50 protein-coding genes are annotated in these 53,466 nt (G+C 47.4%); 34 read left to right on the top strand and 16 right to left on the bottom strand.

The annotated features are described in order from the left end of the window. A partial coding sequence (locus tag KME12_20675; protein MBW4490203.1) for a hypothetical protein occupies positions 1 to 283 on the bottom strand: 283 nt, incomplete at its 3' end. A gap of 462 nt (positions 284 to 745) precedes the next feature. Between KME12_20675 and KME12_20670 the strand changes: the two genes are divergently transcribed. From KME12_20670 to KME12_20660, 3 genes are all read left to right on the top strand, one after another. After that, positions 746 to 946 (top strand): hypothetical protein, encoded by a 201-nt coding sequence (locus KME12_20670; protein ID MBW4490202.1) that lies wholly within the window; start codon positions 746 to 748, stop codon positions 944 to 946. Positions 947 to 1,221: 275 nt separating this feature from the next. After that, positions 1,222 to 1,881, top strand: coding sequence for a sigma-70 family RNA polymerase sigma factor (locus tag KME12_20665; protein MBW4490201.1), 660 nt, complete (start codon positions 1,222 to 1,224; stop codon positions 1,879 to 1,881). Between the two features lie 250 nt (positions 1,882 to 2,131). Beyond that, positions 2,132 to 2,653: a zf-HC2 domain-containing protein gene (locus tag KME12_20660; GenBank protein ID MBW4490200.1), complete on the top strand. Its 522-nt coding sequence runs from the start codon at positions 2,132 to 2,134 to the stop codon at positions 2,651 to 2,653. Positions 2,654 to 2,809: 156 nt separating this feature from the next. Here KME12_20660 and KME12_20655 read toward each other — a convergent pair whose 3' ends face one another. Then, the gene (locus tag KME12_20655) at positions 2,810 to 3,226 is read right to left on the bottom strand and encodes a gamma-glutamylcyclotransferase (GenBank protein MBW4490199.1); all 417 of its coding nucleotides are present in this window, start codon (positions 3,224 to 3,226) and stop codon (positions 2,810 to 2,812) included. Between the two features lie 81 nt (positions 3,227 to 3,307). Between KME12_20655 and leuS the strand changes: the two genes are divergently transcribed. The 3 genes from leuS to KME12_20640 all read left to right on the top strand — a co-directional run bounded on the left by leuS (position 3,308) and on the right by KME12_20640 (position 6,744). Beyond that, positions 3,308 to 5,872: a leucine--tRNA ligase gene (gene leuS, locus KME12_20650; GenBank protein MBW4490198.1), complete on the top strand. Its 2,565-nt coding sequence runs from the start codon at positions 3,308 to 3,310 to the stop codon at positions 5,870 to 5,872. Between the two features lie 140 nt (positions 5,873 to 6,012). Continuing rightward, complete coding sequence (locus KME12_20645; GenBank protein ID MBW4490197.1) at positions 6,013 to 6,276, top strand: hypothetical protein; 264 nt, start codon at positions 6,013 to 6,015, stop codon at positions 6,274 to 6,276. Further along, the gene (locus tag KME12_20640) at positions 6,277 to 6,744 is read left to right on the top strand and encodes a type II toxin-antitoxin system VapC family toxin (protein ID MBW4490196.1); all 468 of its coding nucleotides are present in this window, start codon (positions 6,277 to 6,279) and stop codon (positions 6,742 to 6,744) included. It begins immediately after the preceding gene. 28 nt (positions 6,745 to 6,772) lie between these two features. Here KME12_20640 and KME12_20635 read toward each other — a convergent pair whose 3' ends face one another. After that, on the bottom strand, positions 6,773 to 8,056 hold the full coding sequence (locus tag KME12_20635; GenBank protein MBW4490195.1) for a hypothetical protein: 1,284 nt from the start codon (positions 8,054 to 8,056) through the stop codon (positions 6,773 to 6,775). Positions 8,057 to 8,193: 137 nt separating this feature from the next. Here KME12_20635 and KME12_20630 point away from each other — a divergent pair, with 137 nt between their 5' ends. The 3 genes from KME12_20630 to KME12_20620 all read left to right on the top strand — a co-directional run bounded on the left by KME12_20630 (position 8,194) and on the right by KME12_20620 (position 11,484). Then, entirely contained in the window at positions 8,194 to 10,749 is a 2,556-nt protein-coding gene (locus tag KME12_20630) for a dynamin family protein (GenBank protein MBW4490194.1), read from the top strand. 92 nt (positions 10,750 to 10,841) lie between these two features. Further along, positions 10,842 to 11,174: a nucleotidyltransferase family protein gene (locus KME12_20625; GenBank protein MBW4490193.1), complete on the top strand. Its 333-nt coding sequence runs from the start codon at positions 10,842 to 10,844 to the stop codon at positions 11,172 to 11,174. After that, positions 11,146 to 11,484 (top strand): DUF86 domain-containing protein, encoded by a 339-nt coding sequence (locus KME12_20620; protein ID MBW4490192.1) that lies wholly within the window; start codon positions 11,146 to 11,148, stop codon positions 11,482 to 11,484. The genes KME12_20625 and KME12_20620 overlap by 29 nt, the downstream gene beginning before the upstream one ends. A gap of 65 nt (positions 11,485 to 11,549) precedes the next feature. Here the strand turns inward: KME12_20620 and KME12_20615 are convergent, their stop codons facing one another. Beyond that, a complete protein-coding gene (locus tag KME12_20615) occupies positions 11,550 to 13,853 on the bottom strand; it encodes an RNA-binding transcriptional accessory protein (protein ID MBW4490191.1) in 2,304 nt (767 codons plus the stop codon). Between the two features lie 385 nt (positions 13,854 to 14,238). Here KME12_20615 and KME12_20610 point away from each other — a divergent pair, with 385 nt between their 5' ends. Continuing rightward, on the top strand, positions 14,239 to 14,949 hold the full coding sequence (locus KME12_20610) for a hypothetical protein (protein ID MBW4490190.1): 711 nt from the start codon (positions 14,239 to 14,241) through the stop codon (positions 14,947 to 14,949). Positions 14,950 to 15,050: 101 nt separating this feature from the next. Here KME12_20610 and KME12_20605 read toward each other — a convergent pair whose 3' ends face one another. The 6 genes from KME12_20605 to KME12_20580 all read right to left on the bottom strand — a co-directional run bounded on the left by KME12_20605 (position 15,051) and on the right by KME12_20580 (position 19,911). Then, a complete protein-coding gene (locus KME12_20605; protein ID MBW4490189.1) occupies positions 15,051 to 15,248 on the bottom strand; it encodes a hypothetical protein in 198 nt (65 codons plus the stop codon). A 112-nt stretch (positions 15,249 to 15,360) separates the two neighbouring features. Then, positions 15,361 to 16,131, bottom strand: a complete 771-nt coding sequence (locus KME12_20600) for an endonuclease domain-containing protein (GenBank protein MBW4490188.1) — start codon at positions 16,129 to 16,131, stop codon at positions 15,361 to 15,363. Between the two features lie 100 nt (positions 16,132 to 16,231). Beyond that, positions 16,232 to 17,287 carry a PRC-barrel domain-containing protein gene (locus tag KME12_20595; protein ID MBW4490187.1) on the bottom strand — a complete coding sequence of 352 codons (1,056 nt, stop codon included), beginning with the start codon at positions 17,285 to 17,287 and terminating at the stop codon, positions 16,232 to 16,234. A 98-nt stretch (positions 17,288 to 17,385) separates the two neighbouring features. Next, positions 17,386 to 17,970 (bottom strand): L,D-transpeptidase, encoded by a 585-nt coding sequence (locus tag KME12_20590; GenBank protein ID MBW4490186.1) that lies wholly within the window; start codon positions 17,968 to 17,970, stop codon positions 17,386 to 17,388. A 45-nt stretch (positions 17,971 to 18,015) separates the two neighbouring features. Next, complete coding sequence (locus tag KME12_20585; protein ID MBW4490185.1) at positions 18,016 to 18,555, bottom strand: hypothetical protein; 540 nt, start codon at positions 18,553 to 18,555, stop codon at positions 18,016 to 18,018. 78 nt (positions 18,556 to 18,633) lie between these two features. Beyond that, positions 18,634 to 19,911 (bottom strand): pentapeptide repeat-containing protein, encoded by a 1,278-nt coding sequence (locus KME12_20580; GenBank protein MBW4490184.1) that lies wholly within the window; start codon positions 19,909 to 19,911, stop codon positions 18,634 to 18,636. 453 nt (positions 19,912 to 20,364) lie between these two features. Between KME12_20580 and KME12_20575 the strand changes: the two genes are divergently transcribed. Beyond that, complete coding sequence (locus KME12_20575; GenBank protein MBW4490183.1) at positions 20,365 to 20,925, top strand: pentapeptide repeat-containing protein; 561 nt, start codon at positions 20,365 to 20,367, stop codon at positions 20,923 to 20,925. Positions 20,926 to 21,016: 91 nt separating this feature from the next. Here the strand turns inward: KME12_20575 and KME12_20570 are convergent, their stop codons facing one another. Both KME12_20570 and KME12_20565 read right to left on the bottom strand, forming a co-directional pair. After that, positions 21,017 to 22,567, bottom strand: a complete 1,551-nt coding sequence (locus KME12_20570) for a serine/threonine protein kinase (GenBank protein MBW4490182.1) — start codon at positions 22,565 to 22,567, stop codon at positions 21,017 to 21,019. A gap of 109 nt (positions 22,568 to 22,676) precedes the next feature. Then, positions 22,677 to 23,102 carry a phosphomannose isomerase type II C-terminal cupin domain gene (locus KME12_20565; GenBank protein ID MBW4490181.1) on the bottom strand — a complete coding sequence of 142 codons (426 nt, stop codon included), beginning with the start codon at positions 23,100 to 23,102 and terminating at the stop codon, positions 22,677 to 22,679. 1,102 nt (positions 23,103 to 24,204) lie between these two features. On the opposite strand from KME12_20565, the gene KME12_20560 reads away from it, so the two are divergent. The 21 genes from KME12_20560 to KME12_20460 all read left to right on the top strand — a co-directional run bounded on the left by KME12_20560 (position 24,205) and on the right by KME12_20460 (position 48,078). After that, positions 24,205 to 24,438: a hypothetical protein gene (locus KME12_20560; GenBank protein ID MBW4490180.1), complete on the top strand. Its 234-nt coding sequence runs from the start codon at positions 24,205 to 24,207 to the stop codon at positions 24,436 to 24,438. Positions 24,439 to 24,550: 112 nt separating this feature from the next. Continuing rightward, the gene (locus tag KME12_20555; protein ID MBW4490179.1) at positions 24,551 to 25,633 is read left to right on the top strand and encodes a glycosyltransferase; all 1,083 of its coding nucleotides are present in this window, start codon (positions 24,551 to 24,553) and stop codon (positions 25,631 to 25,633) included. Between the two features lie 69 nt (positions 25,634 to 25,702). Continuing rightward, complete coding sequence (locus KME12_20550) at positions 25,703 to 27,901, top strand: polysaccharide biosynthesis tyrosine autokinase (protein ID MBW4490178.1); 2,199 nt, start codon at positions 25,703 to 25,705, stop codon at positions 27,899 to 27,901. Positions 27,902 to 28,000: 99 nt separating this feature from the next. Beyond that, positions 28,001 to 28,918 (top strand): sugar transferase, encoded by a 918-nt coding sequence (locus KME12_20545; GenBank protein MBW4490177.1) that lies wholly within the window; start codon positions 28,001 to 28,003, stop codon positions 28,916 to 28,918. Positions 28,919 to 29,044: 126 nt separating this feature from the next. Continuing rightward, positions 29,045 to 30,895, top strand: coding sequence for an ABC transporter ATP-binding protein/permease (locus tag KME12_20540; protein ID MBW4490176.1), 1,851 nt, complete (start codon positions 29,045 to 29,047; stop codon positions 30,893 to 30,895). 58 nt (positions 30,896 to 30,953) lie between these two features. Beyond that, positions 30,954 to 32,150 (top strand): glycosyltransferase family 4 protein, encoded by a 1,197-nt coding sequence (locus tag KME12_20535; GenBank protein ID MBW4490175.1) that lies wholly within the window; start codon positions 30,954 to 30,956, stop codon positions 32,148 to 32,150. A 60-nt stretch (positions 32,151 to 32,210) separates the two neighbouring features. Further along, a complete protein-coding gene (locus tag KME12_20530) occupies positions 32,211 to 33,386 on the top strand; it encodes a glycosyltransferase family 4 protein (protein ID MBW4490174.1) in 1,176 nt (391 codons plus the stop codon). A 75-nt stretch (positions 33,387 to 33,461) separates the two neighbouring features. Further along, complete coding sequence (locus tag KME12_20525) at positions 33,462 to 34,205, top strand: FkbM family methyltransferase (GenBank protein MBW4490173.1); 744 nt, start codon at positions 33,462 to 33,464, stop codon at positions 34,203 to 34,205. Positions 34,206 to 34,244: 39 nt separating this feature from the next. Further along, positions 34,245 to 35,225 carry a glycosyltransferase family 2 protein gene (locus KME12_20520; protein ID MBW4490172.1) on the top strand — a complete coding sequence of 327 codons (981 nt, stop codon included), beginning with the start codon at positions 34,245 to 34,247 and terminating at the stop codon, positions 35,223 to 35,225. A 67-nt stretch (positions 35,226 to 35,292) separates the two neighbouring features. Further along, a complete protein-coding gene (locus KME12_20515; GenBank protein ID MBW4490171.1) occupies positions 35,293 to 36,309 on the top strand; it encodes a glycosyltransferase in 1,017 nt (338 codons plus the stop codon). Positions 36,310 to 36,416: 107 nt separating this feature from the next. After that, positions 36,417 to 37,253: a glycosyltransferase family 2 protein gene (locus tag KME12_20510; protein MBW4490170.1), complete on the top strand. Its 837-nt coding sequence runs from the start codon at positions 36,417 to 36,419 to the stop codon at positions 37,251 to 37,253. A 42-nt stretch (positions 37,254 to 37,295) separates the two neighbouring features. Continuing rightward, on the top strand, positions 37,296 to 38,708 hold the full coding sequence (locus tag KME12_20505; protein MBW4490169.1) for an O-antigen ligase domain-containing protein: 1,413 nt from the start codon (positions 37,296 to 37,298) through the stop codon (positions 38,706 to 38,708). Positions 38,709 to 38,781: 73 nt separating this feature from the next. Beyond that, a complete protein-coding gene (locus KME12_20500) occupies positions 38,782 to 39,951 on the top strand; it encodes an acyltransferase (protein ID MBW4490168.1) in 1,170 nt (389 codons plus the stop codon). A 149-nt stretch (positions 39,952 to 40,100) separates the two neighbouring features. Then, positions 40,101 to 41,258, top strand: coding sequence for a glycosyltransferase (locus tag KME12_20495; GenBank protein MBW4490167.1), 1,158 nt, complete (start codon positions 40,101 to 40,103; stop codon positions 41,256 to 41,258). A gap of 42 nt (positions 41,259 to 41,300) precedes the next feature. Beyond that, positions 41,301 to 42,605, top strand: a complete 1,305-nt coding sequence (locus KME12_20490) for a hypothetical protein (GenBank protein ID MBW4490166.1) — start codon at positions 41,301 to 41,303, stop codon at positions 42,603 to 42,605. 33 nt (positions 42,606 to 42,638) lie between these two features. Continuing rightward, complete coding sequence (locus KME12_20485) at positions 42,639 to 43,802, top strand: glycosyltransferase (protein ID MBW4490165.1); 1,164 nt, start codon at positions 42,639 to 42,641, stop codon at positions 43,800 to 43,802. Between the two features lie 35 nt (positions 43,803 to 43,837). Then, positions 43,838 to 44,935, top strand: coding sequence for a glycosyltransferase family 4 protein (locus KME12_20480; protein MBW4490164.1), 1,098 nt, complete (start codon positions 43,838 to 43,840; stop codon positions 44,933 to 44,935). A gap of 157 nt (positions 44,936 to 45,092) precedes the next feature. Next, entirely contained in the window at positions 45,093 to 46,265 is a 1,173-nt protein-coding gene (locus KME12_20475) for a glycosyltransferase family 2 protein (GenBank protein MBW4490163.1), read from the top strand. A gap of 100 nt (positions 46,266 to 46,365) precedes the next feature. Continuing rightward, on the top strand, positions 46,366 to 47,208 hold the full coding sequence (locus KME12_20470) for a hypothetical protein (GenBank protein MBW4490162.1): 843 nt from the start codon (positions 46,366 to 46,368) through the stop codon (positions 47,206 to 47,208). A gap of 33 nt (positions 47,209 to 47,241) precedes the next feature. Continuing rightward, a complete protein-coding gene (locus KME12_20465; protein ID MBW4490161.1) occupies positions 47,242 to 47,568 on the top strand; it encodes an ATP-binding cassette domain-containing protein in 327 nt (108 codons plus the stop codon). A gap of 30 nt (positions 47,569 to 47,598) precedes the next feature. Continuing rightward, a complete protein-coding gene (locus tag KME12_20460; GenBank protein MBW4490160.1) occupies positions 47,599 to 48,078 on the top strand; it encodes an ATP-binding cassette domain-containing protein in 480 nt (159 codons plus the stop codon). A gap of 13 nt (positions 48,079 to 48,091) precedes the next feature. On the opposite strand, the gene leuA is transcribed toward KME12_20460, so the two are convergent. Both leuA and KME12_20450 read right to left on the bottom strand, forming a co-directional pair. Next, entirely contained in the window at positions 48,092 to 49,756 is a 1,665-nt protein-coding gene (gene leuA, locus KME12_20455) for a 2-isopropylmalate synthase (GenBank protein MBW4490159.1), read from the bottom strand. Positions 49,757 to 50,242: 486 nt separating this feature from the next. Beyond that, on the bottom strand, positions 50,243 to 51,751 hold the full coding sequence (locus KME12_20450; GenBank protein MBW4490158.1) for an SLBB domain-containing protein: 1,509 nt from the start codon (positions 51,749 to 51,751) through the stop codon (positions 50,243 to 50,245). A gap of 542 nt (positions 51,752 to 52,293) precedes the next feature. On the opposite strand from KME12_20450, the gene KME12_20445 reads away from it, so the two are divergent. Further along, positions 52,294 to 52,449, top strand: coding sequence for a hypothetical protein (locus KME12_20445; protein MBW4490157.1), 156 nt, complete (start codon positions 52,294 to 52,296; stop codon positions 52,447 to 52,449). Positions 52,450 to 52,605: 156 nt separating this feature from the next. On the opposite strand, the gene KME12_20440 is transcribed toward KME12_20445, so the two are convergent. After that, complete coding sequence (locus KME12_20440) at positions 52,606 to 52,797, bottom strand: hypothetical protein (GenBank protein ID MBW4490156.1); 192 nt, start codon at positions 52,795 to 52,797, stop codon at positions 52,606 to 52,608. Between the two features lie 80 nt (positions 52,798 to 52,877). Here KME12_20440 and KME12_20435 point away from each other — a divergent pair, with 80 nt between their 5' ends. Further along, the gene (locus KME12_20435; protein ID MBW4490155.1) at positions 52,878 to 53,081 is read left to right on the top strand and encodes a hypothetical protein; all 204 of its coding nucleotides are present in this window, start codon (positions 52,878 to 52,880) and stop codon (positions 53,079 to 53,081) included. An 18-nt stretch (positions 53,082 to 53,099) separates the two neighbouring features. On the opposite strand, the gene KME12_20430 is transcribed toward KME12_20435, so the two are convergent. Beyond that, complete coding sequence (locus tag KME12_20430; protein MBW4490154.1) at positions 53,100 to 53,372, bottom strand: hypothetical protein; 273 nt, start codon at positions 53,370 to 53,372, stop codon at positions 53,100 to 53,102. Between the last annotated feature and the right edge of the window lie 94 nt (positions 53,373 to 53,466).

Here is a 53,466-nt window from a genome sequence, read left to right as displayed (position 1 = left end):
CCCCTTGTTTGTGGTGCTTAAAAAACAGTTGATATGCTTTCTCAATGCGTTGGCAAACATCTTGCACGGCTTGAGAGCCGACCCATTGCCAGAACGCTTTACGCTTCCGTAGCTTGGCAATATGAGACTGAAGCTTGGCGCAACTCAAGTGCTGACTCCACATGCGGTAGTATCGACGATGGAGAGCAATGCAATGGTTATAAATCACCCCAGCAGCATTGATGCACCGCTTGAGATGGCGGTTGCGCTTGTGCTGATAGAGCTTAAACTTCAGAGTCTTCATGAGTTCTATGATAGCCTATTTGCATAGGCAATGTATAGACACAAGATGAAAAAGACGCTCAATATTAGGGTTGAAGAGTCAAGGCTTCAGAAACTACGACAGGTCGCAAAAGTGAGAAAGAAAACCATGACTCAGTTGATTGAGGACTGGATTGATCGCCTACCCACTCCCCAAAAGGAGGACACTGCCGAATAAATTCGGCTATTCGCTGATATCCCCCGGTTAAAACGCGGGGGCTTTACGCATCACTCTCGTAAACTTCATCACAACTTCTTGTTTGCTTCATGGTTATTTAGTAGTTGAGGCACTCCCTTTAGTAATTGATGGGCACCCTAAGGTAAGGCTGTAGAAACCATTAAATCTGTACAGCGGATTCAGGGATTTGGGTAGCATGGGCGATATTCAACCAGCACCCTCCACTTCAGTAGCCCTGACTCAACTACTTTGTGAGGAGAGCCCGTCATGCCAGAAAAACTCTTACTAGCTATTACCATTACCTTTTCGCTGAATTTGTTTTTAGGAGGCAATTGGCCCTCCTCTACTCAAGCATCTGATACCCAAGCAGCTGAGAAAGCTCAACTGCCTGTTGGCTCTAGCCCACTCACCAACGACTCAAAAGTTCAAGTTTTATTGCCTAACTTCATCAAACCCCCTGCGCTCTAGCTTTTTGCTGGATGGGTGTTGGTAGAACTTGCCCGATGTTGACCTGATGTTGAAACAATCGGCAATCCGCAAAGTACTATTGAAATGTCGTTAATGAAAACCATGTGCAAGATGCGGGATGATCAGCCTTAGCTAGCCTTGGGGGCAGAATGGGTCTTTACTCAGCGGCCTAATCCAAATACCTGGGGTTAAAACTAACTGAGGCGAGTCTTGGGAACTCTCTGAATCTACGGGCGTCAAACAAAACAGGAATGTTATAGACCCAGATTCCACCCATGAGTCACTCCCTTCCTGTATCCTGGTCCACGGTTGAGGCGAATCCTCCTCAAGTGCCAGTGCAACCCGAAAAACTCTCAAACTACGATTTAATTTTGCAGTGTCAGGAAGGGCTGCGGCCCGATCGCTCGGCATTTGCTGAATTAATGCGGCGCTATCAATCCCATGTAGAGCGGGTGCTGTATCACCTTGCTCCCGATTGGCAGGATCGCTCAGATCTGGCTCAAGAAGTCTGGATTCGGGTTTACCGCAACGTCAAACGCTTAAATGATCCAGTCAAGTTCCGGGGTTGGCTCAGCCGCATTGCCACCAACTTGTTCTATGACGAACTACGGAAGCGTAAGCGGGTCTCAGAGCCTCTATCTCTAGACGCGCCGCGAGCGATGGATGACGGCGAAATGGATTGGGAGATCGCTTCTGCTGATCCAGGCCCAGAAGAACACTTAACGACCCGCGAGTTTTACGACCAACTTCATGAGGCGATCGCTGATTTGCCAGAAGTTTTCCGCACTACCATTGTGTTGCGCGAAATTGAAGGCATGGCTTACGAAGAAATTGCCGAGATTACAGGCGTTTCCTTGGGTACTGTAAAGTCAAGAATTGCTCGTGCTAGACAGCGCTTGCAGTCCCAATTGCAGAATTATTTAGATGGTCAGTAATCTAGCCCCTTAGAAGTAAGTTGGGTTTTCTGACTGTAGGAACAGTGTCAGTCCCAAGTTGTTCTTCTATGATTGGTCTAGTTGGACTAAGTTGTTTGTGAATTTTGGTGTGTTTTCCCTGGCGTGACCTGGTAGTGATGTAAAAATGATGCCTGAATTTGAGTCCCGTAACCGCTCTGAATCCACATCCTCTGAGGATGGTTTCACTGGACAGATTGATACTCCCCATCAGCCTACGGGTGCCCTTTCTATGCTCCAACGCGATCGCTTTGAATTATTGAGTGCTTACCTAGATGGTGAAGTCACCGCCGCAGAACGTAAGCAAGTCGAAGAGTGGCTAGCAACAGACCCAGTTGTAAAGCGCTTGTATACTCGCTTGCTAGAACTTCGCCAAGGCTTGCAATCAATGCCAATACCTGCCGCAAGCCAATCCGTAGAGCAAACAGTGGATGCTGTGTTTAAGCGGGTTAATCGTCGGCCTAAGCAAATTCTGCTTTGGGGTGGTGCAGCGGTTGCAGCTTTGTTTGTCGGTGCGGTTTCAGGCTTCTTGCCTGGTAGTGATGCGTTCAGGCCTCAGTTTGCCCAGTCACCGATTGAAGGGTCGGGTGCGACTCAAAACGCGCAACTGCCAAGCTCAGCATCATCCGTTAATTCTGATGCTTTGATGATCGCGTTAGACCAGCCCGTGGTGCAAATTCCTAAGGCTCCGGTTTCTATGCCCGCCGCTGCAAGTGGTGACATTTATAACGATTCCAACGCCAATATTCGCTAAATGTTCGCTGAAAGACTAAAAGAGTGTGAGCCACTAGACGACCTCTAGCGATCGCAGGTCTCAGTTCTCCAGGCAACAACATCAGGTCAAAAAATCAGGTGCAGAAGAGGTGAAGCATGGGTGGAAGATGCTTTGCCTCTTTTATTTTGTCAAGGTTTACTCAACTTGCAAACTTTTAGCACTCCAAATTCCACTGGGTAGTAAGACGCCTCGAAGTTGTTGAATGCGCTGAGGATGCATGAGGTAAGCCCAAGCATCATCCAAAGGTTGCCCCTCTGCATCAAAAACGGTAATGACTTCTCGCTGATATTCGTTTTTCTCTGGCGATCGCCTTGGCACAAAATCTTCTAAAGCATCCAAGCGGGACAAGATAGCTGTGTCATCAAAGCTAAGCAAAAACCCATGTACTGTCTGAGTTCCGGTGGTCATGGCTGGGTAGCCCAAGGATAGAGCAAAGAGCTGACCACGGGCGATCGCGGGCGTTGCCGCTACGACTTTACCTGCACAGTAGCGCTGATAATTCACCTCTCCGGGCTTCAGGGTGCCGTAGACAAAGACTTTCAAGAAATCCATTGGGTGACGTAATAGACCAGTGCCGAGCAATTAGAATAGGTAGGCAAACCCGATGACTGAAATTTAGCAGGAGTTCCGTTCGTGGAGTCCCGGTATACCCCCAAAGCAATTGAGGAAAAGTGGCAGCAAACTTGGACTGAGCTAAGCTTAGACCAGACCTCTACAGATCCTAACAAGCCCAAATTTTACGCGCTGTCCATGTTTCCCTATCCTTCGGGTAATCTGCACATGGGGCACGTGCGGGTGTATACCATTGCCGATGTGATTGCGCGGCTGAAAAAGATGCAGGGCTACCGCGTGTTGCATCCGATGGGCTGGGATGCCTTTGGTTTGCCCGCCGAAAACGCGGCGATCGATCGCGGCATTCAACCTGCCGAGTGGACCTACAAAAACGTCGCTCAGATGCAGAAGCAGTTGCAGAAGCTAGGCACCTGTTTCGATTGGAGCCGAGAAGTCACCACCTGCTCACCAGACTACTACCGTTGGACTCAATGGATTTTCTTGCAATTTTATCAGGCTGGCTTGGCCTACCAAAAAGAGTCGGCGGTGAACTGGGACCCCATTGACCAGACGGTGCTGGCGAATGAGCAGGTAGACAATGAAGGACGTTCTTGGCGATCGGGCGCGAAGGTAGAGCGGAAGTTGCTGAAGCAGTGGTTCCTCAAGATCACCGATTATGCCGAGCAACTGCTAACGGACCTCGATAAGCTCAAAGGGTGGCCAGAGCGAGTCAAGCTGATGCAGGCTAACTGGATCGGTAAATCAGTCGGAGCTTATTTGGAATTCCCCATCGTTGGTTCTGACGAAAAAATTGGTGTGTTTACGACTCGCCCGGATACGGTTTATGGCGTGACTTATGTCGTGTTGGCACCAGAGCATCCGCTTACGGCTCGCGTTACCACCAGCGATCGCCAGGAAGCAGTGGAAGCATTTGCCAAAGAAGTGGCGGGTCAAAGCGAATTGGAGCGAACCGCAGAGGACAAACCCAAGCGAGGTATTCCGACTGGCGGTAAAGCAGTTAATCCCTTTACCGGAGAGGAAGTCCCAATTCTGATTGCCGACTATGTATTGTACGAGTACGGCACTGGGGCAGTGATGGGTGTACCTGCCCATGATGTGCGCGACTTCAAGTTTGCCACGGAAAAGAGCTTGCCGATCAAAGTTGTGGTCGTGCCCGAAGGCGGCGATGCCAATGCACCTTTGGAAGCTGCCTACACTGAGCCAGGAACGATGGTCAATTCTGGCCAGTTTGATGGTCTACCTTCTCCTCAAGGTAAAGAAGCGATCGTTAAGTTTGCTGAGGAGAAAGGGTTTGGTAAGGCGCGGGTGCAGTATCGCTTGCGAGATTGGTTGATTTCCCGTCAACGCTATTGGGGTGCACCGATTCCGATTATTCATTGCCCCAACTGTGGCGCAGTGCCAGTTCCTGAGCAAGATCTCCCGGTGCGGTTGCCAGAGAGTGTTGCGTTCTCCGGTCGGGGGCCATCTCCTTTGGCTCAATTGGAAGATTGGGTGAATGTGCCTTGTCCCAGTTGTGGCACTGCCGCTAAGCGTGAGACTGACACGATGGATACCTTTATTGATTCCTCGTGGTACTTCCTCCGCTACCCGGATGCCAACAACGATCAGCAAGCCTTTGACCCCGCCAAAACCAATGACTGGATGGCGGTGGATCAATATGTGGGTGGCATCGAGCACGCAATTTTGCACTTGCTCTACTCCCGCTTCTTTACTAAGGTGTTGCGCGATCGCGGTCTGCTCAATTTCGATGAACCCTTTGATCGCTTGTTGACTCAGGGAATGGTGCAAGGCTTGACCTACAAGAACCCGACCACGGGCAAGTATGTCACCCCTACCTCGGTGAACGCCGCCGATCCCAAAGATCCCGAAACCGGAGAAGCGTTGGAAGTCTTCTACGAAAAGATGTCTAAGTCGAAGTACAACGGAGTTGATCCAGAATCTGTATTAGCGAAGTATGGCGCAGACACAGCCCGGATGTTTATCCTGTTTAAGGCTCCCCCGGAGAAAGACTTAGAGTGGGATGATGCCGATGTGGAAGGTCAGTTCCGCTTCTTGGGTCGGGTGTGGCGATTGGTGAGTGAGTTTGCAGAGAAAGGTGGCGATCGCACCAAGAAGGTAAATCTCGCCGAACTGAGCAAGCCAGAGAAGGATCTCCGTCGCGCCATTCATACAGCAATCCAAGCGGTGACGGAGGACTTTGAAGGGGAATATCAGTTCAACACAGCGGTGTCTGAGTTGATGAAGCTGAGCAATGCCCTCACAGATGCTCCCTGCAAGGACTCACCCATCTATGCGGAGGGGATTCAGACGTTGCTCTTGCTGTTGGCTCCTTTGGCTCCGCACATTGCTGATGAGCTATGGCAACGGATTGGGCATACCGAGTCCATTCACTTGCAAAGTTGGCCTGAAGCTGACCCTGCGGCCCTAGTAGCAGATGAGATCACGATCGTGATTCAAATCCTGGGTAAAACCCGTGGCAGCATCCAGGTGCCTGCGGGAGCTGACAAGGCAGCCCAGGAGCAATATGCCCGCGAGTCGGAATTGGCTCAGCGCTACATTGAAGGCAAGGAGATCAAGAAGGTGATCGTAGTACCTGGTAAGTTAGTTAACTTCGTGGTGGCATAGCAATAGGAGGGGTTTGGCGATGCTGAACCCTCAAAAATTTGGGAGAGGTTGCGATCGCTCCGAAAGACTGCTTGTGGAGTGGTTGGCTTGGGTCTTTGTAGAATAGAGGTCAAAGTCATACCAATCTGTAGGTTACAAATATGCCTCAGGCAGTCCTTCAGCAAATTCTTGAGCAACTGCAAACGTTGGAACCATCAGAGTTGCAGCAACTTAGTGCGGCTGTTCAAAGTTATCTTGCAGATAAGGAGACAGCAGCGAAACGAACAGTTTTTCATCAATCATTAGTTACTGCTGGATTGGTACGGCAGATTAAGCCTTCTACCTTTGGGCAAAGAACGTCCCAGCACCTCGTTCAAATTCAAGGTGAACCTGTTTCTCAAACGATTGTTGAGGAACGCCGATAAATGGCAGTTTACTTTGTAGACAGTAGTGCTCTAGTCAAGAGATATGTCAATGAAGTAGGCTCGGCATGGGTTTTAGGATTGTTTGATTCGGCATTAGACAGTGAAATCTTTGTTGCAGCCATTACACCCGTTGAAATCATTGCAGCAATTACGCGACGGGCACGCAGTGGAAGTATTAGTGTCGCTGATGCAGCGATGATATGTAATCAATTCAGAAACGATATACAGGTAGACTATCAAGTTATTGAAATTACAGAAGAAATTATCCAGTCTGGGATGATGCTGGCTGAAATGCGAGGGTTACGCGGCTACGATGCAGTTCAGCTAGCAGCAGGTTGTGCCATCAATGCGTTGTCTGGGGCTAGCGGCTTGCCACCCATCGTTTTTGTATCGGCAGACAATGAGCTAAATTTGGCTGCTGCTAGTGAAGGGCTATTGGTTGAAAATCCTAACAACTACCCCTTGTAACATACAACTTGGTGCATCGGCCTAATTCTTAGTCTTCTTCAGAGTCATCTCTAACCTTGAAATACCAATAAAGATTGGCAATGGTGAGGTTAGAGGCTTCCTGAAGGTTAGAGGAAGTTAAAACTCTATGTCCAGCAGCAACAGCTTGCTCACCTATATAGACAGCGTACTCCCGTCGTAAGCTGGGTTTGATGAGCAACTCTAACTGATCTCTCAGCGAGGAGAGATGAGACTTATCCTTCAAGTCCTCATAGAGTGTTTGTTCAGGCGCTATTTCAACCACGCTAGTAGCTGTATTGAAATCAGCGGTACTCTCTAGCTCAAGAGAGTTAGAACCTTGCAATAGCTTTCTCTCAGATTCAGGAAGCGATCGCTCCCAGTCAATATGATTTTGCCAAGACTCCAAAGCAACTAGATCGTGATCGTGAATTCGAGTAATTTCAGGAAAAATAAAGTCTAGTTCTTCTTCAGACTCGCAAGCTTCTATAACTGCTAGCGCATCTTGACGGACTCGATCGCGGAGGTGAGATAGGCGATCGCTAGTGGCAGCAGGTTCATTTTGTAATTGATAAGTCAGTGCGATCGTTTGCTCAATTGCCCAGGCACACTCTAGTCTACGCAGTTGGCCAGGAGCCGAAGTTTCTGACAAAATATGGGGATTGCTGTAGTCTCCCAGAGCTTCTCCCAGCATTTGTCGTGCGTTGGCCAAGTCAGCGTTCCGGATTGCTATATCACTGCATGACATTGCAGTCTTGATGAGCTTGTTAGCTTCCAAAAACTTTCCATAGGCTCGAATCAAAATCTGGCGATGTTGTTCAAATTTAATATCTTGGGCGATCTGGTCGATCTTTAAGAGGATTTCGGCTCCCTGCTCTTTCAGAGCTTTTTTCAGATCGATAAATCCATCTTTAACCTCAAGCTTAAGCTGCTTAACATCCTCCCGAAGCTTGAGGGTTTGCCACAAGTTGACGGCTGAGAGAGCGACACCTGCCGCGACTCCCACACCAATGACCGCAGTTGTAGCTTGTAGAACTCCAACGCTGGCCTGGAGCGTTTTTAAGCCTGCTTGCACAGCTGTAAAGCCTTGATGCGTCTGATACATCTGCGCCCCAGCGGTAGCGAGTTGTAGGGGAACAGCTAAAGGATTTAGGGGAATACCGCCATTACTAAGTAAGCTAACGGCATGACCAACAAACTGTCCAGTAGTTGCGTCCCTAGCAATACTTAATGGCACTCCTGAAGAGGTGAGAACTTGTACGTATTTTCCAGCCGCTAAACCAGCCTGAATAGCGGGAGAGAATTGGAAAAGCATGCTTTTTACTCACTTACAGGATTTTTCCAGCCTAAATTCTGAGATTAAGAAAGGTATCCGTATTTATCCGGATCTAGAGCCCTCTGAGAGAAAATTGGGCATATTGGAAGACGAGCAACATTACTAGCCCTACAACTATGGAACTCACCCGCATCAATTCCGAGACTATTGAGCTACTATCACGCATTACTGGACAAAATCTACGTCGGGAAGATCTCTCACCATCCATCGTTTTCTTGTCTGCACTGATCACAGTTCTGCAAGGGGTAATGTTGCAAGATGGTCAAATTACAGAAGAAGAAAAGCAACAATGGCAAAAAACAATAAATCGCTTTATTCCGGCTAATAGCAATATTCGTTCGCTAGTTCAGCTTATAAGTAAAGGAATTCGGAACAACCGGATATATACAAGCGCTAAAGATTTACTGACATTAACCACTCCTCTTTCAGAGGCAGAACGCTTATTGTTAATTGGTCTTGGTTATGAAATGTCGGCAACAGATGGCAGTATTGCCACCTCTGAGAAGAAGTATTTAGAAGCGATTGCAGATAAACTACAAATCCAACCTAAATACTTATCAATTCTAGAGGCTGGATTTACACACAAAAGTGATATTGATATTACTGTGTTGAGAGAAGTGCAATCTTTAATTGATCCAGTAAAATTTTATGATTTAGATGCTTTTTTGGTTAAAGCCGCTAGCGACATTCTCTCAGTTTTTTCTGGGTACTCAAATCAGGGAAATTCTCAAAAGAGGAAAACTATTGATTATGACAGTCTAACTCAATTTCAGGTTTTAAGAGGTGAGTTGAAAAGTCTTTGCCTTAAGATTTCTGCTATAGCCAGAGACTGTAAAGAGCGTAACTTCATTCCAATTAATTTACTAGATGAGTTCGAGCAAGAATTTCAGAAATTAAATAGTGAAAGCTTTAGAGTGTCAGTTATTGGAGAATTTAGTAAAGGAAAATCAACATTACTAAATGCTTTATTAGGTGAAGAGATTCAGCCTGTTAGAGAAATTCCATGTAGTGGTCAAGTGACAGTTTTGAAGTATGGAGAAGAAAGGCGAGTTACTTGCCATCACAAAGATGGTAGAGTAGAAGAAATTTCTTTTGAGGAATATAAGGAAAAAGCTTCTATTTCAGAGGAGGCAGCATTAGGTAATTCTGATGATGAGTTTGTCAACAACTCTATTGAGGAGATTATTTTTGAAGATCCTGGGCTCAGCTTGTGCCGTAATGGTATAGAAATCCTAGATTCTCCTGGGTTAAATGAACATCCTAACCGTACAGAAATTACACAAAAACTAATTAAAGATATAGATGCTGCAATTTTCTTGACGAGTGCTTTTCAGCCATTGAATCAAGGAGAGCGCGAATTACTATCAGATCTAAGATATTACTTAAACGACAATAAAATAGATCAACCTACTGACAAGATTTTTGTGCTAGTCAACTTTTGGGATAGCATAACTTCTGATGTTGGACGAAAACAAATTCAACGAAGGGTTGTAAACTTACTTCAAAACCAACCACCTATTATAGATGGTGAAGCTCGTATACACTTTGTTTCTGCTAAAGAGACTCTAAATTCTATACTAAATGATACTAAGAATGAATACTTAGATGCATTTAATGCTTTTACAAAGTCACTTGAAAAATTTCTGATTAATGAGCGTGGTATTCCAAGAACTATTCAATATAAGAGAAGAATTGATTCTTTGATTAAAACAAGTCTAGATTTTTCCGAACAAGCTCAAAAATCTTTAGATGGGGAGTTGAAAGTTTCTGATGCGGAGAAGCAGAAGATTGTAGAAAAGATTGGAGAAGCAAGTGGTAGGGATATACGAATTAAGTTATTCGCAGATAGTCTAATAGATGAAATTATTGAAGAGACAAATGTTTCATGGGATGAATGGATTGAAGGCTTAGATGAGCGTTTATCTGAAAAAGTGGCAAGTTGGTCCTCCAAACACTCGGCTATATTTAGCAGAGATCAGTTAATTAAAGACTATGTAAATCAATTTAATCGTGATTTGTCTCAAGAGCTAGAGGGGTGGATAGAGAATCAATTGAAGCAAAATGTTTTAAGCAAGAAAATAAAACACTTGGATGACTTCATAAATCAAGAATTAAAGGCTATAGAGCGAGAATTCAATAGCATTAGTAGATTGAGTGATAGCACTAAAAAATGGGTATTTTTAGGGAATCCAGATGATATTTTTAAGGATTCAGGAGTCCTAGGAAATATTGGGCTTGCTGGTCTAGGCGCAGCAGTGCTGGTGCCCGCATTTATTTTTGCTGGTCCTATACTTCTTATCATAGGAAGCTTGGTTGGTGGTGGTTTTCTTGGCATAGGTGCTGGAGGTGTACTTGGACTAGATCAAGAAATTAGAAATAAGGTTTTTGAGACGGGCTGTGAAAAGTTTGTTGAGTCCTTAGAAAGTGTTTTTGAAAAACTTTTTGAGACCATTGAGGCAGCTGTATCTGAAAGATCTAAGCAAGCAGATGAGATTATTGGGAGAGCGATATCTTTCTATGAGAATCTTTTAGAACAGCAAGAGAGAACCCATTCTGAAACTCTGGAGAAGCGCGAGGCAGATAAAAGGTGGATTGCCTTGAAATCTGAAGAACTAAAGCAAATACAGAATCAGATTGAATTAGTGCTCACTAAACATGGGGTTGAGTATTAAAAATGTAGAAAGGCGATCGCCCCCTCTTCTCCTCAACCAGGAGCGATCGCCTAGATGAACCTATAACTCGAAGCTTTGGAGGTAATACTGCAATGACCATTAAGGCTATCGATCTGCCAATGGAAAAAATTGCTGAATTTTGCGATCGCTGGCAAGTGATTGAGCTGGCTCTATTTGGTTCTGTTCTGCGTGACGACTTTCGCCCTGACAGTGACATTGATGTGATGGTTCAATTTCACCCGGAGGCTCACCCCACATTCAGTAGCCTAGACCAAATGGAGGCGGAGTTAGAGACCATTTTCCATCGAGACGTTGACTTGATTACCCGTCAGGGCATCGAAACCAGTCGTAACTACTTACGCCGTCAAGAAATCCTTTCCTCTGCCCAAGTGATTTATGCAACGGGATCTCCAATTTCTGCTTGATATGCTGCAATCCGCAGAACTCGTCATCAACTACACTGCTCCATGCTCCAAAGACGAGTTCCTGACCAATGTGCAGCTACAAGATGCAGTGATTCGGCGACTCTTGGTGATTGCTGAAGCTGCCAGACGGGTTTCAGCAACAACTCGCCAGACTCTGCCAACTATTGCGTGGCAAGAAATCAATGGTATGCGAAATCGATTAGTTCATGAATACGACGATGTAGACCTCAACATCGTATGGAATGTTGTGCAAAGTGAGATACCGCCTCTGATCGAAGAGTTGAAATCCAAGGTTCCTCCTGAAAGTTGATGCAAGAGAAGTAACACCAGCGATCGCCCCTATTTTCCTCAGCAAAGAGCGATCGCTGATTCTCTCTACTTTTTCTTGCCAAATTTAGCTTTGAGGTCGTTGAGTGTGGGGGGTGGGTTTTTGGCGCGATCGCCTTGCTTTTCACTCTGTTTTTCGCCTTGCGGTTGGATGACCTGATTCGCTTTACTGGTCTTACTGGTGGGTTTGGGAGCGTCTTGACCAGAGCGCATCGTGAGGCTGATTCGCTTCAGGGCTTCGTTGACCTCTAGTACTCGTACCTTGACTACCTGACCCACTTTTACAATCTGTTTAGGGTCGCTGACAAAGCGATCGGCGAGTTGGGAGATGTGGACTAAGCCGTCTTGATGCACCCCAATATCGACAAAGGCTCCAAAGTTAGCCACATTAGTGACCACGCCTTCCAATTCCATGCCCACTTGTAGATCGGAGATCTCTTTCACCCCTTCTTTAAAGGTGGCGTATTTGAACTCAGCGCGGGGGTCACGGCCTGGTTTCTCCAATTCACTAACCATGTCGCGTAGCGTCGGTTCTCCTACCGTCTCCGTTACATATTTTTTTAGATCAGTGGATTTGAGTCGTTCGGCAACTTGGGTGATTTGGGTGAGAGGTACTTGTAAATCCTTGGCGATCGCTTCTACAACTTTGTAACTCTCTGGGTGAACGGCGGTGTTGTCCAGTGGGTTCTCGCCGTCCCGAATCCGTAAAAAGCCTGCAGCCTGTTCAAAGGCTTTGGGACCGAGCTTCGGGACTTTTAGGAGCAAACGGCGGTTCTTGAAGGCACCGTTTTGGTTGCGGTAGGCGACGATGTTGTTGGCGATCGTGGGAGTGATGCCAGAAACAAAGGTGAGCAACTCCTTAGAAGCAGTGTTCAGGTCTACGCCCACATAGTTGACGCAACTCTCTACGGTCTCGTCCAGCTTCTTCTTCAGCAGCTTTTGGTCTACATCATGCTGGTACTGCCCCACTCCAATCGATTTGGGGTCAATCTTTACCAGTTCTGCCAAGGGGTCTTGCAAGCGCCGCCCAATGCTGATTGCGCCTCGTACTGTGATGTCTAAGTTGGGGAATTCCGCGATCGCCACGTCACTAGCCGAATAGATCGAAGCACCCGACTCGTTCACCATCACCTTAATTGGTTTACGGTCTAAGGTTGCCAATACTTCTGTGACGAACTCATCCGTTTCTCGTCCAGCGGTGCCATTGCCGATCGCGATCAATTCAACCTGATAGCGCTCAATTAATTGCTTAAGGGTAGCTGCGGCTTGGGCGCGTTGAGCGGCTGCTTGGTGGGGAAAGATGGCTTGATAGGCGAGAAACTGTGCTGTTTGGTCAAGCACTGCGACTTTGCACCCGGTGCGGAAACCAGGGTCAATCGCCAGGGTGGGTTTCATGCCAGCAGGACTGGAGAGTAACAGTTCCCGGAGATTGGCTTCAAAGGTCTTGATCGACTCCATATCCGCGTAGGCTTTGCGATCGCCTTTCACCTCACCAATTAAAGAGGTTTTCATCAAGCGGTTAAACGCATCCTTAATCATGGCATGGTACAAGTCGCGCACCGCTGGAGTTTTGGTCCGAATCGTCTGCGTCTCTAAATAGGCGAGCACCGCTGTTTCATCGAAGGTGAGGTCGAAGTCTAAAATACCTTCTGCTTCCCCGCGATACAGCGCCAAGAGGTTGTGAGGGGCAATGCCTTTAACTTTAGCTTGGAAGTTGCGGTACATCTCAAATTTAGTTGTACCTTCCGCATGGTCTGACTTGATTTTGGAGACAAAGATGCCTGTCTCCATCAGGTAGTCTCGCAAATAGGCCCGTAGCTCTGCTTGCTCGGCAATACCTTCTGCCAAGATATCCAAGGCACCCTGGAGGGCATCCTCGGCAGTTTTCACTCCCTGCTCCTCAGAAATGTACTTGCTGGCTTCTGTGCCCAGGTCTGCGGGGGTGGCACCGGGGCGGTTCAAGGCTTGGATAAACTCGGCCAGCGGTTGCAATCCTTTTTCTCTAGCAATGGTGGCTCTAGTGCGGCGCTTAGGTTTGTAAGGTAAATAAAGATCTTCTAATTCGGTTTTCTGAAGACAAGGGACAATCTTGGCTTGCAATTCCTCGGTCAGCTTTCCCTGAGCCGCGATCGCCTCTAGGATGGCCGCTTTGCGCTCTTCCAACTCGGTGAGATAGGTGTAGCGATCGAAGAGATCTCGCAGTTGTATCTCATTCATCTCTCCAGTGCGCTCTTTGCGGTAGCGGGCAATGAAGGGAACGGTGGCTCCTTCGGCAAAGAGTTCCAGTGCACTTTTAACCTGGTTAGGTCTGAGGTTTAGCTCCTCGGCCAGAGTTTGAGGAATGTTCAGCATTGCAAGAGTCGAGTGGGAACGTCAGGGTCAACTGTTGTAGCAGTCTTGATCATCTTATCTCCACCTGAATGACTCAGCCAAAATTACTGACTCAATTAATCTGTGCCTGAGGCGATCGCCTTCACTGTTAACTAGCGTAAATTGGCTAGTAACACAGATGGGCAACCGTAACTCAGAGCTAGATTTCAGCTTATCTACTGAGATCTGTAAAATTACTGAGATTAGTGTCAGCGATCGCCAACTTATGTCTAAAAAAGCAGATATAAGCGGTTATGTGTGACAAAGATGTGAATTTTTATGCAAAACATTTGTCTGAAACGATAGAACAGTTCATTCTCTCTTTTAGAATTGACACTAACATGCGTAACCTAAAGGAATGTCTCCGGTGACAGATTCTCCATCGTCTGATCAAACATCCACTTCCGTACTGACTAAACTTCTAGACGTAGATGCTGATTTGGCATCTCAGGAAGCTACACTTTTGGTGCAGCTAGAGGCTGTCCGGGAAAAACGCCACAGCCTGAGAAGCGTGATTGGTATGTTTAGCTCTACAGATGCGGGCTCAACCCCTGCTACACCTGCTACACCTGCTGCACCTGCTACACGTGCTAAACCTGGGAGAAAGCCTAAAGAGAGTAAAGCTCAGGATGCTGAAAAGACTGCCCCTGTAGCCGATGAAGTCACTCCTCCTGAGCCTTCTACGCCTGCGTCTCCTCCAGAAGCAGAAACCGAAGCTCCCGCTCCTGTCAAATCTGGTAGAGGTCGGCGGGCTAACCCAGACAAGCCCAAGCGGAATGCTAAGCCAGCCAGAAAACTAGAAGGTTGGCAGCGATATGTGCGGGCGGAGTTTGGTAAAACTCCTCTGCCTGAAGCTGTTTCAGTAGTCCTCCAACGCCAGCCTGAAGACATTATTGAAGTGCCCGCAATTGTAGATGCCATCTTCGAGCAGGAGATGCCTCAAACTGTACGGAACAAAGCACGCGATCGCATTTTGCATGTGCTCTCGGCTGGCGTTAAGGAGAACAAGTGGCATCGCGGCAGAACTGGGCAATACAGTCTGTCTCGCAATGCTGCTGCCTCTAATAAAGCGTCATAAGCAAAAACAAACCCCAACCTCTTTCGTTTAGCAGCTTAGCTAGCCAGAAGGTTGGGGTTTATTTGTGGCTCTCTCAAGCACTTCCAAAAGGCGATCGCTATCTAGACTTGTGTGGCATCATCTTGGCCGATTTGCCGTTCTACGTTATCGATCGCCGCGTTGAGTCCTGCTAATCTGGTTTCTAAATCATCCCGCATCGATCGCAGAAAACCCAGTTTGCGTTCTAAGCGAGCCTTGCGAGAAACAGGCTCATTACCGTAGCAGGCGTTGCCCCAATTGCTACTCCAGAAAGGAAACATAGTTCAACCTCTCGTATATGCCTCTGATTCCCATCTTGGCTAAATTTTGGTGGGGTATGCTGGACGGATCTCCTCACCTCTTAGGTGGGGTAAAGAATCGCTGTTTGGCTCGCTACAGCACAAAGTCATCGTAATGGCAGGTAGGGCAACTGACATAGTGTCCCTGCCAGCGAATGGGGCCGTCGCCGCACTCTGGGCAGTAAAACGTGAAATTAGCAGTCATTAAGCGGGGGCTGGAGCGAGAGGTTTGTTTTTGGCGTTGCTGGGATGTCGTAGCAGGTTGAGCGGGGGTCTGAGCGGCTAAATATTTCTCTCGGTAAGCTTGCTCAGCCATGACTTGTGCTTCTGATTCAGTCCAACGTTTTTGGGGTTTCAGGGTGGGGACTTGCCGAAAGGGATGCAACATGGCGCTATCTCCCAGTAAGGTGGCGATCGCGCTAGCCACAGCTTTGCAACAACTGGCAGGCGATCGCACCACTTGTTCTTCGCTGAAACGGATAATCAGCCAGCCTTGGTCTAGGAAATATTGATTCCGCTGCTGGTCTTTAGCAGAATCGAGATAGTGGATCGGTTTGCGGCTGTCGTAAGCGTAAGGCTCGTCAATCTCGATATCAATATGCAAATTGAGTGACTGATCAATGTAAGCGAAATCGGGGACATAAGGCTGTTGCAGCTTGGGGTTGCTCACCAGCAGTCCCGTGTGGATTTTGCCGGGAAAATAGCGCCACAGATCATGCTCAAATTGAGTTTCAGAGTGGCCTTTGGGAGCTTTCATATGCACCCCCATTGGCGGCGAAGTTTGTTGCAAGACTTGCTGAACTTGCAACAGGGATGCAGCAGCGGCGATCGCGGGGGGAATTAAAACAGTGGGAAATCGCTCCATACCGCGATCATGACAAATTACTCTCTATTGGTGCAGCGATCGCCCCCCAAAGTCTCACTTCATACGCTGATTGAATCATTCCTGAATCTAGACTTCCAGCTCAGATCCAAGGCTCGTCATCGTCATCTTCCATGCCTGTATTGGTCGTATTGGTTTTGGGGTTGGAGTCAACTTTTCTGAAGGTATCTGGATTAGTGGCAGTGGGGGTGAACAGATCGTCTTCCTCCAGAAAGTCCCAGGGGTCGTCTTCTTGGTCTGCGAAGGAATGGGTTGCTGCTGTCGCTTGGGGCTGAGACTTGGCGCTGGGAGGTGGGGGAGAGACGGGAGCGCTGGCAGTGGGTTCTGGGGTACTTGGGGCTTGGCTAGTCTGCTGATGGCTCTGAAAACCCGTATTTGCTTGGTCAACTACCGTTTGGGTACGCTCTTTCACCTGCTCGGCTACTGTCTGACTGGTAGTTTTGGCCTGCTCGGTAAAGGTTTGGGTTTCTTCTTTGAGTTGTTCGGTGAAAGTCTGCGCCGTCTCTTTGGCTTGTTCCGCGATCGCCTGTGCTCGTTCTTTGGCTTGCTCCGTCAGGATTTGGGCTTGCTTCACCAGCGAAATGTAATCGTCTTTGAGGATATTGCGGGCTTTGGTCAGGGTTTGTTTAATTCCAGGGCGATCGAGTTCAAAGGATGGCACTGCTGCTTCTGGCACCAATACTCGCTTACGACCGAAGCTGAGCACACGGCTAGGAGGCAGTTGGTAGACATCTCCGGTGATGCCATTCCAGCCACTAGAGACAAATAGGTACTGCGTAATCTCCCCTGTTTTGAGACGGAAGCGGTAATCGGTGATGCGACCAATCTTGTTGCCACCGTCGCTCCAGACTTCGCAATTGAGTAGCGAGTCTAACTGCTTCACTTTTTCGCCGTCGGTTTCTTCTGGTTGGGAGTGTACCAAAATGCTGTTGGTGCCGAGGGTCTGAATCTGTGGCAGCTTAAAGACAATCTTCTTCGCTCCCAAAAAGCCTGACTTGCAGATAAATCCCAGGACGCGATGGGCGGCGGGATACATCCACAGCATATCGACTCGCCCCAACTCTTCCATGTTGTTGCGATCGAGGACTAATTGATTGAGCAAGTCGCTTTGTTTGACAACGTCTGCTTCAGCCGTCATGAAAACCCTAAGGTGAAGTGATGTCACCTTTCAAGTCTATCCCAGGCATTGTGAGATCCAGAATTTCCCGTCGCGATCGCCCCTCAACTCCACTTCCCCTAAAGCTCCACCGTCACGGGAGTCCCTAGTACCGCGATCTCATACAATTCGCGAATGTCCTCATTTAACATCCGCACACAGCCATGTGAAGCCGCCTGACCTACAGAGTCGCGATCAGGGGTGCCATGAAACCCAATCGAGTTACGGCCATCTGTCCAAAAGGCAATCCAGCGATCGCCTAAAGGATTGTCAGCCCCCGGAGGCATCACTTTGCGGGTGAAGGGGTTAGTCCAGCCTGGATTTTGCACCATACCCATGACTCGGAACTGACCCGTGGGCGTCTCCCAGCCTGAGCGACCGACTGCAACCGGATAGTTAGCTTTGAGCTGCTTGCCTTGATAGACATAGAGACGACGTTGCTTCAGCTTCAGCACCAGTCGAGTTTCCTGAGCCGTCACATCTGGCAGAATCGGACGAATCGGAGGTAGCTCCGGACTATAGGGAGCCAGAGCTTTAGCTTTCAGCCCTACGATAGGAGCTGGAGTTTTGCTGTTAAGGCTCGTTTTGGCCACCACCGGAGTACCCACAGCACTCCAGCAAATGGCGACTCCCAAACAAACCCACAAAGAACGATTTAGAGACACGGCTATACTTCGTCCTAACGATCACGGAGATTCTGGTGAATGGAATTACCACAGAGCGGCAGGATTGGGATCGCTGATCGGAGTTGAGGTGCTTTCAGAACTCTCATCAGAATTCTCAATTGGTTGAGTTGGCTCCGCTTGTGGGGCAGCCGGAGGAATCTCTGTTGGCGCTGCGTTCTCTTCCACGGGAGCAGACTCAAACTCGGAGGGGGCTTGAGGAGAAGTCGCAGGCTCTGAAGTGGGATCGGTGGGAGATGTTTCCACAGCAGGAGCGGCGGGAGAAGTGGGCTCCTCGATCGCAGGTTCGACCTCAGATTCGGGTGGTGTCGTGGTGGCTGGAGCGGTGGCTGGGGTGGTGGCTGGGGTGGTAGGAGTGGGCTGAGCGGTAGGAGTTGCTTCTGGGACTGGGGTAGGTTCTGGCGTGGAACTAGGGCTGGGTGAGGTCAGCACTTCTGAGGCGGGAGTAGGGGGTGGTGCATCTTGAGCTTGAGCGGATAGAGGAGCCACAACCGCTAAACTCGCTACAGATAGCGAAACGACGGAACGACGAAACCATTGCAACATAGGGGGTAATTGCTGAGTCATGATGTCTCCTCTTGACAATAAAGGCTGACAGTAAGGCCTTTTTCTAATAGATATGGAAGTGAAGTGGAAGTACTCTTCTCAAGAGCGAGGCATTTCTAGGGGCGTGCGATCGCAAGAGAAGTTCGTGCCTACCAAAACACCATTCTGCCAAGTCCCAGCTTGAGATGAACCATCCGCAAAGATGAATGTACCGCGTCCATTGCATTTATTTTCGCGAAACTCTCCGACATAGCGATCGCCATTCTCCAAGGTCCAAATGCCTTTGCCCTGAAACCAGTCATCCTGAAACTGCCCGACATAACTTCTGCCATTGGCAAAAGTAAACGTGCCGCAGCCATTGCGTTTGCCGTTGCGATATTCACCGTCATAGCGATTGCCACCGCTGTAAGACATTGTGCCGCGACCATCCGCAGGTTCGCCATTGGCTAAAGGGCCGAAATATTGTGTACCTGTTTGGTATTTGTAGTCAGGGGTGCGATCAGGCAAAGCAGCGGGAAGTGGCTCTTGGCAAGGTAGGGCTGGCAAGCTGGCGACGGTGACTGGCGATCGCTGAGTTGTAGAAGTTGGAGCGGTAGGTGCTCCAGCCTGGGTAAAGCGGAGGATAGCTGTGCTCGCTACTGCGGTTATCCCCACTCCCATCAATACACCCCCCGCAATCAATCGCCAACTGCGCTCCCGTAGCGGGGTGAAAGCAGGAATCGATTGGTTCGCCTCCGCTGAGTTAGCGTGGAGACGCTCTACAGGAGTCAGAGTGGCTACAGCAGCTGAACTACCTAAGGCGATCGCCGCCGTGGAAGACGGAACTCCCTGCCCCGAACGAACGCCGGGGGAAGCGACTTGCACTAGTTGCTTGAACTCACCCAGTTTAAATTTTCCTTTAGCGGGTTGGCGCTGCTGTTGGTTCCCTTGCAAGTAAACATGCTTGCAGGTGATGTTTTCTATTTGAGTCGCACTATTAATCTGCCAAGCTTCGATACAAGCCCCCGTCAATTCCGTAGCATTGAAATTGGCCGATGTAGCGATCGCCTGAGCCAAATTCGCCTGGGTTAAATTCGCTTGACTGAGATCTGCACCTTCTAAGTTCGCTTGAGTCAGATTAGCTTTGCTAAAATTCGCCCCGCTGGCATAAGCGCCTTCTAGATCTGCACCCTCTAGGTTGGCTCCTTCTAGGTTGGCTCCAATCAAGCAAGCCCGACTCAAACTAACACCTCTAAGGTTTACCCCTGCCAGGTTGGCCTCAAACAGATAAGCTCTGCTGAGATCTGGTTGAATAGTAGGGTTTTTCTCTCTCCAACCATTCCAAGATTCTGCTCCTTGTTCTAGCAGACTGAGGAATTCGTTCTCTGTTTCTGTCATGGAGAACTCCTACTAGGACAAACTACATCGATATATTGGAGCACGACTAGCATCGTCAAAAACAATGTACCTTGTCATCTCTCCTGAGAATGTTGTCTGAATCAGTGCGGTAGTTCCCTGCATAGCTTGTCTAATTCGAGCGATCGCCCGTCCGCGAAATCGCTTGAACCAGGTTAGTGCATTAACAGCGCTTTGGGGAGGATGCCATATTCCACCCTGACAACTGGCACAGTGAAGCTTGCAAGTGTCTAAGGAGACAAAGTCTTGCTGTTACGGCCTGGGATGCAGTTATGGAGAGGTTATGGAGATGCGATCCTCTCGTTGGCAAGGTGTGCCTCTAGACAGGCGTTGGGCTATTTAGGTTCACATACGGTTTGAATATCGTCGGGCTAGTACAGACAGACGCTAGCCAGTAACTTCATCCTTTGCCTTAGGAAAAGGGAGCCATAATAAATGAATACGGAAGAATTGATCCAGCGATATGCCGCCGGAGAGCGAGACTTTAGCATCATTGACCTGAGGGGAGCTGTACTAGAAGCAATTAATTTGAGTGGAGCTATTCTGCATGGAGCCATGCTGGATGGAGCCAACTTGCGGCGCGCGAACCTCAGCCAAGCGACCTTGAGTGGAGCCGTTCTCAAGGGGGCAGACTTAACCCAAGCTGACCTCAGCGGAGCAGATTTAAGTGATGCTGTGCTCGATGCAGCAATTTTAGAGGGAGCTATTCTCGACGACGCTATTTTGAATCAAGCCGATCTGAAAGCGGCTAACCTAGCAGGAGCAGATCTCAGTCAGGCAGACCTCAGTGAGGCGGATTTGGAAGCAGCAAATTTAACCGCAGCCGACTTAGAGGTAGCGGATCTACATGCAGCCAATCTCAGCCACGCTGAATTAAAGCAAGCCAATTTAGAGGGAGCAAACTTAGAGGATGTCAATTTGGCAGGAGCCAAGCTAGAAGATGTCAAGTTAGAAGGTACGGTTCTCGAAAGTGGGGACAGTACACTGATCAGTTAAACAAGTGATTAGTTAAACAAGCGATCTTTTAAATAGGGATGAGCTGAGTTGGGACAGGGCTGGTGATCGCGATCGCCCCCACATCTCCCAATTAATTCAACTTCTGTTGAGATTGTTCTGCTTGGTCTAAAACTTCATCAGCAACTCGGCACCAATCCTGTCGTAAGGGCGCGTCTTCTGGCTTGCTAGTTAAGGTGCGTCCTTTGAGTTCTGGATGCTGAGCATAAAATTTCTCATTTACTTGCGGGTAGAAAGCTCCCGTCGGAAAGTTAAGAGCTTCATACCGTTTCAGCACTTGCTCTTGGCAACCGGAGTCTGCGGTTTGGGGGGTGGGGACCACAGCACCTTTTAGCCAAGCCAGCAAAGCAGGGCCAAACCAATAACTCACTCCCACGATGACTAAAATGGTTATTCCCAATATCAGCAACTTTTTGACGATGTACCACAGGGGTTTGAGTAATAAATAATAGACAGGCTTAATCACCAGCCAGGAAACCAGGTTACCGATAAAGCTGAAGAATGACGGACCGCGAGGTTTAGCGGGACTCGGTGTCGGAGCCACAGGGACAGGGGCCGCAGGGGTTGGTGGTTGGGGGGCTGGCGGCGCGATCGGTGGACGGGCGATCGGAGCTACGACCCAAGTTTTCACCCCAGAATGAGCAGAACTCTGAGCAGAGGCTTGAGGAGACACCTGAGCAGAACCCTGAGCTTTTGCCTTGGCTGGTCTAACTCGCTGGGCTGGGGGGGCTGCTCGTGCCACCGCCAAAGTTTGTACTTGAGAAGTCTGGGCTTGCGGTTGAACGAGAGGTTTTAAGGCTTGTTTGACTTCCTGGGTAGAGGCATAGCGATCGCTCTCTCGCTCCGCCAACATCTTTTCTAATACAGCAGCAAATCGAGGATTCAGCTTGAGAGTTTGCTGCCAGCACCAAGTCCGCTGATGAGAATCATACAACTCAGTGGGATTCTTGCCTGTGAGCAATACCAAAACAGTTACAGCTAAAGCGTACAAATCACTGGCTGGGGAAGCTTTGCCGTATCTCTGCTCAAGTGGGGTGTAGCCTTGTTTCTCTAACTGAGTGGAGATGGCTTGTTGAGTCAACTGGCGCACTGCGGTTGCCGCTACCTGTTTCACACCCCCAAAATCAATCAGAACTGGTTGACCTGTAAACCGTTGCTGAATTAAGTTGTCTGGGGAAATATCACGATGAATCACACCTTGAGCGTGAATATACTCCAGCACAGGCAACAAATCGAGCAAAAGAGCGAGGGCATCCGTTTCGCTAAATTTCTGTCCTTGCTCTAGCAGTTCCCAGTATGTAGGGCCTTCAATATATTGCTGAACCAGGAAAAGATAATCTTCTCCATTTAGATGGGTCTGAATGAGTTCTCGAAATTCTGGGATTTGGGGATGGTGAAGTTGGTAGAGCACCCCAGCTTCTCGCTGAAATAGCTCAGCCGCCTTTTGCAAAACTGCCGTCCCTTTGACTTGGGGAGCAAATTCCTTCAACACGCAATATTCATGAAAGCGGTTGAGGTTTTCGGCCAAATATACCCGCCCAAAGCCTCCTTGGCCCAACATGCGAACAATTTTGTACCGCTTGTCTAAAATAAGATCCGGATGAATGGGTGAGGAGTGAGGCATTGATTGAGCGTGCTTCCCAGCCAGAGAGTCTGTGTCAGATCAGAAATCTTATTGTCATCTTACACAAGTCATTGCTCGGATCTGGGAAATTTAACCTGACCTCAAAATGCTAAGGAGTAACTGCCAAACTGGGCTGACGATTGTAGTCATCTTGGAACCGCACAATGTCGTCTTCTCCTAAGTAATCACCGTTTTGCACTTCAATCAAAACCAGCAGAATCACGCCGGGATTTTCTAGCCGATGTTGGGTGCATTGAGGGACATAAGTAGATTGGTTGTTGTAAAGGGTTAATTCTTGTCCATCGCAAAACACTCGCGCTGTGCCAGAAAGCACAATCCAATGTTCGCTGCGGTGGTGATGCATTTGCAAACTGAGGCGATGACCTGGTTTAACTTCAATGCGCTTAATCTTGTAGCCTCTACCTTCTTCAAGAACGGTGAATGATCCCCAGGGGCGTAATTCGGTGGTGGCAACAGTAGTCGGTGCAGGGTTGGAGGTTGCCATCGCTGAAGAATGCGAGCTTACTTGAATCATTTTTTGAGGCTTAGCCAAATTTCTTCCTCCCAGGAATTACTTCAAAACGGCAATCTAGAAAACTTGAGCCAGCGATCGCAGGGCATTGCAAACCTTATCTTGATCTTGAGGCCACCATAGCAAATGTCAGATGCAGGGTGTCACCCCTAATACCGCATAAAGATCGTTTGCTCACCTTTAAGCAGGGAGGCTTGCACCAAAATACACAACCCAAAACCAAATCCTTAAAAAATCAGGGTGAAAGGCCGAAAACCATAACCCTCAGCTCGACAATTGTTTCACTTCAGTAATTGCTCTCCTCATTTACTCTCCTCTAGCCCTCCTTCGGGATACAACCTCATCCATCCCTGTGGTTCAGACGCCAATAAGGCTGACCGCTGCAATCCTGACTAGTTAAGCACTTTCAGAAATGTGCCTAGGCACTGAGCTAGTTAGACGTTGCCACCGCCAGAAAAGTTGCGATCGCCCTCAACTTTGCTAATTTTTCACTCAAGGAACTTGCCCTCCTCCTTTGGATAGATTTATTCCTTCAAAGAAAAATCACTCCATAGAGTGATGATGACCCATTAAAAAAATCCGTATCGTTCGTAGAAGCTGCGCTCATCAGCAGCAAATCAGGGTACGTGCCAGCTGTATGGCTTTATACTTAGTCCCCTAGCCATCTACCGTTGACCGTACAAATGTTGTTCCCTTTTATGCATGGCAGAGTATCCAGTGAGCCCATCCAAACCACTAGAGCTCAACTGAATCCAATGCTAGAAAGTTGCTCAACCCTCTCTTACATCAGCAGGTCGATCAGTTTTTAATTATTGAGGTGATTGAGCAAGGAGGTATATCTCTAAATGGAACCCAAAACCTGATTTACTCAGCTTTTAACTCCACCAACGCAATAACCCTTAGTTAACTTTCAAGCTCTATTAATAGGTTTGGTACGAAATTTTTGTCTTACTCAGGAAAAGCTTGACCTAGGAACATTTTGCAATCTTTGTAATTTTTGCTACCCCCAAGAAAGGGATTTCAACTGAACCTATTGATCATCCATCAACTCATGTCTCAGATGAGTTCTCAATCCCAGATTTACCAGTGCCAAGGAGGATTGTTTATGCAATTACAAATTGAGTGTAACAACGCTTCCTTAACCGACCAGTCTTGCCTATTGTGCGATCAAGAGTTTGAGTTACAAGAAGCTAGAATTATTGTTTGTAATGAAGGCGGTAATACCTGTGGCGATCTCTGCCCTCAGTGTGTTGCCAAAGGTCCAGATTGGATTTGGCAGCATTTGCTACAAGTAACAAAAATCTCGCTAAAGAGTGAGAAAATCCCCATCTCGCTATAGCCTTGGACTGTTTTTACTAGCCTTAGATCAGCGGAACATTAAGAAGTGAAAACTGGTCTAGTTTGAAGGCTGGCTTCCAGGTAAAACTGTAATTCCCAATTCTTGGTTAGCCATGAAAGTTGCTTTAGTTCATGACTACTTGACGCAAAAAGGTGGCGCAGAACGAGTCTTTGAATTGCTTTGTAAGCGATATCCTAAGGCCGATATCTTTACCTCACTCTACGATCCTAAACGAACAATTGACTTAGGAGATCGTTCCGTCAACACAACTTTACTTCAGCGGATTCCAGGGGCAAGCAAGTACTTTCGGCTATTAGCTCCGTTCTACTTTTCAGCTTTTCGAGCGTTGGACTTGCGAGACTATGACCTGATTATTAGCAGCAGCACTAGTTTTGCGAAAGCGGTAAGAAAAGGTCCAGGTGCACGCCATATTTGTTTTTGTCACAATGTGACTCGTTTTCTGTGGGATACCCAGACCTATTTACGGGAGTACGGTACATATTCCAGATTCTACCCACTGCTAGAAAGCGTTTTCCGCATGATGCGCAATTTAGATTTGCAATATGCTCAGGAGCCTGATCTTTATATTGCCAATTCTAGTGTGGTGGCGAAGCGCATTCAGCAGACTTATGGCAAGCCCGCGATGGTGATTAACTATCCGATTGACAGCAGTAAGTTTTTGTTCGCAGACCAAAAAGAAGACTTTTACTTAGCATCGGCTCGGCTAATTAGCTATAAGCGTCTGGATGTGATCATTGAGGCATTTAACTGGCTGGGATGGCCTCTGTTGATTACAGGCGATGGACCAGAGCGATCGCGCCTAGAGGCCCAAGCTTTGGGTAACATCCGGTTTCTTGGTCATGTCAGTGACACTAAACGGACTCAACTGATGGCTCAGGCTCGCTCAGTGGTGGTAGCAGCCCTGGAAGATTATGGGTTAGTGCCTGTAGAAGCCAATGCTAGCGGCACTCCCGTGATTTCTTATGGAGCTGGGGGAGTGCTAGATACGCAGGTGCCAGGAAAAACGGGTGTCTTTTTCAATCGCCAAACCCCAGAAGCGCTACAAACAGCTTTATGCGAAGCCTCGGATATGACTTGGGATTACAGTAACATCCGCCAACACGCGATGAGCAAATTTTCGGAAGAGGCGTTCTTTGAGCAAGTTGATCAGGTGATTGACCAAGCTATTTACTAAGCTGAGCACTGGTTTGACTTGTGCCTGGTTTGAACTGATTTGAATTCTTCAACTGTTTTCGAGGTGAGAATGGTAGACCTAACTGAAGGAAAGCACATTGAGGCCGCTGAGGCAGATCCAGGATATGGACAACTGTTCGCAGTCCTCATGCGCCGACGCTTCTGGCTTTTGGGTGTATTTAGCGGCGTTTTATCAATCGCTGCAGTCCTCACTTTTCTAGCTGAGCCAGTTTACCAAAGCTCTATGCAACTGTTGGTGGAATCCAACTACCAAAGTAAAAGAGGAGAAAACGGCAATGCGGAGATGTCGTTTGCGGACGCTAGAGTTGAGGTGGATACTGCCACCCAATTGACGCTAATGCGGAGTTCTCATCTGTTGCAGCGAGCGGTGAAGATTTTGAAGCCGCAATATCCAGACATTACGGTGGGGGAACTTCAGAAGTCGTTGGTCTTGACTCAACTTGTTGAAGATAAAGTCAAAACCAAGGTGTTTGAGGTGGTCTACGCTGATTCTGACCCAGAGAAAACGCAAAAAGTCTTACAGGCAATTCAAAAGGTTTATCAAGGTTATAACCGAGAGCAGCAACAGCAACGCTTAGCCAAGGGTCTGTCATTTATTACTGAGCAAGTGCCCAAGGTGCAAGAGCAAGTTAAGCAAGCAGAAGATGCTCTGGAGAAGTTCCGCGATCGCCAAAACCTGATTGACCCAGAAGCACAATCGAAAGCTTTGTTTGATGCGCTCAATAGTGTCAGACAAGATAAACGTACTAATCAAGCACAGTTGAAAGATATGCAGGCCCGTTATGCGGCTTTGCAACAACAGGTCAAGCGATCGCCTCAAGAAGCCTTGGTCGCCTCTCGCCTCAGTCAATCTTCGCGCTACCAAGCTTTGCTTAATGAGCTACAGAAGAGTGAATTAGCCTTAGAGCAACAGCGTCTCCGGTTTAAAGATGCCGATCCGCACATTAAATCTTTGATAGAACAGCGCCAACGACAACTCAATTTACTACGAGCTGAAGTCAGCCGAGTCTTGGGAACGGTTCCAGCCCAGCTAAACCAGTCAGGGAGGGATTTACTCAGAGCAGGCCAACTAGGGGCTACAGACTTAACTCTGATCACTCAATTGGTAGAGGCTCAGGTCAATACTAGAGCTTTGCAGGCTCGTGGCCAGACCCTAACCCAAACCGAGCAGCAATTAACCACAGAGCTCAAACGCTTTCCTCGATTGCTGGCTGAATATGGACGGCTACAGCCCAATGTGCAAGTGGGTCGGGAGACACTGCAACAACTCTTGACCGCAAAGCAGGAACTAGCGCTGGAGATTGCACGGGGTGGGTTTGACTGGCAGGTGGTAGAAGCGGCACAATTGGGTAGCCAAATTGGCCCCAGTCTGAAGCAGAACTTGCTCTTGGGAGCGGTGGCAGGCTTGATTCTAGGAAGTGTCGCCGCCTTTGTCCGAGAGGGTATTGACGATGCGGTTCACAGTTCTGATGAACTGAAGAAACAAGTAGCAGTCCCTTTACTCGGCTTGATCCCAGCGGTGCCGCGCTCTGGCTTTAGCGAGCCCATGCTCAACTTATCTTTCCGTAAAGCTCCTGCTTTGGCCCCAGCCACTCTGCAAGTCGTAGATTGGCCTCCTTTCCGAGAATCCCTAGACCTGATTTACAAAAACATTCAGCTCCTCAATTCCACCTTCCCCTTCAAATCTCTGGTGGTTACCTCTGCCTTAGCAGGCGAAGGCAAATCAACTTTGGCGCTAGGCTTGGCGATGAGTGCGGCGCGTTTACACCAGCGGGTGCTCCTGATTGATGCAGATTTGCGTCGTCCAAGTTTGCATAAACAGCTCAACCTACCCAATGAACAGGGACTTTCTACTCTGTTAGCCAGCGATCGCCCTATTACCGAGGAGCACAGTTATATTCAACCCGCGATCGCCTACAGCAATATCTCGATCTTGACCGCTGGCCCCACTCCTACCGATCCTGCCAAGCTTCTGAGTTCTCAGCGGATGGCAGAACTGATTTCTACCTTTGAGGAATCTTACGATCTAGTGTTACTCGATGCACCGCCCGTTTTGGGGATCGTAGATGCTATCCTCACGGCCTCCTTCTGCAATGGAGTGTTAATGGTGGGTCGTATGGGCCAAGTCACTCGCAGCGAGCTTACTCAAGCCACCAATATGCTGCACAAACTCAACGTAATTGGTGTGATTGCCAATGGCGCTGAAATCTCAGCCAGCAGTTATCTACCCTACTCTAGGTCTGCCTAGCCATCTCGGTTTTCCCTGGATTGAAGTCTTCAACTTCAGATGTCGAAACTGATTACCGACTGACCCCCCATTCAGTATCACCTATCCCTCTGAATCGCTATGAACCTACTTTCAATCCCCAAAGATTCTGCTCTTAAACCTCTTCCTAAAAGCGAGCACCCATTTAAATACGAACTGAAATGGCGACAGAAACAGCTCTTGGTTCGCCTCGCTCACACCAACGACAGACTGCATCTACCTTCTCTCGATAGCCAACGTTGGCTGGTGGCTTGCCTAAAGCGATCGCCCGTTCGCCTGATCAGCCTCGCTCCGGATGTAGGAGAAGAAAAGCTCCGGTATTGGGCTGATGCCTCCGCGCAAGCAGGTAAATCCTTATTTCTCACCATTCCTAACACCCCAGAACTCCCGAAGAAGCAATCTGGTGGCAGTTGGTGGATCAAGCGCCTGCTAGATCGAGTCGCTGCTGCGATCGCCATCTTGCTCCTGAGCCCTGTATTTCTGGCGATCGCCTTAGTGATACACCTACAATCACCTGGTCCCATCCTCTTCTGTCAGTGGCGTGTGGGCGAACGAGGCCGTCTGTTCCGGATTTATAAGTTCCGCACCATGATTGTGAACGCAGAAGAACTGCACCACCAAGTTATGGGTAATCAGCAAGGCTTGCACAAACATGAGAATGATCCCCGCATTACTCCCAATGGTCGCTGGTTACGCAAGTACAGCTTGGACGAACTCCCTCAACTGTTTAATGTGTTGCGCGGAGAGATGAGCTTTGTGGGTCCGCGTCCTTGGGCACTGTATGACGCAGTCCGAATCAGCCCCGATGTGCGACAACGACTGAACGCGCTCCCAGGAATTACAGGAGCATGGCAAGTAATGGCCCGCTCTAACCTTCGAGACATCGACATGGTCAACCGCTCCGATCTGAAATACCTCCGTCACTGGTCGCTTTGGAAAGACTTGAAGATTCTCCTACTGACCGTTCCTAAAGTGCTGTCCGGTTTTGGCGCTTACTAAGAAGAGTGAAGTCTAGGCAATTCCCCATTCCTCCGCTTGGGTTACCCCTCCCCCAGCAGAAGGAATGGGGAGAAGCTAACAATGATCTTTTCTTGGGCGTGACAACTTTTACCTAACCAGAAAATAATGCAGTTAAAGCTTCCAGCATTTCTTCGTCACCTGTTAAAAGCAACGAGCTTTTGGAAAGAGAACGAGTTAATTCTCCGGGAGTTTCAATACTTTCCACAAATCGCAATTTTAGCTGTCGTCTTCTCGCTCTTATCGGCAGCCTTTGAGGGATTCGGGCTAGGCTTCTTGTTGGCATTCTTGCAGAATTTAGTCAACCCCAATGCTGAGCCGTTCAGAACAGGAATTAACTGGTTTGATATCTGGGTTTTAGGAGTTAACACATCGGAAACAAGCCGCCTGTTTCGGGTCTCTGGCCTAATCTTATTGTCAACTTGGCTGCGGGCAGGATTTAACTATCTGACCTATGTCTATACAGAAATGGCTCAAATGCATCTGGTCAATCGCTTACACAAGCGCATTTTTGAACAGTGGCAAGCTTTGAGTTTGAGCTATTTCAGCAAGTCTCATTCTGGTGAACTGCTGAATAGCATTACCGGAGAGATTGGTCGGCTCAGACAAGTGTTTAACCTGACTGCCTTCATTATGACTAAAGGCTTGACGCTTTTAGTCTATGTGGTAATCATCTTCCGCATTTCTTGGCAACTCTCCGTCACCTCAGTACTGTTATTTGTTTTGCTAGGTGTAGGACTCTCGACATTAAATAAGCGAGTTCGAGAAGCGAGTTTTCCAGTTTCCGAAGCCAACGGTAAATTTACATCTGTAGCGATGGAATTTATTAATGGAATTCGCACGGTTCAAGCTTTTGCAACTCAAGATTTTGAGCGTAAACGCTTCTATCGAGCCAGTGATGAAATTGTGGACGCGGGAACCAAAGCGGTCATCGGCTGGGCGATCGTACGGCCTTTAGCAGAAGGTTTGGCCACCACCATTTTGGTTGGCATGATCATCGTGGCTCTGACTGTATTTGTCGCCAATGGCACAATGCAAACAGCTTCTTTGCTCACCTTTCTATTTATCTTGTTTCGTCTAGTACCCGCAGTTCATGAAATTAATGGTAACCGTGCCATGATCAGTAGCTTCCGAGGTTCCCTAGACAATATTAAGGAGCTTCTACGGACTGATAACAAACCATATTTATCTAATGGAGTTCGAGAGTTCACTGGACTCAAGAAGGCGATCGAACTAGTTTCTGTTGACTTTGGTTATGAGTCTGCTCAGTTAGTGCTTCAGAATGTGACGCTGGCGATTAAGCGAGGAGAAATGACCGCCTTAGTCGGGGCCTCAGGTGCTGGAAAAACTACACTGGTTGACTTGTTACCTCGTTTTTATGATCCTACCCAAGGCAAAGTCTTGGTCGATGGTGTAGATCTGCGAGAGTTTGAGCTTAACTCAGTGCGCCGTCATATCGCGGTAGTGAGTCAAGATACGTTTATCTTCAACACTTCTATCCGTAACAACATTGCCTACGGTTTAGAGAATGTGGATGAAGCAGCAATTTGGGAAGCGGCTAAATTTGCCAATGCTCTAGAGTTTATTCAAGAGATGCCAGCAGGCTTTGATACCCAACTAGGCGATCGCGGAGTGCGTCTCTCTGGTGGTCAACGACAAAGGCTAGCGATCGCACGGGCACTCCTCCGCAACCCAGAAATTTTGATTTTGGATGAAGCTACGAGTGCGCTTGACTCGCTTTCAGAGCGCTTGATTCAGGAGTCTTTAGAGAAACTATCTACAGGTCGCACGGTAATTGCGATCGCGCATAGACTCTCGACCATTGTTCGGGCTAACAAAGTCGTAGTCTTGGAACAAGGAAGGATTGTAGAACAGGGCACTTACCAAGAATTGCTAGAACAACGCGGCAAGCTCTGGAAATATCACCAAATGCAATATGAGATGGGCCAAGTAGGGTAGTTCTCAAAACTTACCAACTTTCAAAAGGTTAATCCCGTAGCAAGAGGAACATTAATTTATGCATGTGATTGCTCTAGAAAATGAACTTTCTTCCCGTCGAGGTGGGCAAGAATTAAACTTGCTTGAGATTTGTCACGGTTTATTTCAGCGAGGTCATCGTATTAGCCTGGTTTACATCAAAGAGGGGGATCTATTAGAGAAATATCAATCTTTTTGCAGTTCTCTAACTAAGGTCAATAGCTATGGTTTTGATCGACGAAAACTCAAAGAAACTCTTACTTTCATTTCTGGCTTAAACAGTATTCGAGAGATTCCCATAGAGCAAGATACTGTTGTCTTCAGCAATGACTACTATTCTAGTTTTTTCGGCTGTCTACTCTCTAGCTTTAGATCACTCCCTTTTGTTTGCTATCTGCAACTCCCCCCGCTGGAATTTAATTATCAAAGGCGCATTGCTTTGAAGCGAGTTAATCAGTTTGTCGCAGTTTCAGACCAAACTAAGAATGATTGGCTTCAGGAGGGGATTGCCAAGGAAAAAATTGACGTCGTCTATAACGGCACTGACTTGATGAAGTTTAGACCTGTTGCTAATAGCTTAGCTTTGAGAGAGGAGCAAGATATTGCTGAAGATGTCAAAGTTATTGGCTATGTCGGCAGAATAGATAAACCTAAAGGTTTAGAAGTTTTGATTAAAGCATCTGCTCTACTGGCGGATCGAGGAGTCAATATCAAGCTATTAATTGCAGGCAAACCATTAATTCACTTTAATCCTGAAATTGGAGACCTTTGTTCTGAGTCGGGAGAGCAATATCTACAGTCTCTGAAGCAACTAGCGAAAGATTTGGGTATAGAACAGCGGGTTAGCTTTTTAGGACACTTAACCAATACTGCAACTTTGTATCAAACCAGTGATGTCACTGTTGTTCCGAGCTTGTGGTCAGAACCTTTCGGCAGAGTTGTGATTGAGTCAATGGCCTGTGGAACTCCTGTGGTGGCGAGTCAAATCGGAGGGATTCCAGAAATTTTGACGGGAGAATTCCAAGCTCAACTTTTCGAACCTGGGAATGCTCAAGAGTTAGCCAAAGTATTACAGCAAAACTTGGATTGGAAAGAGAAAGATCCCCAGTTGGGTCAGAGATGCCGCGAACATATGGCGAGTAGATTTAGCTTAGATAGCATGGTGAATGGGATTGAAGCAGTGTTGCTCAAGACTATGAATCAACAAATTTTACCTAAGCAAAAAATCGCTGTCTAACATTGCTTTTAGTTTGATTTCGCTCATCACTTACGAATCATGATCCAAGGAGCATAACTGATGGTGTTACGACTGGGCTATCTAACTACCTATGATGCTTTAGATGAGTCGAGTTGGCCGAAAGAGCTATTTGGCCTTTTTGGCGCAGGTCATCATCTAGCAAAGAATTTAGAAAGTGAATCAGTCTTGCTGGATTACCTAGGTCCTTTAGATCAAAAGGAAAATAGGCTCATTACTACTTTTAAGAAAAAGTTTTATTACAAAGTTCTTAAAAGAGTTTATGAAAGTTGGGCAGAGCCATTAGTCCTGCAAGAGTATGCGTCCAAAGTTTCTAGAAAGCTCTCTGAATTCAACTCGGATATAGTGCTATGTCCAGAAAATGCTTTGCCATTCTCCTACCTAGACTGCAAACAACCCATTGTTCTTTGGACAGATGCAACATTTCAATGGGTGATTAATGCCTATCCTACATTTAAGAATCTTTGTAATGAGACCAGAAGAAATATCTGTGCGCTAGAAAAAGCATCATTAGAACGATGTGAAAGAGTAGTGTTTTTATCGGAGTGGGCCGCTCAAACTGCGATCCAAACCTATGGAATTGCAGAGTCTAAGATTAGGATTATTCCTTGGGGGGCAAACATCAAGTGTGATAGAACCCATGAAGATATCAAAAATATCGTTGATGCTAGGGCAGCTCAACCTTGTAAGTTATTGTTTATCGGTCTTGAGTGGTTTCGTAAAGGCGGAGATGTTGCCCTTGAAGTTGCCAAGGAATTAAATAGGAGGGGATTAAAGACCGAGCTGCTTCTGGTCGGATGCCAACCCATTACAACTGAACCTCTACCTGATTTTGTAAAAACAATTGGTTTTGTTGACAAATATACAGAAAAAGGATTGCAACAACTCAACCAGCTATTCTGTGAATCTCATTTCTTGATTTTGCCATCTAGAGCAGAAACATTTGGTCACGTTCTTTGTGAAGCAAATTCTTTTGGAGTTCCTTGTTTGGCATCAAAAGTGGGAGGGATGACCACTGTAATTAGGGATGGCTTTAATGGAAAAACCTTTGCCCTAGATGCGGAGATTTCAGAATATTGCACCTATGTAATCTCTCTCATGACGAAATACGAGGAGTATAAACAGCTTGCTTACTCCTCATTCAATGAGTATCAATCTCGCTTGAACTGGAAAGCTGCTGCCCAGTCGATGAAGCAGTTGTTAACGGAAGTGGCATAGTTGCTATCATCGTGTTTTGCCTCGCTTTAAGAATGATACTAGCTTCGATAGTAAGTTGCATTGGGTGCCTAACCGATGATCACAACCTTAAAGAATGTTTTGAGACCTTATAAACGTAAAGCAGCTGCCCTTTATCACAAGGTGGTTCCCAAGCAGCCGGATGGCTATAGGCCGTCTTATTCACAAGAGGGAGAAGATATGATCCTGGCTCGTATCTTTGAAAACCGAAAAAGTGGCTTTTTTGTAGATATTGGTGCATTTCATCCACAATGCTTGTCCAATACATACTATTTTTATCTTCAGGGTTGGCAAGGCATAAACCTTGATGCTATGCCAGGTAGTATGGCAGCCTTTAACCAACTGAGACCAAAAGATATTAATTTAGAAATTCCAATTTCGGATAGTAAACAAGTTTTGACTTATTACAGTTTTAATTTGTCCAATTTTAATGGATTTTCTAAAGAGCTCTCTGCTGAAAGAGATGGAATTACAGTTGGAGATGGTACAGAAGTAAAAGTTGTTTCTGAAACAGAACTGGAAACATCTACCTTGGCTGAAGTTTTAGATCAATATTTGCCTAATACCCAAAGTATAGATTTTATAAATGTTGATGTAGAAGGCTTAGATTATCAAGTTTTGAAGTCTAACGATTGGCAGAAATACAGACCAAAAGTTGTATTAGTTGAGGACTTAGATATAACGTCAATTAATCGAAACACCTCATCTGCGATCGCCAACTTCATGTATAGCCAAGGCTATGATCTCTACGCAAAAACTGTTTACACTCTAATCTTTAAGCAGCAGGATTTTAAGGTTTAGCTTGATGAGTTTTCATTGAAGGTAATGAGTGCAAACTTTATGCCCAAGGTTTCTGTAATTATCCCAGCCTACAATGCAATGGATTATCTTCCACAAGCAGTGGAAAGTGTCTTACGACAAACCTTTGCCAGTTTCGAAATTCTAATTGTGGATGATGGTAGTTCGGATGAGATCAAACAGTGGGCTGCTCAAATTCAAACTATAGAACCTCGACTGCAACTCATTACACAAACAAATCAAGGCGTTTCCGCAGCCCGTAATCAAGGAATTTCTTTAGCTAAAGGAGAGTACATTGCTTTTCTAGATGCAGATGATTTCTGGGAGCGTACAAAATTAGAAAAGCAGGTAGCGCACTTAGAAAATAATGCCTCTGTTGGTTTAGTAGATACCTGGATTGCTTTAACAAATGAGCAAGGTGAGCCTTCGGGTAAAGTCACGATCTCTGAGGCCGAAGGTAATGTTTGGAGGCAGATTATTCAGTCTAATCTACTCAGTTGTGGCAGCACACCTCTAGTTCGTCGTTGCTGCTTTGACATGGCTGGAGAGTTTGATAGAAGTCTGCGCTTTGGTGAAGATTGGGATATGTGGGTACGAATTGCTGCTCATTACACTTTCGCTGTGGTCAAGGAACCTTTAGTTTTTTATCGACAACACTCTAAAAACACATCCAAAAGGTTTGACGAGATTCTTCCTGACCTGGCCAAAGTGGTTGAAAAAAATTTTAGACATGCTTCACCAACGGATCTTTACTTAAAGCGCAAGGCTTATGGTCGTATTAATCTCTATATTGCTTGGAAGGCCGTGGAAAGCAAAGATGCTCAAGCAGCCATGCATTTTGCTCGACAAGCTTTATTCTATTATCCTCAATTAGGTTTTGACAAAAGTTATATCCGCCTAATACTGATTGTTTTAGGAAAACGTTTGTTAGGAGATCAGGGATACAAAAAGCTGCGCGAGTCAGTACTGAGTTTTCGCCAGAAGTTTCCAATAAGTTCTGGCTTGAGATCAGAGCTTGATTAAGTATTTTTAGCTTGCGATGTACTTCTTAAAGCTTTTAGGGTGAATGTAATTGGTGGAAACTAAAACGATGCTTGCAAATGTTGAGAAACAAAACCCACTTGTGAGTGTGATTATTCCGACCTACAATCGCCCCCATTACTTAAAGCAGGCGATCGCCAGTGTCGTTCAACAGACTTACACCCATTTGGAAATCATTGTCTCAGATGACTGTAGCCCTGAACATCCTCAGCCTGTAATTGATGCCTTTCAAGATGCACGGATTCGCTTACGCCGCAATCCGACCAACTTAGGCATTGGCTTGAATGCGACATATGCTTTCAAAGATGCTAAAGGCAAATATGTGGCGAGTCTCAATGATGATGATCTTTGGCGTCCAGATTTTCTAGAGAAATTGGTGCCGCCGCTGGAAGCCAATCCAGATGTGGCCTTGGCGTTTTGTGACTACTCCATTATTAACTCCGAGAGCGAAATTGATAATTTAGCCACTGAGAGACAGTCTCGCCGTGAAAAACGCCATCAGCTCCAGCCAGGTATTCATCAACCTTTTTGGGAACTCGGTTTAATCGATCGCTCGGTGTTCGCAGCTTCTGCGGCTCTGATTAGACGCGAGGTCGTGGACTGGGAACGCTTACAGGAAGCAGGTGTGTTTTGGGACTACTACATTAGCTATCTCGCCTGCCGTTTGGGTCGAGGAGCCTACTATTACCCAGAGCGCTTAGCTTGCTATCGCATTCATGCTCAATCAGAGAATATGACTAGTGGCAATCGCAATGCTCAAGCCAAAATTCGCAAAGGTAAGGCAGGAATTGCTTGCTATGAACGCTTCATGGCCGATGCTCCCACACCTAAATTACGAGCCTACTTTGAGCGGGAATGGGCCTACGCTAGTACAACTTTGGGTATCGGGCTACTCCGGGCAAATCAGGCGATCGCGGCTCGGCCTTATTTTTTGCGATCGCTCCAACAAAATAAGTTGAATGTCCGTACGATAGTAGCTTTGACTCTAAGCTTTATGCCTCAGACATTAGCGAGTCCATTTCTACAGGTGCGAAATGTCTTTGCTGACTATTCCAACCATTTGTAATTGGTTAATACATCTTGTGTCTAAAGACGGTTGTCTCAGAGCCTAAAAAACTCAAAAGTTATTGAATTTTTCATCCTTAAACCAGTACATTTTAGAGGAAACGAGAAATGACTCAAGCTGCTTTGTGCCGTTCAATTTCAACGGTCATCATTGCTCAAAACGAAGAAGAATGTATTGCGAATGCTATTCAGTCTTGTTTGCCTTTTGCGGATGAAATCGTAGTTGTTGACGGTGGCAGCCAAGATGCTACAGTGCAAATTTCAAAAAATTTGGGCTGTAAGGTTTACGCAAATCCTTGGCCAGGATACTCAAAGCAACGTAATTTTGGTGCCGACCAAGCCAAGCATGATTGGATCTTTTTTCTCGATGCAGATGAAGTTGTAGACACAGAGCTAGCGAGTGCAATCTTAGCGTGGAAAACGGGTTCAGAGCTGACCACAAAGGCTCTATCAGTCAACCGCGTCGGAGATCTCTTCGGGCAGTGGTTAGATGGTCGAGCGGAAGCACATGTGCGTTTGTACGACAAAACTCAGTTTCGGATTAAAGATGTGCTAGTACATGAAGGGCCTGATGTGAAGGATGCACCTATTACTTTGCTACCAGGAACTTTATGGCATCAGGGATTTCGAGACATGAGCGATTTAGTCGTTCGATTTAACCGTTATACGGATTTAGACGCCAAGCAAGCTCACTCATTAGGTAAGAAATTTAATTTAATTAGATTGCTACTAAAGCCACCCGCCAAGTTTTTGCAGCAATATCTTTGGTATGGCATGTATCGTCAAGGCATGGCAGGTTTCACGTTGGCTAGTTTATGGAGTTACTACATTTTTCTCAAGGAAATCAAGCTCTATGAAATTGATTGGCAGGCCAAAGGGAATACACAACCTGAACAGAAAGAATTTGGCTTGTCTGCGGCATCCAATCGTCAGGTGCAAGCTTAGGTTGCCAATCCTTTTTCAGTCGTTAATCACTTATTCAAGCCCATGCAAATTCGCTCCTCCAGAGCAGCTACAAAAAGCTTTAACTTTGGTTTAAAACCAGCGCCTGCTTGGATGGCAATTCTAGGTTTTACCTTGTTTTCAGCCCTCTGTCTGGTGGTGAAAGCGGGGCTCCTGAGAATAGCGTTTCCGGGAGGCGCTTTTCTGGTGGGCTTGTTTTTATATGGGCGTTATCCCTTGCTCTACTTGGGATTTACCTGGTGGATTGCATTTCTATCGCCTTGGGTGCGGCGGATGGTGGATTACCAAAGTGGTTGGGTTGATCCAAGCCCTATCCTATTGGCTCCTTTTTTGGTCATGTTTGTGACTATCATGACTTTGGTGCGATCGCTGCCTAGAGCCACACGGCAGGGAGGTTTACCCTTTATCTTGGCTTTTGTTGGCGTGATCTATGGCTTTTTGGTAGGGCTGATCAAATATCCGCCAATGGCTGTAGTGGTACCCATGCTGAACTGGTTCACCCCCATCTTGTTTGGGTTTCACCTATTTGTTAATTGGCGAAGTTATCCTAGCTACCGTCAAAGCTTAGAGCGCATATTTCTTTGGGGCGTTTTAGTTTCAGGGACTTACGGCGTATATCAATACTTAGTCGCGCCCCCATGGGATCGATTTTGGTTAGTTAATTCCAATGCCAGTGCTTTCGGCACCCCAGAGCCTTTGGGGATTCGGGTCTTTAGCATCATGAATTCTCCTGGCCCCTTCGCCACGGTGATGCTGGCAGGCTTGATGTTGCTCTTGAGCGGCAAAGGAAATCTCCGATTTTTTGCCTCTGGGGTTGGCTATTTATCGTTTCTGTTATCTCTGGTACGAGCAGCTTGGCTGGGTTGGGGCGTGGCGATGCTGACCTTTCTGCCATCCCTGAAGCCAAAGCTGCAAATGCGATTGGTTGTGACGATTGTGGTGATGGCGCTTTGCATTATCCCTTTGATCAATCTCGATCCTTTTGCCGATACGATTGGAGCCCGCTTGCAGTCTCTCACAAATACAAAAGGAGATGTCAGCTATGCCCAGCGCAGTGAAGGCTATGCCGAAACCTTGAGTTTGGCGTTTTCCCAGTTTCTCGGTCAGGGTTTGGGGTTTGTGTTGGAGGGCACCAGTTTGGGTAGTAATGACAGCGGCATTTTGAGTATGTTTTTCTCCCTGGGTTGGTTCGGTACGATTCCTTACTTGGGCGGCATTATTTTGCTGCTATTTAGCTTATTTCAGTCTGTTGACATTCGAGCAGATGCCTTTGCCAGTGCGGCTCGTGCCATCAGCTTGGGCGTATTTGCCCAAATCGGTTTGGGAAGTGTGACGCTGGCTCTTTCAGGAGTTGTGTTTTGGGGTTTTGCGGGTATGGCCCTGGCCGCCAGCCAATACCACCGCTACCAAAGGTTAACAGCCCTACAGTCGGGGTAAAAGGTCTAGAGCATGGCGATCGCAGTCACGCTCTTTGTAGTAGTGGATTTTACTTTAGTTTCAGGAGAAATGAATGAAAGATGCTTCAGACTATCCTGCGGCTGCACTCAGTCGAGAATTGCGAGCAACTTCAACCAATCCCTCAGTTCCAGTTTCACCAAGTAAGAAAAAACTAGAAATCATTCAAGCCTGTCGAGGTATTGCAGCGCTATTAGTGGTTCTGTTTCATGTGACTGAACTCAGTCAACAGAAGTTAAATCAAAATTTCTTTTCAGGGCTATTTGCCTTTGGAGGATCGGGAGTTGATTTCTTTTTTGTCCTCAGTGGATTTATTATTTTCTTTGCTCATCGAGCTGATATTGGGCAAAAACAGAAACTCAATACTTTTATTGTCAAACGAGCTATTCGAGTGTATCCCTTATATTGGATGATCACCCTCGCTCTCCTACCGATTTACTTTCTAATTCCCTCATTTGGCAAAGGATATGAGCGCAATTTAGGGGTGATTGTAAAATCACTCTTGTTATATCCCCAAGAGAACTTTCCAGTTTTAATTGTGGGCTGGACCCTCAGTTACGAAATTTTCTTCTACTTTATATTTGGTTTGGCTATTTGGCTGGCACCCAAAGTTTCTCGATTTGTGCTTTGCAGTTGGTTAGGAGGAACTTTGGCATTTTTCTGTCTCAGCATCAGCGATCGCGCCTCATCTACACAACTACCTCTGCTCTTAAACTTCATTTTTAATCCGCACAATTTAGAGTTTGCCTTCGGCTGTTTAGCTGCTTATTGGGTAGTAGGAGAAAAAATAAAACCAGGAATCACAGGCATCGTTTGCTTCATCACAGGAACGTTGTTATTTATCGCCTCAGGATTATGGGATAACTCCAAAATCATAGAACTTCCTGATGTGGTGGCTTATGGATTACCTTCAATGTTAGTTGTATTAGGGGCAGCCTCCATTGATCTCAACCAAGGCTGGAAAATGCCAACTTGGCTGAATGGATTAGGGGATGCTTCTTACTCCATTTATTTAGTGCATTACCCTTGTTTAGCTGCCACATTTAAGGTGGCGATCGCGCTAAATCTAGTGGGTTTGCTAGGAAGTTTTCTCAGCATTAGTGTGTTAGCAGTGATCGCTGTCATCGCTGGCTGGCTGACCTACTTGTATCTTGAAAAACCGTTAATTACCTGGCTACGACGTAAATTAGTGCCGAAGCAATCCGCTTGGGCGAATGCTCAATAAACTCAGTTGCAGCCGCAGTCAAGATGCCCGGAATACAAGTAGGTAAAAGCAAAATCAGATGGTATAGCTACATACACGAATCGGTTTTCATAGGTGACCCGCTTGTCTAGTTCTGAATCAATTCTGGCGTTTCTGAGTATTCCAATCTTATGAAGATTCTCTTCTTAGACCAAAGCGGAAAACCGGGTGGGGCTGAATTGTGCCTGCTGGATATTGCAAAACCCTATCGCGATCGCTGCTTGGTCGCTTTATTCGCTGATGGCCCATTCCGAGATCTTCTAGAACAACATGAGATTCCGGTACAGGTGCTCAACGCTGAGGGGATTCAAGTGCGTAAAGACAGCGGTTGGCGACAAGGCTTCGGTAGTTTGGCGCAACTCTTGCCCCTGATTCGCAAAGTGGTGCAGTTGAGCCGCAACTACGATTTGATCTATGCCAATACTCAAAAAGCACTAGTTGTAGGAGCTTTGGCAGCTTGGATCAGCCGTCGGCCTTTGGTTTATCACCTGCATGATATTCTCTCCCCTGACCATTTCAGCTCCATGAATCGGCGGCTCGCGGTCACTTTGGCAAATCGTTTTGCTTCGTTGGTGATCGCAAACTCAGAGGCAAGCAAAACCGCTTTTATCGTGGCGGGTGGCCGTGCTGAGCTAACTCAGGTGATTTATAACGGCTTTGAACCGCAAACCTATCAGTCTGCTAGCGCCGATGCTGTGCAACTGAAGCAGCAACTGGGCTTGACAGAACAGTTTGTCGTGGGTCACTTTAGTCGGCTTTCACCTTGGAAAGGGCAGCATATCTTGCTGGAAGCTTTAGCTCATTGTCCAGAGGATGTCACAGCTTTATTGGTCGGTGATGCTTTATTTGGAGAGCACGAATATGTCGAACAACTGCATCAGCAAGTCAACGCACTCGGTTTACAGGAACGGGTGCGTTTTTTAGGGTTTCGCTCGGATGTCGTGACTCTGATGAAATTGTGTGATCTGATTGCTCATACTTCCACAGCTCCAGAACCATTTGGTCGCGTGATTGTAGAAGCCATGCTTTGTGGCAAACCTGTGGTTGCTGCCAAATCGGGCGGGGCGATCGAATTAATTACGCCAGAGGTTGATGGTTGGCTGGCCTCTCCTGGGAATCCTCAACAACTGGCAGCTGTGATTAATCTCTGTCGGAACCAACCAGAACGCTCTAGGGCGATCGCTCATCAAGCTCAAATCCAAGCTAGTCAACGTTTTGACCTGTCAACTATCAACCAACAAATCGCTCAACTTTTGGGGCAAACATTAGCACGAGTTCCCCAGGTTTAATCACACCTGAGCCTGTTCTTGATTATTCGCTAGTTGCCAGATATGAAGTTTTCCTTTGTCTACTGCATGAAATGCTACCGTTATCCCTTACTCGCCTTACTAAGCGCTTTACTGATTGCCTGTACCTCTTCTCTCAATCCCTTACAGGCCCAATTGCAACCAGAGCAGGCTCGCAGCGCTGACTCATTCGTGAATTCAATTGGGATTGCCACGCATCTGCGCTATGTTGACACCGCCTATGGCAATTACGACACACTGATCAAGCCCAAACTGCAAGAGTTGGGAGTACGCCATATTCGGGATGGTGGCAAGAATTCTATCTTTTATGACCGACTCAACGATTTAGCCGCATTGGGAATTAAATCAACACTCGTGATGGATGTCAGAGATGGGATTACTCCTGACAATGTTGTCACAGAGGCGATTCAGCCTGTCTTGTCCTCCATTGAAGCGGTAGAAGGCCCGAATGAGTGGGATGTGAATCCTCAAGTGACTTATCAAGATCAAGCCTTTCCCGAAGGGCTGCGGGCCTACCAAGACGAACTGTATGCCGCAGTTAAAGCAGATCCCACGACAGCCGCATTGCCCGTTTTGATGCCTGCTCTAGCCATTCCCTACAACGCTATGCGCGTAGGTACTCTTGCTTCGGCTGATCTAGGCAATATGCACAGCTATGCGGGTGGTAACCTGCCCAGCCAAGATCTAGACATGAAATGGGTGCCTCTGACTCAGATGATCACGGGGCCAGCCAAGCCCATTGTGGCGACGGAATGTGGTTGGCACAATGCCACCAACGATCTCAAAGCATCGCAGCCAGGGATCTCGGAACTTGCAGCGGCTAAGTACGTCCCCAGACTCTATCTGGAGTATTTTAATCGAGGCATCCAGCGATCGTTCCTTTACGAACTAATCAACGAGCATCAGGACACGACCCAAGAACAGAACTTTGGTCTGCTCCGTAACAATGGTTCGCCTAAACCTGCCTTTGACTCCCTTAAGAATTTGATTGCATTGCTGCAAGATCCAGGCCCTGAGTTTGCCCCTCAGGCTTTGAGCTACAGCTTGAGTGGCAATACTGCCGACGTGCATCATACACTGCTGCAAAAACGAGATGGCAGATTTTATTTGATTCTTTGGCACGAAGTACCTAGCTTTGATCTGCAAAGTAAGCTTGATGTTTATGCACCAAAACCAGCAGTCACCGTTAGCATACAAACCCCAATGCGTCAGGCCTCGCTCTATAAACCAGTGAGAGCCGCTGCATCTTTGCAGCAATATCCCAATCCTCAACAACTGGATCTGAGCATTCCTGACCATCCGCTCGTGATTGAGCTAGCCCCAGCCTAAGTGAACTCATAACCCAAGCAACTGGAGGATTTTATGCCTGTAACGCGATCGCAACAACCATCTGTAAGTTTATTTATCCCCAACTTAGCGGGGGGCGGAGCAGAGCGAGCTATGTTGCATTTGGCTCAAGGCTTTGCTGCAAGAGGGCTGAAAACCGATTTAGTGCTGGCTCAGGGAGAAGGTGCTTACCTCGATAAAGTGCCTGCCAATGTCCGCCTGATTAACCTCAAAGCCAAATCTCCGGTCATAGTTTCCAAAACTTGGGCGCTCAGACGCTATTTGCAACAGGAAAAGCCAGATTTCTTGCTCTCAGCACTCGATATCGCTAGTTCCGCAACTTTGGCACAGCGATTGGCAGGGGTACCGACTCGTGTGGTCATGTGTGTGCAGACCAATCTCTCACAACAGTTTCAAGACAGGCATGGAGGTACTGGCAATGTTCGACCTTTTCTGGTGAAGCAGTTTTATCCTTGGGCAGACGCGATCGTGGCTGCCTCCCAAGGAACCGCTAGGGATGTGGCAAAGATGGCAGGGCTACCTGAGGACAAAGTACAGGTGATTTACAATCCAGTGGTGATGCCAGATTTGGCTGAAAAAATCAAAGCGCCGATTGATCATCCCTGGTTTGCAGTTGGGGAACCTCCTGTGGTTTTAGGAGTGGGACGGTTAGTGAAACAGAAAGACTTTCTTACCTTGGTACGCGCTTTTGCTTTGGTGCGGCAGCGGCATCCCGCCCGATTGATGATTTTGGGAGAAGCCGATCCACGCGAAGCTCTAGTAAAGCCTGAATTGGAGGCTTTGATTCAAGAGCTAGGATTGCAAGATGATGTGGCGCTCCCTGGCTTTGTGGAGAACCCCTATGCCTACATGGCACAATCAGCCGTGTTTGTGCTCTCCTCCATCTATGAGGGATTTGGCAATGTGGTAGCGGAAGCCTTAGCCGCAGGTACTTCTGTGGTTTCGACTGACTGCGAAAGCGGCCCAGCAGAGATCTTGGGCAATGGCAAATATGGTCGTTTAGCTCCTGTCGGTGACCCAAATGCTCTGGCCGATGGGATTGTTGCGGCCCTAGAACAACCAACCGCTGCTGAGGTGCTACAGCAGCGGGCCAATGCTTTTACCATGGACAACATCGTGGAGCAATATCTGGATGTGCTGGAGAACCTCAGCCGCCAAGATGCTCTTCAAGCCAGCTAATCTACAAGCTAGCTCAGTTGTTGAACAGAAATGTAATGCGAATTCTCCATATCCTGAACGATGTCCGCGAACTAGGGAACGGCATTATTAATGTGGCGATCGATCTCGCCTGTCTACAAGCCAAGGCTGGGTATGAGGTGGCGGTAGCCTCTGAGGGCGGCGAATACGAAGCCTTACTCACAAACTATGGCGTCACTCATTTCCCCTTGAATCAGCAGCGGCAACTGGGGAATCTCCTCCGGGCCGCTAAAGGTTATCGCGCGATCGCCCAGACGTTCCAACCGGATATCGTTCATGCCCACATGATGACCGGGGTGGTTTTAGCCCGCTGTTTACGGCGATTTGGTCACTATGGGCTAGTTTCTACGGTCCACAACGAGTTCCAGCGCAGCGCCACCTTAATGGGAGTCGCCGATCGCGTGATTGCGGTAAGCCAAGCGGTGGCCGATTCGATGGCACGACGGGGCATTCCTCAAAGAAAGCTGCGAGTGATTCGCAATGGCACTTTGGGCAGTCCTCGTGATCGACCCTCTTCTCTCCCTGAACCGATCTCGCTCCAGCATCCCGCGATCGCGACTGTGGCAGGGATGTATCAGCGCAAAGGCATTACAGAACTAATTGCGGCCTTTGCTCAGATTGCCACAGATTGTCCGGAGGCGCATCTGTATCTGATTGGCGAGGGGCCTGACCGCCAAATGTTTGAGACTCAAGCTGGCGCTACTCCGGTGTCAGAGCGTATCCATTTTCTGGGGTTTCAACCGCAACCCCAAAGATACTTGCAAGCCATAGATATTTTTGTCTTAGCTTCTCATCAAGAACCGTTTGGTTTGGTGTTGTCAGAGGCGCGGGAGGCAGGCTGCGCCATCATCGCCAGCAATGTGGATGGAATTCCCGAAGCATTAGATCAAGGAGCCGCAGGTTTATTAGTTCCTCCTAAAGATAGAGCGGCGATCGCAGCAGCTTTATTAGAATTGCTTCAATCTCCTGAGCAGTTGCAGGTCTGGAAGGAGCGGGCTCAACGTAACTTAGGTTGGTTGAGTGTATCTCGTGTGCAGCAGGAAACCCTGGCACTCTACCAAGAGTTGATTGCCGATCGCGATCGCTCTAAATCTTCTGCCCATGTTGGGCTATAACCCTCGCTATTCCCGAAATCGAATTAAGATACTGCCTTAGAATCGGGTCTTCACCTCCACTAGACCTCTCTTTATAGAGGATATGGGGAAGCTTTGTGCATTTATCTTCAAAGCCTTTGGCTCTGACTTCAGTTCATTTAGCACTTCAGGATAACTCATGAGTTCTCAGTTTCCTCTCGTTTCGGTGATTATCCCTGCTTACAATACTGAACTTTATATCGGCCCAGCTTTGGAATCTGTGCTGTCACAAACGTATCAAAATATTGAAGTTTTGGTCGTAGATGATGGTTCAAAAGATCGGACTGCCGAAATTGTCGAATCCTTTGTGCAGAAAGATCCGCGTGTGCAGCTATTTAGGCAAAAAAATGCTGGCGTGGCAGCGGCTCGAAACCTAGCGATCGCCCATGCTCAGGGAGAATACATTGCTCCCATCGATGCCGATGATATTTGGTATCCCCAAAAGCTAGAAAAACAAGTGCAATGTATGTTGCGATCGGGGCCTGAAGTAGGTCTGGTTTATACCTGGTCGGTGCATATTGATGAATCAGGATCAATCATTGGTGAATATAAGCATAATCGGGCTTACAAACCAGAAGGAGATATTTATCCCATCTTGGTTTATTTTAACTTTTTAGACAACGCTAGCAATACTCTAATTCGTCGCACTTGTATTGAGCGAGTGGGAGGATTCAACCCAGAATTACGAGCGCAAAATGCTCAAGGTTGTGAAGATTGGGAACTGTATTTACGCATTGCTGATGCTTATGAATTTCGCGTGGTACCTGAGTTTTTAGTGGGCTATCGTCAGTTACTGGGTAGCATGGCTAGCAACTCGAAAGCAATGGCTAAGTCCTATCAGTTAGTTATGGTGGAAGTGCAAGCTCGCCATCCAGAAATCCCAAAAACTATTTATCGCTGGTCTAGAGGTTGTTTCTATCACTATTTAATGGGCAAAAGCTATCAATCCGGAACACACTGGAGCACTTTGCAATGGCTTTATCTCACCCTCAAAGATGATCCTAGCTTGCTGCTACGCCCCGGTTTATATCCAATGATTTTAACTTGCTTATTAAAAATTGCCACCAAGCCTATCACCTCTTTAATTTGGTCTGACCACCGCTCCTGGGTAGAATTTAGACAGCGCTTTAGGCTGAAGCCCCCCTCCTTAACCATTGAAGAAGTCAACGATCAGGAAAAACAGCGTTCTCGTCGGATTTTGAAGCCTTATGATTGGGTACTTCTATGGCGCTGGGAAAAAGCGATGAAAATCTGTCATCAGCTTACTTCTACTAAATCAAACAATCCGCAAAAATTGCTGATTTTGCATTAGCTATTTAGCAAAATAGGAATTCATGAAAGAAGCAAAAGCAATCAAAAAACTGTGGCCTTTATTGAGGTTATATCCTTGAGCAATTCCAGTCATCATAGCTTTGGGAATTTTAGCTTCTCTCTCGGAAGGGTTAGGAATCAGTTTATTTATTCCTTTACTACAAAGTTTTGATTCTAGTACGGCTCAGGCTGCTCAAAGTAATGCATTAATTGCTTTTTTTGATCGAATTTTTGTTCAAATTCCTGCTCAAAATCGTTTACCCATTACTGCTGGCTTCATTTTCGGTAGCGTTTTACTCAAAAATGCTTTGTTATACGGTAATACCCTACTGTTTTCCTGGCTGAATTGGCAAATTAGCTATCGATTACGTTCTGGAATTTTTAAGCAGTTACTCACTGTTGGCTATAGCTTTTTAGAACGTTATCCATCGGGTAAGTTTCTTAGTACTTTAGACAACGAAACATGGCGAACGAGTCAAGCCCTATCAGTGCTAGTTGGCCTGATTATTAGTAGCTGCACAGTGGTTGTGTTCGCAATTTTGCTGCTGCTAATTTCGTGGAAGCTTACGCTTTCGGTAGCAGCGGTCATGCTACTGATTTCTAGCATGATTCAATTCATGACTCGTCGGGTCAAACAGTTGGGCAAGCAAGCCGAAAAAGCAAATGCCGTCTTTGTGCAACGGGTTTGGGAAGGATTGCTAGGGATGCGGGTGATTCGGGAGTTTGGTCGCGAATCTGATGAACAGGCGCGATTTGATCAAGCCTCTCAGCAAGTTTGCCACTCCTTTATGGAACTCGATCGCATCTCTGGGGCAGTGTATCCCCTCTCCGAAGTTCTCTCTACGGGATTGCTGGCTGGCATCCTGGTGATCGCTTTGCAGCAACAAGTGAATCTGCCCACCTTGCTGACCTTTGTGTTTATGCTCTATCGGCTGCAACCCTAGGTGCGGCATGTAGATGGAGCGCGAGTTAATTTGATGTCGCTCACTACTGCGATCGATGATGTCATGTCCCTGCTCGATCGCAGTGATAAACCGTATATCCGCTTTGGCAAAACTCGTTTTACAGGATTGCAACAGGCGATCGCGTTTCGAGCCGTAGATTTTTGTTATGGCGCGGGTGAAAAGACAGCACTGCAAAATATTTCTATCTGTATTCCCAAAGGCAAAATTACGGCGATCGTAGGGCCTTCGGGAGCGGGTAAATCCACTCTGATCAGTTTGATTTGTCGCTTCTATGACCCGACTAGTGGCGAAATTGAGATCGACGGTCAGCCTTTGCCACAGCTCAATCTAGCCGACTAGCGCGATCGCATTGCCGTTGTAAGTCAGAGCGTGCATATTTTTAGCACCACAATTTACGAGAACATTGCCTATGGTCGGCCTGGAGCTACGGAAGCGGAAGTGATCGCTGTTGTGAAACAAGCCAATGCCCATGACTTTATTAGCCAGCTCCCGCAGGGATATCAGACCCAAGTGGGTGATCAGGGAGTGCGGTTGTCGGGAGGACAAAGACAACGCCTCGCCTTAGCCCGCGCGATTATTCGCAACCCTGAAATCTTGATTCTGGATGAAGCGACCAATGCCTTAGACAGTACCTCCGAGCATCTCATCCAGGAAGCCATCAATGCTCTCAGCCAGCGTTGCACCTTGATTGTGATTGCCCATCGCCTGTCTACAATTGAGCAAGCGGATCAGATTATTGTGATCGAAGATGGACAAGTGACGGAGCAGGGAACGATGGCAGAATTGCTCAAGCGCGATCGCCTGTTCGCTAAGTTGTATCGTCTGCAATATCGCAATGCTCAGTTTTGAGAATGCCTGCAAGCTAAACCTTAGTTTTAGTAAGGGTCAGTATCCGATTCACGCCGCTGAGAATGGCTAACAAAGATGCGGTGACGATATTGGGGTGAATACCAACGCCATGCAACGAACCGGAGATGCGATCGCTGGTGACTTCTACATAGGCGATCGCCGCCGCATCACTGCCTTGGTTGAGGGAGTGCTCTTCGTAATGATCAACTCGGATGTCTAGGTTCAAGGCTTGCAAGAAAGCATCAATCGGGCCATTGCCTGTTCCTTGCAGCGTTACGGGTTGGCCCTCTATCTCCAGTGTCACGCTGATCAACTGCTGTGAATCCACTTCTGTGAGGTGATGAGAGAGGTATTTGCAGGATGAGACTGCTTGTAAATATTCTTGCTCAAACAGTTTCCAGAGGTCTGCTGCGGCCATCTCCTGACCGTGGGTATCGACAGCTTGCTGCACAATGCGACTGAACTCGATCTGTAAGCGCCGAGATAACACTAAGTTGTAGTCGCGCTCCAGCAAAAATGCGATACCACCTTTCCCCGACTGACTATTGACCCGAATCACAGATTCGTAAGTGCGTCCAACATCAGCAGGATCAAGAGGGAGATATGGCACTTCCCAAATGTCATCTGGTGATTGGGCGGCGAATCCTTTTTTGATCGCATCCTGATGAGATCCGGAGAAGGCAGTGAAGACGAGATCGCCCACATAGGGATGGCGGGGATGGATCGGAAGTTGCGTACAGTCTTCTACTAATCTGGCGACTTGATTAATCTGGGAGAAATCTAAACTTGGGTCAACGCCTTGGGTGTAGAGATTAAGCGCCAATGTGACCAAATCTACATTGCCTGTGCGCTCGCCATTGCCAAATAGACAGCCTTCCACGCGATCGGCCCCTGCCATTTGAGCCAGTTCTGCTGCCGCGATCGCACAGCCTCGGTCATTGTGAGGATGCACACTCAAAATCACGCTGTCTCGCCTGGTGAGATGACGATGCATCCACTCCACTTGGTCGGCAAAGATATTGGGAGTTGCGACTTCCACCGTAGCAGGGAGATTGATGATAGCTTTGCGTTCAGGCGTGGGTTGCCAAACTTCTAGCACCGCATTACAGATCTCCTTGGCAAAGTCTAACTCTGTCGAGGTAAAGACTTCCGGCGAATATTGAAATTGCCAATCGGTGTTGAGTTGCTTGGCAGCGAGGTCGTTGAACAGTTGGGCAGCGGTGACTGCGAGGTCGATGGTACCGGGGCGATCCAACCCAAACACAACGCGGCGAAAAACTGGAGCGGTGGCGTTGTAGAGATGCACGATCGCTTGTTTAGCACCTTGTAGAGCCTCAAAAGTGCGACGAATTAAGGCTTCGCGGGCAGGGGTCAAAACTTGAATTGTGACATTATCGGGAATCAAGTCTTGCTCAATCAGGTGGCGGACAAAATCGAAGTCAGTTTGTGAAGCGGAGGGAAACGCGACTTCGATTTCTTTGAAGCCAATCTGCACTAGCAAATTGAATATCTGTAATTTTTGCTCTCCGTTCATCGGCTCGATTAGCGCTTGATTACCATCGCGCAAGTCGGTGCTGAGCCAGATAGGAGGTTGGGTGATGATGTGGTCAGGCCAAGTGCGATCGCGCAAGGCGACTGGGGGAAAGGAGCGGTATTTGTTAGCAGGCTGCTTCAACATGATCGACAAATCCTTAATTTCTGAGGTGGATGAGGTGTTGTGGCGATGGTAATTAAAAGCTTGGGGTTGTCAGATTGCAATGTAGGTTGCCACTCAGTCCGAGCCTGACAACCCACCCACAGTCGCAGTAATGCCTTTAATGTTTGTTGCAGTCGCATGAGAGAGCTCCGGTGAAGTTAAGACAGTGGATAGCTAAATGTTCTAAAACTCTAAAACAAAGCCTTGGGGGCCCTCGCCCCCAAACCCCCGCTGAGGGACGGCTGCGTCCCCCAGACCCCCTCCAGAAGGGGGTTAAATTTGAAAAAAACTAAATTAAGCTCAAAAATTATTTGCGCGCCAAGCGCAGCAGCAATCCCAGCCCTAGGAGTAGGGTAGAGGGATGGCGTAGCGATCGCTGCTGGGTACGCATAAGACAAAGTTGGTATGACTTCTTGTATCGTAATGGCAAGCGATCGCTAGGTCAAGGGAGACTCAGGATAGAAATGTCTACAGCCCCAGCAATCTAAAGAGGCCAAAGAAGCCGCTCAGGGGTGAAAGAACATCTCCAACAGTATCTGAGATGCCTGCGAGAGAAGATCTGCCAATGATCACTGTGTCGTTATTTCGTAGGGGCGGGTTATTCTGTGCACTCAAGCCTTGAGCAAGGTTAACCTCAATCACTCGCTGCGATACAGTGCCATCAGGGTTGAGACGAATGAGAGTCACAGCACTTTGCTTAGCGCGGCGCTTATTAAAGCCACCTGCGGCCAACACTGCCTGATTCAACGGCGTATTGGGTGGTACTTCCACGGCCCCTGGTTTGACAACTTCACCCACAATGTTGACTGTGATCTTATCCGGGGAGAAGCTGGCGGCAGCTAATTCTGTAGCTTCTTGAGCGCTGAGAGTAGTAGCAGTGGGAATGACAATCGTGTCGCCATCTTGCAAAGGAAGATCCTGACGTAGGTCGCCTCCTGCTAGAAGTTGCCAGAAGTCAATTTTGGTAACTTGGGCAGGTCCTGAATTAGTCCGACGACGCAGTTCAATGTTACGGATATCTGCCGTTTGGGTAATGCCCCCTGCTACCTGGATCGCCTTCGTAATAGTGGGAATCTTTTCTTGGCTGTTGGTGTTGATGCCAGTCTCATTATCGGTTGCACCACTAATGATATAAGGACCCGGACGCTGCACTTGACCCACAATGGCAACTTTGAGGGGACGGGTTTCAGTGGTGGAGAAACTAGCAGCGGCTAACTGAGATGCCTCATCTAAATTGATGCTTTCAGAGGCAGGAATGAAAATACTATCGCCATCCCGCAAGGCAACATCCTGATTGACATCGCCTGTTTTTAGGAGTTGCCACAGATCGACATTGAGCATAGCAGCCCCAGTACTACCGGGTTTAGCTCGGCGAATTTGCACTCGACGCACATCCGCAGCTTGAGTAATGCCACCTGCAAGTTCAATCATTCTTGTGACTGAGGTTGCGCCAATATCGGTAGCTGAAGCGTCTGGCTTGGTGGTGTAGGAACCAGGACGATTTACTTCACCCGCGATCGCAACTTTGATCGGGCGAGCAGCCAACAAACTAATTGTGACTAGGGGCTGTCTTAAATAAGGCGCAAATCTAGCTCCAATGCTATTAGAAGCTTGCTTCAAGGTTTGGCCTTGCACGGAGACAGCCCCAACTTGAGGCAAGTTTACAGTACCGCTCGGCAAGACAATAAACTCACCGCTGTACTCTGGTACTTCAAAGAAATCGACTCGAATGCGATCGCCCGCTCCCAGAATGTATCCGGCGTCTCCTGTGGTTTCTGCACTAGGCTGTAGATTGGGAACAGCCTGGGTAAACTGCGCCATCCCAGGGGCAGGTAGGGTAATCAATCCGACCAGCACCAATAACACCAATTGTTTTGCAGTTCCAATCTGCCGCTGAAAGCCTTTTGGCGGCTGAGTTCGGCCCAATGCCGTTTGCAGATACCACCGAGTTAGGAAATTTAAGCTTGGGCGATTCATTAACATCTCCACAAATGACTCACTCAGAGTTGGGCTCACTACCGAAGTAGGTGAGGAGGATTAAGGTGAAAACAATCTAGCGAGACTGTTCACTTTAATGGCATCGGCTTATTTACCAACACTTGTAGATGCTGTAATTAACATCAAGCTTGCCCATTAAGAACCATCATCCTGACGAATAAGTAGTGGCTTTAATCGAGCATACGCATAGCTCTCAAGCCCCCTTAGATTTGAAGGATATCAGGTTCTAAAGTTCCCTAAATGCAGAAATTGGCGATTTTACGATAGCTTCAAAAAGCCTAAATCCCTGAAGTAGAATAATAAGTTGATTCAATCTTTCCTGTAAAATTGCTGGAAAAATATACAAAATAAAGTAACTAATTTAACATTTCTACTCCAGCAAGCACTGAGCCTTCCAAGCCGACTCTAGGAAGGACGACACTCGCAGGTTAGAGCTTTAGTTAGCTGAATTAGTCCTATAGATGGGTGGCTATAGCTGTTAATTTTACTTAGATTCAGGTATAGGCTTTCATCTACAGATCATGGATGACTTTAAGGTTGATATAGTACTGTTTCTCATTCGCAGTGGCTTCGAGTTTGGCGAAGACTTCTCAATGGATGCGAATGGTGATTTGATCATCGGCAATCCAGATACCTTTTCCGCTTTGACAGAGTTGTTGGACTCCCTAAAGGATTAAGTGAAGGATCTAGACGTTGGAGCAAACAAGTGAGACGGTGAAGCGGTTCTCTCAGAGGGACGTGATCACGTTGCAATAAGGTGATCTAGATTTGATGACACTGCGCGATCGCCCCATGCTACGCCAAAAGAATCACATTTTCGTCAAGGGCAGTGCCTAACGAGAACCTGCGGGAGTGCGGCGTCCAGGAATCGTTCTTGTTTTGGGCATGGCAGCGTAGAAGGACATAGTAACGGGAGTCTGGGGCGCAGCGTTGGGTTCAGATTCGGGTGTAAGTGGCTCTAAGTTGGATGCTGTGGTGGACTTGAGCCAAGGGAAAAGGTTGAGAACGGTTTGCTTGAAGTTCATAAGATTTACCTCGCTGATGCACGTTGAACTGGTGAAGTTCTATAGCTTGAGTAAATCCTGCTTATGACAATCAGAGAGTGGTGGCTAATCCAGAACCTCAATTGGCTGGGATTGGCACAGCGATCGCAACGGTAATCCTAGGGTTGAACCCCGGCTGGATTGTGACAGTTGGCAGATTGGTGGGCTTGCTGCTGGCATCTGATGAATCCGAACCTTGGGGGAAGACCCCCAAACCCCCTTCTGGGGACGGCCCGCTTCCCCCAGACCCCCTCCGAAGGGGTTGATGGTTGGTGTTTTAAGGGTTATGTAGTGATTTTGAGGAGTTGATTGCCTCTTTTTTGGAATTCGTAGTTAACGGGTTGGATTTCTGGCTGATAGCCTTGTTGCTGAAAGTGATCCATTACAGGTTGGAGGTGAGGGGAGGTTGCGCCGGAGATGTCTAAAATTGGGAAGATGCGCGCTTCGGGAGCGACTCGTAAAAGTTCTGCGATCGCCTGGATGTGAAACTCGGTTGAGAGCTGATTAGAGTAGGTAAATAACAGGTCAGCACCCCGCTCTAAAGAACGGGGCTTCATGCCTCGACTTTAGATAGCTGACCAGTCTGAGCCTTCACTGGCTACGTTTCAAGGGTCATGACACCTACAGATGCTTTCCAGTTTGTAGCTCTGT

The organism is Trichocoleus desertorum ATA4-8-CV12 (assembly GCA_019358975.1).
Classification (GTDB): Bacteria; Cyanobacteriota; Cyanobacteriia; order FACHB-46; family FACHB-46; genus Trichocoleus; species Trichocoleus desertorum_A.
This window is presented reverse-complemented; position numbering and strand designations above follow the sequence as displayed.

Coding starts and splice junctions, on each gene's coding strand:
- KME12_20655 (MBW4490199.1), bottom strand. CDS start 3,226: ATGGATTTCTTGAAAGTCTTTGTCTACGGCACCCTGAAGCCCGGAGAG.
- KME12_20520 (MBW4490172.1), top strand. CDS start 34,245: ATGCCCAAGGTTTCTGTAATTATCCCAGCCTACAATGCAATGGATTAT.
- KME12_20575 (MBW4490183.1), top strand. CDS start 20,365: ATGAATACGGAAGAATTGATCCAGCGATATGCCGCCGGAGAGCGAGAC.
- KME12_20630 (MBW4490194.1), top strand. CDS start 8,194: ATGGAACTCACCCGCATCAATTCCGAGACTATTGAGCTACTATCACGC.
- KME12_20465 (MBW4490161.1), top strand. CDS start 47,242: ATGTCGCTCACTACTGCGATCGATGATGTCATGTCCCTGCTCGATCGC.
- KME12_20430 (MBW4490154.1), bottom strand. CDS start 53,372: ATGAAGCCCCGTTCTTTAGAGCGGGGTGCTGACCTGTTATTTACCTAC.
- KME12_20525 (MBW4490173.1), top strand. CDS start 33,462: ATGATCACAACCTTAAAGAATGTTTTGAGACCTTATAAACGTAAAGCA.
- KME12_20600 (MBW4490188.1), bottom strand. CDS start 16,131: ATGGAGCGATTTCCCACTGTTTTAATTCCCCCCGCGATCGCCGCTGCT.
- KME12_20580 (MBW4490184.1), bottom strand. CDS start 19,911: ATGACAGAAACAGAGAACGAATTCCTCAGTCTGCTAGAACAAGGAGCA.
- KME12_20535 (MBW4490175.1), top strand. CDS start 30,954: ATGCATGTGATTGCTCTAGAAAATGAACTTTCTTCCCGTCGAGGTGGG.
- KME12_20550 (MBW4490178.1), top strand. CDS start 25,703: ATGGTAGACCTAACTGAAGGAAAGCACATTGAGGCCGCTGAGGCAGAT.
- KME12_20540 (MBW4490176.1), top strand. CDS start 29,045: ATGCAGTTAAAGCTTCCAGCATTTCTTCGTCACCTGTTAAAAGCAACG.
- KME12_20640 (MBW4490196.1), top strand. CDS start 6,277: ATGGCAGTTTACTTTGTAGACAGTAGTGCTCTAGTCAAGAGATATGTC.
- KME12_20555 (MBW4490179.1), top strand. CDS start 24,551: ATGAAAGTTGCTTTAGTTCATGACTACTTGACGCAAAAAGGTGGCGCA.
- KME12_20645 (MBW4490197.1), top strand. CDS start 6,013: ATGCCTCAGGCAGTCCTTCAGCAAATTCTTGAGCAACTGCAAACGTTG.
- KME12_20490 (MBW4490166.1), top strand. CDS start 41,301: ATGAAGTTTTCCTTTGTCTACTGCATGAAATGCTACCGTTATCCCTTA.
- leuA (MBW4490159.1), bottom strand. CDS start 49,756: ATGTTGAAGCAGCCTGCTAACAAATACCGCTCCTTTCCCCCAGTCGCC.
- KME12_20485 (MBW4490165.1), top strand. CDS start 42,639: ATGCCTGTAACGCGATCGCAACAACCATCTGTAAGTTTATTTATCCCC.
- KME12_20595 (MBW4490187.1), bottom strand. CDS start 17,287: ATGACGGCTGAAGCAGACGTTGTCAAACAAAGCGACTTGCTCAATCAA.
- KME12_20545 (MBW4490177.1), top strand. CDS start 28,001: ATGAACCTACTTTCAATCCCCAAAGATTCTGCTCTTAAACCTCTTCCT.
- KME12_20505 (MBW4490169.1), top strand. CDS start 37,296: ATGCAAATTCGCTCCTCCAGAGCAGCTACAAAAAGCTTTAACTTTGGT.
- KME12_20565 (MBW4490181.1), bottom strand. CDS start 23,102: ATGATTCAAGTAAGCTCGCATTCTTCAGCGATGGCAACCTCCAACCCT.
- KME12_20605 (MBW4490189.1), bottom strand. CDS start 15,248: ATGTTTCCTTTCTGGAGTAGCAATTGGGGCAACGCCTGCTACGGTAAT.
- KME12_20615 (MBW4490191.1), bottom strand. CDS start 13,853: ATGCTGAACATTCCTCAAACTCTGGCCGAGGAGCTAAACCTCAGACCT.
- KME12_20570 (MBW4490182.1), bottom strand. CDS start 22,567: ATGCCTCACTCCTCACCCATTCATCCGGATCTTATTTTAGACAAGCGG.
- KME12_20530 (MBW4490174.1), top strand. CDS start 32,211: ATGGTGTTACGACTGGGCTATCTAACTACCTATGATGCTTTAGATGAG.
- KME12_20560 (MBW4490180.1), top strand. CDS start 24,205: ATGCAATTACAAATTGAGTGTAACAACGCTTCCTTAACCGACCAGTCT.
- KME12_20515 (MBW4490171.1), top strand. CDS start 35,293: ATGCTTGCAAATGTTGAGAAACAAAACCCACTTGTGAGTGTGATTATT.
- KME12_20440 (MBW4490156.1), bottom strand. CDS start 52,797: ATGAACTTCAAGCAAACCGTTCTCAACCTTTTCCCTTGGCTCAAGTCC.
- KME12_20620 (MBW4490192.1), top strand. CDS start 11,146: ATGCAACGGGATCTCCAATTTCTGCTTGATATGCTGCAATCCGCAGAA.
- KME12_20450 (MBW4490158.1), bottom strand. CDS start 51,751: ATGAATCGCCCAAGCTTAAATTTCCTAACTCGGTGGTATCTGCAAACG.
- KME12_20665 (MBW4490201.1), top strand. CDS start 1,222: ATGAGTCACTCCCTTCCTGTATCCTGGTCCACGGTTGAGGCGAATCCT.
- KME12_20585 (MBW4490185.1), bottom strand. CDS start 18,555: ATGACTCAGCAATTACCCCCTATGTTGCAATGGTTTCGTCGTTCCGTC.
- KME12_20480 (MBW4490164.1), top strand. CDS start 43,838: ATGCGAATTCTCCATATCCTGAACGATGTCCGCGAACTAGGGAACGGC.
- KME12_20635 (MBW4490195.1), bottom strand. CDS start 8,056: ATGCTTTTCCAATTCTCTCCCGCTATTCAGGCTGGTTTAGCGGCTGGA.
- KME12_20670 (MBW4490202.1), top strand. CDS start 746: ATGCCAGAAAAACTCTTACTAGCTATTACCATTACCTTTTCGCTGAAT.
- KME12_20510 (MBW4490170.1), top strand. CDS start 36,417: ATGACTCAAGCTGCTTTGTGCCGTTCAATTTCAACGGTCATCATTGCT.
- KME12_20495 (MBW4490167.1), top strand. CDS start 40,101: ATGAAGATTCTCTTCTTAGACCAAAGCGGAAAACCGGGTGGGGCTGAA.
- KME12_20625 (MBW4490193.1), top strand. CDS start 10,842: ATGACCATTAAGGCTATCGATCTGCCAATGGAAAAAATTGCTGAATTT.
- KME12_20445 (MBW4490157.1), top strand. CDS start 52,294: ATGGATGACTTTAAGGTTGATATAGTACTGTTTCTCATTCGCAGTGGC.
- KME12_20500 (MBW4490168.1), top strand. CDS start 38,782: ATGAAAGATGCTTCAGACTATCCTGCGGCTGCACTCAGTCGAGAATTG.
- KME12_20660 (MBW4490200.1), top strand. CDS start 2,132: ATGCTCCAACGCGATCGCTTTGAATTATTGAGTGCTTACCTAGATGGT.
- KME12_20475 (MBW4490163.1), top strand. CDS start 45,093: ATGAGTTCTCAGTTTCCTCTCGTTTCGGTGATTATCCCTGCTTACAAT.